This is a genomic window from Akkermansiaceae bacterium, from assembly GCA_024233115.1.
Classification (GTDB): domain Bacteria; phylum Verrucomicrobiota; class Verrucomicrobiia; order Verrucomicrobiales; family Akkermansiaceae; genus Oceaniferula.
In genome coordinates this window covers 346,030-403,700 of the sequence record JACKQB010000004.1, presented here as the reverse complement: position 1 = coordinate 403,700, position 57,671 = coordinate 346,030, and the positions used below count along the sequence as shown (strand labels likewise).

Below are 57,671 nucleotides of genomic sequence, written 5' to 3'. Positions count from 1 at the left end.
AACAGTGAGACATGGACCAACGGCCAGGTGCACGTCTGGCGTGTGTATGGTCGCAGTAACCCGGTGACCCCCGACAGCGATGGTGATCTGCTTCCCGATGCACTCGAGGTAGGTTGGTCGGGCGTCCCGTCAGGTCAGGTGGGTGAGGCATTTGCAGACACCGGCTACGGACCGGACAATACCGGCGCGGGGAACCAGAAGTTCGACTGGGAGGATGCCAACAGCAATGGTGTCCATGACGCCGGCGAAACATCCGAGCCCTTTACCGATGCGGATGCTGATTCGGTTTTTGATTACGGCACGATTGTATCCCGGGATACGGATGGCGATGGCACACCCAATTTCAAGGCCGACCTCGACCCACCGTATTTCAACACAGTGCCCGACAACTGGAACCTGCCGAATTACAACTTTAACCGGGGTCGTACCGAGCAGATTCATGGTTCGATGACGGACCCTCAAAATCCCGATAGTGATGGTGATGGAATCCTGGATGGCGTCGAGGATGGCTATAACCCGGACTGGGCATCTGCCCTGAATCTGACCATCCGCGTCCACAACGGCTGGGTCGATGGTGACGGTAACACGCTCGACCGTAACGATGGTGGCAAGGTCTGGCCCAATGGTAAAATGGACCTTGGCGAGACGTGGTTGGAAACCGACCCTAACAATCCCGACACAGATGGCGATGGCCTGAGCGACGGCTACGGGGAGGACAAGGACTACGATGGCCTGATCACTGGCGATACGAACAGGAATAGAATCTATGATGCCGGTGAAGTGTGGTCGGAAACCGATCCTCTCTCGAAAGATACCGATGGCGATGGTCTGCTTGACGGCTGGGAAGTGCAAAACGGGCTCGATCCACTGGACAACGGCACGGACAATCTCGGCACCGCAGCGGTCAACGATGGCGATCCGCTGCAAGGTGCCGGTGGCGATCCGGACAACGATACGTTTACCAATGCCCAGGAGCAAACCAGCGGCAGTAAACCGCTTGTCAGCGATGCCGCGGCGGTTCTTCCCGCCAACTCGATCACCATCGGGCCGGGTGATGCCGTGACGGTTGGCAACACGGTCAATGGCAGGGAGTTTGATGGCTGGACCTGTGACGACCTGGTCGCCTTTGACGAACGTGAAGGTGAAGGGGGAAACAACCAAAGCGGTGATGTCAATATCGCCGGTGACGGCTTCGATACCTCACGTGATATTGTCGCCTTCTATGCCCGTGATGGCGGCGCGGACGGCAACTACTACTTCCGCCTCGATTTCTACGATCTGCAACCCTTTGCCGAGGAGGGCAACCTCGATACCTACGTCGTAATCGACACGGGAAACACCGCCAGTGGCGAGGCCGCATTACCGGATCAGGTGGACATCCTCACCGAGATGAAGTGGGAGGTGGTTGCCGCTTGTTACAAAGGAAACACCGGCCGCGTCTACGTCGATACCAACCCGGCGGTAAATACCACTGCGGTGAACCAGGACCTGACCGCGACCGGTGTGCAAGTGCGCGACCAGAATGCTGTCAACGGATTTGGCAGCGCCTACTTTAACTCGGATCTGGATGCGATGGAGTTTTCCATCAGTCGCCAGGCACTCATCGATGCCGGCTGGAACGGAGTGAGCAAACTGCGGTTCCAAGTCTACACCACTCGTGACGGCACCCAGAATGATGGCACCGGAGCAGGCGACATGGGGGGGCGTAACGATATCCGGGATACCATCTACGACGACTGGCTGGCTGAAGACTACTGGAGTTCCCAGGACTATATCGCATCAAATGGCAAACTGACCAGCTACATGCAGGCGGATGGCAATGGACGTTACCCCGACCAGTGTAAAAAAGCCAAGGTCATCATGCTCTCACACGCCAACCACGCGTTACGCCCGGGAAGCCAGACGCAGCAAAAAATCAACAGCGGCTTCAGCACCGGATGGCACCGCAGTCTCGATGCGCACGAAGCCTTCGGGGTGCCGCTCACCCTGCATATCACGCCTACCCTGGCGTCGGCAGTGCAGTGGGCCTCGGTGGACCAGGCCGCAGGAAAACCATGGCTCGACGGGCCGTCGTTTAACGCCCGTATCGCAGCCATGGCGCAGACGGGTGGGATCGATTTGTTAGGAACCACCTACGCCGACCACATGCCGTCGTACTTTTCCACAGCCTATAACCTGGACAACGTGTTGCTGGCAGGTGAAACCATGGAGCGCATCTATGCCGCCGCGCCATCGACCAGTGTGTTCTGGTCGCCTGAGCGGGTGGTCGATGCTGATGTGTTGGGAAAAGTGTCCAGCATGGGTTACAGCTACACCTTCATTGACCAGATGCGCCATTTCTTTAAATGGCAGGGCCGCAATACCGCGATCTCGGACGATGGATATCGACTCAATACCTACCACGGCGTGAAATGTTTCCTGATCAACGACTCCGCGAGCACCTACCGCTACCAGACGATGAACAATGGTTTGCCGGCACCGCTGCGGAACCTCTATCAGCGCAAAGCCCAGAGCGGCGTGCAGGACCAGGTTGTGGTGATTTACCATCACTGGGACGAAATGGCAGACGTTGCTAACGCGAATGCCTACGACACCAACCTACGCTGGCTGGCGAACAAGCCGTGGATCCAGATCGTGACACCCGACCAGATTGCATCAGGCCAGATCGATGTCACCCGGGACGGGGTAGGAGACACCTGGTTCTCGATCGATCGCGGTTCACCCGCTATTGCGAAAACAAGCCACGATTGGCTCGATCATGCGACCCAGGAGGATTACGATGAGTGGTATAACGGCGGCGCGCGTGAGGAGGGGATCTTGAATAAGGTGTTTGAAATTCGACCAGGCTCCCCTGTCGCCCAGCCATTTGGCATGCAGACATTGAATGATGGAAAAATGGCGGACCTTGCGTGGGATCAGGTTGACCTGTTAGCCGCACCAACATCCCGGCTTGGTAAACTTGCCCGTGCCACCGCGCACAGCGCCACCGCGCTCACCGCGTTCCACCAGCAGCAGAATAATGACACCAGCAAATACAGCACCGGTGCCTACATCTGGGTCGATTCCGACTACAACAGCCTCACCGGATTTTCCAAACACAGCCAGTCGCAGATGCGGTTTGCGGCACTCTACAAACAGGTCGAACTCTGGGCAGCCAGTCCACCTGCCACGGCGGCAGCGATCGCCCAGGATGTGGATTTGGACGGGGTAAACGAATACATCCTGAAAAACGACCGCGTCTTTGCCGTCTTCGAAGCCACGGGTGGTCGGCTCACCGCCGCCTGGGCACGTGATGTGACCTTGGGCGAAGTCTATCAGATAGTGGGTAACCATCCCGCATACTCGGGGAGTGAAACCGAGTTTGAAGGCGACAGCGTGCTGACGGGATCTGACATCAACGCCTACCGCACCAGCGGGTTCAAGGATTGGTTTGCCTCGGGACCGGAGACAAACGCCTACGTCAACGATCTCTATACCGTCGCGGTTTCAGGCACCAACGGCTGGGCCTTCACCAGCTCCGATGGAAAAGTGGCCAAGACGATTTCCCTCAGCGACGGATCCAACAAACTGAGCGCCGCCTACAACCTGACAGGGGGTGTCAGCAAGCTCTACGTGCGCTTTGGCATGTCACCCCACCTGGACGACCTGTTAGTCCATGGCCAGCGCCACCTCGCACCAGCCAGCGACAACGGCTCACGCGTCGTAGTGAGCAGCAGCACATTAAACGAAACCGTGAACGCGGCGGTGCACTACACATCGGCAGCCTATGTTGCCTCGGCAAGCGATAAACAGGGGCCGGCGTTCCTGCCTGACACGATCAACATGCGTAACCAGGCGCAGACGGAACAAGTGGAGCTGGAAAGCACTGCCACCAACTTTACCCTCGACCTTGAACTGTCGGCTGTGTGCGCCGATTGTGATGAGGACGGTCTGCCGGACGCCTGGGAGAGTGCCAACAGCCTGGATCCGGGTGACAATGGTACTGTCAACGTTGACAACGGTGGCAGCGGAGACCCGGACCATGATGGCCTGGACAACACCACCGAGCACCTGCTGGGACTCAATCCCCAGGTCGCCGATACGCACCTTTTCCCGAAGTTGTGGGCGATCGTCAATGCCGACTCCAGCGTGACCCTCGACTTTCCCACGATAGCGGACCGTCGATATCGGCTTTGGTGGTCGGATAATCTCAGCACCTGGAACCGCCTCGGCGCTGACATCCTGACCCTCGGCGAAACACCGAATCCGCACCGCCAGGTCGATGATGCCAGCCAGGCGCCGATCACTGAAACCCATCGCTTTTACCGACTCGAAATCATGCTTCCCTGATGAGCCCAATGAAAACCATACTTTCCATCCTGCTGTCGACCGCCGTCATTGTATCGGCTGCCAACCTCAAGATCAGCCCGAACTCAACCGTGCGGGCGGGGAGTGAGGTGGAGGCGAACTACACGACCACGCACCTGTTTGTTGATGAAGTTGCCGGGGACTCAATTCCCATAACCATCTTCTTTGATCCTGGAACGACGGGTGTGGAAAGTGCCGAGGTTTTTACCAATCTGAATCGACGCGACCGTGCGGACGATGATGCAAATTCCGATGGTATAGACGACGGTATCCTGCCCCCGGATGGCAATGCCATCGCAGCTGGGGATGACTCCCACTACTTCAAAGCCCACAGCATGGGCCTTGTCGCGGGCGGCTATCAGATCACCCTCTACGCGTCGAAGACCGGCGCTTACCGCTTGAGTGCCCGCTATCGTCTTCATGGAGATGCGGCCGGGACTTACCGTTGGTACTCGGACACCGACGGCGGGGGTAAGCGTGACCACTGTTTAGTGATTTCACCTAAAAATGCCCGTGAGATCAATCTCTACGAGGTCAACGTTTTCAATATTGAAGCCAGTGGCGACACCTTTGCGACCCGATCAACATTCGAGGATCTTCACAACGCAGCGGGTGCTGCGCATAACGGCAGCAACCGCTGGGATTTGGACTATGTCAAAAACCTTGGTTGTAACTGGCTTTGGTTCCAACCGATTCACCCTAACGGGGTTGCAGGCCGGGAAACCGATCCAGGTACGGGTAGCCCCTATGATCCGGGAAGTCCGTATGCGGTGAAGAATTTCTTTGAAGTCAATGAGTTGATGACAATCAACTACAACGGCGCGAATACAACAGCGCAGAACCGCGCGGCGGCAATGATCGCATTCCAGGATTTTGTTGCCGCAGCAGACAACAAAGGGGTGGGTGTTATGTTGGATGCACCATTCAATCATACCGCCTTCGATGTGGAGCTGGCCTCCAAGGGGGTGGAGCTGTTTAGCCCGGGATGTGCCGCTACGGATGAAATTCGGAACAAGGAGGCCAGGTTCTTTTCGTTGGACGGGAACTATGGCAGCAGAGCGTCCTCAGCAGCCAATATTGCCGCCGGTCCCGACCGCTTTGATTTTGGAAAATGGAATGACGTCAAGGACGTGTTTTTCGGTCGTTATGATGCATTGGTTGAATACGACTCGGAGCCTGAGCGATCGAGCTACAAAAATGAGGGTGACTGGTTTGATAGCACCATCGCCACAGGAAGTTTTGATGCCGTTACCCGCGGGGTTTGGAAATATTTTGCCGAGTACTCACTTCACTGGCTGGAAAAGACGGGCGTGCCAGCCGGCTCCGACCTTGCCACACAGACCGTGTCGGGGGTGGACGGATTACGTGCTGATTTTGGCCAGGGGTTGCCACCCCAGTGCTGGGAGTACATCATCAACCGGACCCGCACACGGAAGTGGAATTTTGTGTTTATGGCAGAGTCGCTGGATGGTGGTGAGGTAACCTATCGATCGGCAAGGCATTTTGACATCCTCAACGAGAATATTGTTTTTCCGCTGAAAAGTGCTTCCAACAAGTATTCCTACCGCGATATTTTTGAAGACCGCCGCAATGCGTATGGTCAGGGCCTGGTGCTGATGAATACCTCATCCCACGACGAGGAAAGCTACAGTGATCCCTGGCAGGCCGTGGTGCGCACTGCGGTGACTGCCACGAATGATGGCCTGGCGATGATCTTCCCTGGACAGGAGTTGGGCATTAGCCAGACCTTTGGGTATAGCCATTACGAAACGAATTTTGGAAAACAGATCGCCCATTTCAAACGTTGGAACTCGATGATGCCGATCTGGAATGATGCTGATTTTGGTAATGATCAACTCTATCCCGTACTTGCCGGGATGCTGAAAGCGCGGAATGCAAGCCCCGCGCTACGCTCAAGCAACCGGTGGTTCCTCGATGGCGATGGTGGCAACGACCAGATACATGCGGTTGCAAAATACGAAACACCCAATGCCTCACCAGCGACCAGTGACGTGGTCATTGCTTTCGCCAACCTTGATCGCGATAATGACAAGTCGGATCATTTTAAAATCCCGGCAGGCCTCGCTACATTGTTAGGTTTGCAAGACAGCCGCACCTACAACGCCAGGAACATCGCCGCCTACAACCGCCCCCCGACGATCACAGGGCGTGATGACGTATTACTCTGGGGTAGCGGCATCACGGGAGCCAATCTCAAGTTGACGGGTTTCACGGTGTTTATGAAAAAGGTGCCGACCACCACCGGCGGGTGGGATACGGCTCCCTACGAAGCCCAGTATCTCAAACTCTACGATGTCACCGCACCAACGGCGACGCCCGGACAGCCGGAGATGCCGAATGTTTACGCGTATGCGCTGGGAACCGACGTCACATTCGACTGGGCGGATGTCGCGGCTGACTCCGGCGGCGTGGTGCCAAGCTATGCCGTCACGGTGACCGTCAACGGCAGTGTGACCGGCACATTTTTGACCACGGAGAGCAGCTACACGGTCAGTGGCTCGATAGGTGACCAGGTCTCCGTTTCCGTCAAAGCGGTCAACCCGCACGACACATCCAATGCGGGCCCGGCCAGCACGCAGAGTAACACCGTCAAGGCGCTGCTCGCCACGGCCGACGAGGACGGCGACGGTCGGAACAATGCCGATGAAGAGGCAGCCGGAACCAACCCGCTCGATCCGGCCTCGGTTTTCGTGACGACTTCGATCGTGGCCAACGGTGCCGACTACGAGATCACCTTCAGCACCGTGGCGGACCGCTACTACCACTTGGAATCCAGCACGGATTTGGGGGCTGCGGACGCCTGGACCGTCGTCGATGGCAATTCCCTCGCCACAGGCACCAGCATGACCCTGACCCACACGGGTGGCAGTGCCGGACCCCGCCGGTTTTACCGGGTCCGGGTGACGGAAACCCCCTTGCCATCATTTATTTTGGGAAAAAATACATTCTCTCCGTAACTTGGACGGGGTTTTTAGTGTAGGCCGATAGGAGCCAAAAGCATCTGGCTTATAGACTAACTGCAAATACAACTACCAAGATGAAAAATACAATGATAGCGTCAGCTGTAGCGCTGGCCTCCGTAAGCGCGCTACAGGCGTCACTTGTCGTCGTCGGTTCTCTACAAACCGAACAAGGCAACCCCGCAGACTGGGATCCAATGAATAGCACCCTGGTGATGACGGAAGCGAGCGGTGTTTACACCTATACAGCAACCGGGCTATCAGATGGTGTCCTTTATGAATTCAAAGTACTCGATAATGAAGGTACTTTGCCGACGGTCTGGGGTGATCCGGAGATTGTTCCCGTCAATACAGCACTGTGGGGTGATGCAACGGGCTCCTCGCTGATCACAGTGAATACCAATCTTACCAACAACAATGGAAATGCCGTGGTCTGGATTACTTCCAACAACGCCCCGCTTCAGGCGGTTGGCAACTTCATGGTTGCGGCGGGTGGTGCTGCTGACTGGGTTCCACAAGACCCGACATTCAATATGACACCACAAGGTGCAGGTTACTTTACTTTGGACACGACCATCAGCACTCCGGGAACTTATGAGTTCAAGGCAAACGATGGAACCGGTGCCACGGGGTGGGAACACCAGGTAGGTCCGGACGGAATAAGCAACAATGCCGGTACGATCAGTTTTACAACAACGAGTAACAATCAACCCGTAACCTTGTTTGTGGACCTTACCAATCAGTCGATCGGTGCGATCGTGCCCGAGCCCTCATCCGCGGCGTTGCTCGGACTTGGTGGCCTGGCCCTGATCCTACGCCGCCGTCAATAGACACATTTCAACCCCCGAAAGATCACCTCGTCCCGCTTCGTGCGGGGCGGGGTTTTCTTTGATCACTGAATAGCCTGTAATAGGCTGTAAGTAGGGCAGGGAAAACGACGTATTGATCGCTGTGACTTCGCGTGCCTTGATTCAACATGGATTGCTGGTAATAGCCCTCTGCTGCAGCAGTTGTGGGCAGGAGGGGAAATTGGAAACCGCCAGGCCGTCGGGTGTAAGTGACATTGTCAATGCCGCCCGCACCCAGATTGGACAAACAACGGAGTATGACCCCGCCTATGTGGCACTGGATTATCCGAATGGTGACATCGATATCCGCAAGGGGGTCTGCACCGATGTGGTGATCCGGGCTCTGCGCAAATCCAGGAAAATGGACCTTCAGCAGCTTGTCCACGACGATATGCGTGCGAATTTCTCCAGGTATCCCAGGGTCTGGGGACTCAAGCGCACGGACAAAAACATCGACCACCGTCGCGTGCCCAATTTGCAAACCTATTTCCAGCGCAGGGGATGGTCGCTTGCCATCAGCAAAAACAAAACCGACTACCAACCGGGTGATCTGGTCACCTGCACCGTGGCTGGGAAGCTGCCCCACATCATGATTGTCAGCGATGTGAACGACAGCTCCGGCACACCGATGGTGATCCACAATATTGGTGGTGGGGCACGGGAGGAAGCGCGGCTGTTTGAGTTTCCCATCACCGGACATTATCGAATCAAATGAAGATCCGCCTAGGCATCATCAGCGCGCTGGCCGGCGTCGCGGTTGCCACCGCGCAACCCAGGGCATGGAAACTCGTCTGGGCCGATGAGTTTGATGTCGACGGCAAACCCAATCCCAAAAACTGGGTTTATGAAAACGGCTTTGTGCGCAATCTCGAGCTGCAATGGTATCAGCAGGACAATGCGTTTTGTAAAAACGGCCTGTTAGTCATCGAGGGCCGCAGGGAACGCAAGGCAAACCCGGACTATAAAAAGGGATCGGCCAGGTGGCAGCAAAACCGCCCCCACGCCGAATACACATCCGCTTGTGTCAAAACAAAAGGGCTCCACGCGTGGCAGTATGGCCGGTTTGAAGTACGGGCAAAAATCATCACCCGGCAGGGGCTGTGGCCGGCGATCTGGTTTCTGGGGATGGACGGGCCGTGGCCCGCGAATGGGGAAATCGACCTGATGGAGTTTTATGGCGGGAAAATTCTGGCGAACGCCTGTTGGGAGGGTCGTTGGAAATTCAAACCTACCTGGGACACGAGCCATACACCCGTCGCCAAACTCGGTAAAAACTGGGACAAGGATTTTCACATCTGGCGCATGGACTGGGATGCAAAAAGCATCAAACTCTACGTCGATGACCGGCTGTTGAATACCATTGAGTTGGATAAAACCAAAAACGGTACCGGTCGCGGTCCGAAAAACCCGTTTCACCAGCCACATTACATCCTCCTGAACCTGGCCATCGGTGGCAAGGCCGGAGGTGATCCATCGAAGACGGCGTTTCCGTCGCGCTATGTGATCGACTATGTCAGGGTCTACCAGAAGGCCCCCACAAAAGAGTAGAGCGAAGCTCCAAAGTAGGACATGTTTGCAACATGTCGGCAACCGTGGAATATTTGTTAGCTATGGGCTGGTTCACACATCCTGCCGACATGTTGCAAACATGCCCTACCTTCACGCATGCGAAGTCCCCCTGCCGGGCCTGCCTCATTGGCTAGCTTGAAACAGGGGAACCTGACCGTGGAGGAGGGACTGAAACACTGGCCGAAGCTGGTCAAGCTGGCGGAGGAAAAAAACCTGCGTCTCGGAAGTCCGGCGGTTTCCAGTGATCAACCCGGACTCGACTGGCTGGCCGGCTTCATGAAGGGGGCGAAACGGCAGCGGCTCAAGGTCGATTTTCTCGCCATTCACTGGTATGGCGGCACCAGCATCAACGAGTTCGAGAAATACCTCGACCGGATGTACAGCGCCTACCGCCTGCCGTTATGGTTGACAGAATTCAACGGCTGGAGCGGCACGCACAAGGAAATGGAAAAGTTCGCCCTGGCCGCCTTCAAGCTCCTCGAAAAGCACCGCCGCGTCGAACGCTATGCCTATTTCTCCAAGAAAAAAGGCACACCCGGCTCGATCTGGAACCAGGACGGTTCACTGTCCACAATCGGCCTCGCACTGCAGGCGTTGTAGCGACAATCCTGAGCGCCACAGCAGGCTCAAAATGGCTGTTGTGGGTTAGCAGGGGGGATACGGTTTGTGGGGAAACTTTACCTTTGCAAAGCACCTTGAGAACTAGCCGATTGGCTAGGTAGTCAGACCCGGAGTTTCTGATACTGTGTCCATAGTGGATGATGGCTGGTCGCCAAACGCATTCCAAAAGCAAACACGAACAACATAGACATATGAAGAAAAATATCCTCCCCATAAGCTGCCTTGCCGCAGCGACCCTCGGGTTTACCGCCGTCTCAGCATCCGCTGGGGTGATTCTCCAATACGACAGCCTGCTTCCCGGCAGTGGAGGCAGCGACACCCAGCTCTCACGTGTGGGTACGACTGATGGTTCCTTCGTAACTTCATCCGATGCAAACACCTCTATTGGCAGCAATACATCGCTCTTCTCAATCAATACGCAGACTCATATGCAGGGGGCGTTTGGAGATCAAGGAGACATGCAGTTTAACTTTGGCACGGGTCCGCTTAGCGCTGCTTTGACACCTGCCTATGCCAAGGATAATGGTAACTGGATCGGAGCAAGTTTTACCGCTGCCCAGGATTTAAACCTCAACCAGTTCTCTTTCCAAATGTGGAATAACTCGGTAAACGGCGACTTCTATGCAGCGCGTGATGCAGGGTTGTTTATCAGCAAAGACGGGGGGACGACCTTCACCCAGTATGGAACACTTTTTGACACATCAACTAGTAACGGTGACAAAGGAACGGTTACATTCAACGATACCTACAATGTGTTAAGCGGGCAAACCGTTGAAATGCGAGTCGCCTTTACCGACAGGACTGTGAATGCACAAAGTTCGGGTGGGGCTACACGTATCGGCGACATTCAAATATCAGGGATACAAGTGCCCGAGCCATCCGCAACGGCCCTTCTCGGCCTTGCCGGTCTTGGATTCCTGGTCAGGAGGAAGCGCTAGAATAGCGAGTCCGGACTAGCTCATACACAAGCAGGCCGTTCCCCGGGGGACGGCCTTACTTGTGTCCATTCGGGTGCTCTCCGGAATGCATCCACTCCAATGCACCTTGGATACGCGTGCAACAGAATGTGGCGGCGGTTTGAAACCGCCACGCGCTGTGGCATGATTGACGGGGCGGTTACAAACCGCCGTCACGGCTGGCTGGCTAGATGATACCTTTCCTGATCCCCTTGGCGACCGCGCCCGCCTGCGACTGGACGTTGAGCTTTTTATAGGTATTCGCCACATGGAACTTCACCGTGTGCGGTGACAGATTCATGACCTCTGAAATTTCCTTGATGATTTTTCCATCGGCGAGCAGTTCCAGGACTTGGAGTTCCCTTTCAGTGAGGTCGTGTTCATTCGGTGGCGAGTTGTCCCTGGGAAAGGCATTGAGGACCATCGACGCGACATGGGGGTCGAGCGAGGCACCGCCCTGCATGACGTCCTCGATACTATGGATGATATCCTCCACATTGGTGTTTTTCAGTAAATAACCCGCTGCCCCGGCACAGATGGCCTTGAACACGTCCTTTTGTCGGTCAGAGCCGGTGAGTACGATACAACGGATGTCGGGGTGGGTTCCCTGGATCAGTTTGAGCCCGTCAATTCCACTCATGCCCGGGAGTGACAGATCAATGAGCATGAGCTGGGGTTTGTCACGTGTGTTGTGCAGACACTCAATGGCCTGCTCAAAGGATGAAAAATCATGCTGGCAGCAGATGTGATCCACGGTGTTGAGTGTTTCTGATAGATTGGACCTGAAGGCTGCGTTGTCTTCGATGATCCATAAGTTGATGATGTTTGTCTCACCAGGTGTTGCGGGGTTTGTCATATTATTGGGTGTCTAACGGAATGGTCAATTGGATCTCGGTTCCCTGTCCGGGCGAGCTGTCGATGCTAAGGTCGGCACCGAGAAGTTTAGCGCGCAACGCCATGTTTTTCAGGCCCCGGCCAGACTCGCTGGTGGATATGTTTTCACATGTGCTGTCGAATCCGCAGCCATCGTCCCTCATGGTAAGCACCAGTGATGCCTCGTCGATCTGCGCACGGATCAGCATGTTCTTCGCTTTGGCATATTTGGCGCAATTATAGAACGACTCCTTGATCAGGAGCATGATGTTGCGCCTGGTGATCGCTGAAACTTGAGTGTCGTTGAGCTGGTCGGGAAACTCATGGATCACCCTGCACTCACTCAGGATGCTGCGCCCGGCTCTTTTGATCTGGGCAAAGAGGTCTGATAAGCTGCTGGCCTGCGAGTCGGTATGCCAGATGATTTCCTTGATGGAGAGGTAGCTTTCCTTGGACAGGTGGCTGATCTCAAAAAGCTTTTCCTGGGACAGTGGGTCGTCAGTCAGGCTCCGGAGGCGATTGGAGATCATCGAGATGGTGCCCAGGTTGCCGCTGATATCATCGTGCAGGTCCGCGGCAATCTGTTGCTGGACATGGCGTATTGCTGCGTATTTCTCATTCCGTAGATGGAACAACCAGAAGATGAGTGCGGAAAGAGCCAGGGTTCCCAGGGAAATACCAATGGTCCAGCGACGCTGGGAATTGACGGCCTGGGCAACCATGCGTTCTCCCATGATCGCGCGGTGGGCTTTTTCCACGATGGCTTTTTTCGATAGGTGTTCAATATAGGTGCGCTCGGGGATAATCTGTTTACCATTGGCATAGCCATCGACCAGAAGTGTCGGGCTGACAGGACTTCCTTTGAGCTTGTGATGGATGCTGACTTTTTTATCCAATGCCAGATTGCTCTGGTTGGCGTCGAGTTCGAAAACGTTGTCGCCGATGAGGCGGAGTTCCCCCAGCGCGAGAACGGAGTGCCCGTTGCGCACAGGGAGCCTGGTGAATGTAATCCTCACGTAGCGGGCATCATGGGAGGCGAGGGCGTGCAGACGGATGTGGGGCGTGTCGGTCGCGTCGATCCATTCCGATCGAATCACCCGTGGTGGCTGCAAGCTCTCGAACAGCTCGATATGGTAGCGGTGTGGCAAGGCCAAAGTGGGAATGGCAGTCGTCGGATCCTTGGCGGCATAAAGCTCCATACGCCCCAGGCTGTATGTTTTACCCAGATCGATCGTCAGTTTAACCTCGGGCGAGGGCTGGGTTGAATGCTCAAAGTACTGGATGAAATCAGCCACCGGCTCCCCTTGTTTCGCGTTGAGGAACGTCCCCAGATGGGTTTTGCCATCGATCAGGTAGTTCAGGTGCCAATAAGGGGTAAGGTTTCTTTGCCCGGATGCCGTGGGTAGGTGTGCTGCCGTGGGGGCCACGTTATTGCCGTTACGGAAAACCATGATTTCATCAAGCGCAAAGAACTGGGAGCCATGTTTCAGGGCCCCCTTGGTCACGGTGAGTCTGACCGCATGTGCCGCGATGTTAGGGACGCTGAATATCACAGGATACAGCCCGGGGTCAGGAAAGTCTTTCTGGGTCCAGTCGACGACGTTGATAGGCTTGTCTGGCTCGAGATAGCTGTATAAATCAATTCTAAACCTCTTGGGAAAGCCGAAATGGCCATCGATGGCATGTTCCGGGTAATAAGCGGGAATCAGGGCGATGCCTTCAATCCGGATGTCATTCGCCGTGTTGAGTTCGAGTTGGACCCATTCCTCCATGGATGCATCGTCCGGGGTGGATGGATGTTGCCGACTGAGGTAGCCGAATTGTTGTTTGGGTGGATACGTCCGGCTTTCCACCGAGGGAAATCGCCTGAGTTGATTGCGCAGCCAGGTTTCCTGTCTGGTGAGCGCGCTCGATCCCCCGGCAGGATGAAGTGATTGTTCCGTGTACTGACTATCCAAGTGGGCTTCATCCTCCGGGAAATGGGGGTGCGACTTTCTCTCAAGAGCAAGCTCTTGAGAAAACACCTGGCCACAGCAGCAGACCAGGATCATGGCAATCAATTGAAAATTCATGGAGCAATAGGCATCCCCCGGAATGCTCTACCGACGATCATGTTCTTATTTTCAGCGTGGTGCAATAGCCAAGGACAGACTTCTTCAGGGTAATCCCCTCTTCAATCCATGCCGCAGAACAAGGTATCCATTCACGTTGATGAGTCAGACCAGGACCAGCACACAACTCCCGGGATGAAAATACTCACGATAAGATGCCTCTGGATGGTGGTGGCGATGAAATCTGGTATTGGAACGTGTTTTGTGTATGCTTTGCATCATCTTAAATGAAGCCACTCGAGTCATTGGGAACAGGGAAGCTGTGGATTGTCCGCCTATCACGGTCGGCCTCGAAGTGGTGGCGGCATAAACATGCCGACGAGGCGGCGGCGCTCGCGTTTTATTCCTTGATCTCGCTGGTGCCCATCCTGTTGGTGGGTATCTCCATAGCCTCGGTCTTTGTGGATGAGGAGACAGCGACGCGGATTCTGTTGACCGAGGCGGACCGGGTCGCGGGGCCGACGGTGGGCGGCTACTTCGCACAGATTCTGAAAAACGAGATCCACTGGGTGGGTTCAGCCGTGTCACCGATCATTGGAGGCCTGCTGCTGTTTTTTGCCGCCACCAAAGTCATCGCCGAACTGCGGAAATCCCTGGGCAAGGTCTTTGGCGTGCCCCGCAAAAAAGGCAGGAAGGCGGCCATTGCCGGATTGGTGGGCCGGTTGGCAGCGATGCTGATGCTGCTTTTGTTAGGTGTCTTCATCGCCAGTGCGGTGATCTTTGAAACCATGATGGGGGTGATCGTAAGCTCGTTGAACGATTCCCCGTTGCTGCTGAGAATGGCGACTGCGGTGTCACCTATGTTGTCGTTTGGTGCCATGGTCTTCCTGGCGGCCGTGGCGATGCGGTGGCTTCCGGCCAGACCACCCAAGTTTTCCGAGGCTCTGATCGGCGGCGGGGTCAGTGCCCTGTTATTGGTCGGTTTGAAAATAGGGCTGGCCCAGTTCTTGAAACACACGGATGTGGGCAGTTTTTACGGGAGTGCCCTGACACTGGTGCTGGTGCTTTTCTGGATCTATTTTGCCATGCAGGCATTTCTTTACGGCTCCGAGCTTGCCGCCGAACTCGCCCTGGAGCGACGGATGCGGGATCCTGGTGACAGCATCAATGACGCAGAGGAAAACGCGGTTGAACAGCCTGTCGCGAAGCCTGGAAGCGAGCTGAAGGAGATCCCGATCGATGAAATATCTATTGCCGAAGATAAGAACCCGCTCTAGCTTCGCACAATGCTGGGAAGGTTTTGTGCTACAGCACCCAATCATCAGCCAACCCATACTAGCGCGTGATGGCCCCTGACTCCCCAACAAATCCAGCCAACCCGTCGGCGGATGCCATGCGTACGCGTGTCAGTCTGTTGCAGCGGGCCAGCGACGGCAGCGACCAGCTTGCCTGGGAAGAGCTGCTGGGTTACTACGAGCCATTTATATCCAAGGTATTGCAGGCCATGGGATTCCGGGGTGCTGACCTGGATGACGCCAGACAGCAGGTGTCGTTGTTGCTTTGGAAAGGCTTGCAGTCCTATGACCGGGACCCCGAGCGCGCCAAGTTCAGGACCTGGTTCGCCCGGCTGATCAAAAATGCCGCGCTCAACATCATCAGGTCAAACCAAAGCACACCCTCGGGGCCGAGCCTGGATGATGACCGCGACGGGAATCGTCTGGTGCTGGGTGATGATCCGGCGCTTGATCTGCGCGTGGAGCAGGAGTGGCAGGAATACGTGGTGGGCCTGGCCATGGATCGTGCCAGCCAGGTATTCTCCGGCAAGGCGGTAGAGGTTTTTAAAATGTCACTGGACGGCCAATCGTGTGAGGAGATTGCCGGGCTCTTGAATATCAAAACAAGCTCGGTGTATATCCTCAAGTCACGGGTGAAGGCCGTGGTGCTGAAGGAAATCCAACAATTAAAACACGACCTCGAAAACTTCGGTGAGGCCACCTCTAACTAATGCCTGGGAAATCCATCTACAGCCAGCTCTACGAGGAAGCCGGGCAGCAACCGCTTGATTTGTCAGGCAGTCCGACCGAGACCCTTTGTCCACTCTATTGCGCTCTCGGCAGAATCGAGGACAGGTATGAGCTGGAGGAGGAAATTGGTGTCGGCGGCATGAAGCAAGTCCTCCGGGTGTACGACCGGCAAACGGAACGTCACGTTGCCATGGCGAGGCCCAAGGCCGATGTGACGCCAGAGCGCTACGACGCCTTCCTGCGTGAGGGGCATATCACCTCGCGTTTGGAGCACCCTAACATCATCAAGCTCTTTGACATGGGTATTGATGAGTCGAAGCGTCCGTTTTTCACCATGGAATACAAACGCGGGCTTTCCCTGCGCAAGATTCTTTCGTTCCTGCAAGCCGATAAACATCTGGAGGAGTATTCCACTCAGAAGAGGCTGTCCATTTTTCTCAGAGTTTGCGAAGCCATCGCCTATGCACATTCCCGTCATGTGTTGCATCTGGATTTGAAACCGGAAAACATCCAGGTTGGCACCTTTGGCGAGGTGCAGGTATGCGACTGGGGTCTGGGTGAAATCGAGCGCAAGGAGAGTGAACAACATAGCTCCGAAGCACTGCTGGACCCGGATTTATATGGTGACCAGTTAGAGCCTCCAATCAAGGGGACACCGGGATACATGGCGCCCGAACAAGATAATTCCAGGGCCTCGAAAACCATGCAAACGGATATCTACGCCCTGGGTTGTTTGCTTTATGAACTCGACACCTTGCATCCACCGGAGTCGCGTTTCAAGAAACCGTCCCACTCAAAAGCCATTACCGCGATCATTACCAAAGCCTGCGCCGAAAACCCGGATGACCGCTATAGGCAGGTGGAGAATATGTGGGAAGATGTCAACCGTCACCTCATGGGTTTCAGTGTGGGCGCGGAACGCACGGGTTTTGGCCGCGAGATACTGCTGTTCTACCGCCGTCATAAGCTGCCCAGCCTGATCACCGTTTTTTTTACCGTGTTTTTGTTAGGGGTGGCACTGTTCTTCACCCAGAAGTTACAAACCAGCCATGGAGCGACAAAGCAGGCCTTGGAGCGAACGGAGGACGCCTTGACCTCGGCCAAGCAGGAACGGGACCGTGCCGAGCTGTCACTCGATCGTTATCTGAAGGAAAAGGAATACGCGGAAGCCTTGTTAAACAAGCACAGCGCGGACACAATCGACAGCACGGTCTTATTGGTGGATGATATCATTTTAAATGAATCACTGGCTTTGGTCGCTGTCCAGAAAGCCATGGAGGGCCTGGACAAGAAGCTGGCGAGCAATCCGCCCGCAGGCGACCGGACATGGGGTCTGAAGGCCTATTTGCTGTTTATCACCCAGCGTTTTGAAGAGGCCGGGAAATTGTACAGCAGGCGGGTTGGTGGTCAGAGGGATTTGCTGGCAATGACCCCTGAGTTTGCTCCGCTGGTCAGGGAGGACGGCTTGCTGCCGCCGAAGGACTTTATTCGTTTGATGGAAAGACTAACAAACATCGCGGGCAACAACCGGGCAATGTTAGTCGAGAAAATGGTGATCTATGACAGCTTGATAAGGCAATCGGACTCGGAAAAAGCCACCATTGTGAGAGAGGTGCTGAAGCTGGGCAACCCACATTGGAAGAACCAGGTATTTATCTTTGACGGCCGGCGAATGCATTTGGAGATTGGTGGTCAGGGCTTGATGACACTCTATCGTCCCAATGCCCCGCCGAACAAGGCCGACAAGCTACCGCTGTCGATATTACGAGTGCTCCGTTTGCGATCCCTGGACCTGCACGCCAGCCAGCTGCGGGACCTCGACCAGCTCAGGGGCTTACAACTGACCGAGCTCGACCTCAGCAACATGCCGGCCAAGGATTTGGCACCCCTGGCCACGATGAAATCATTGCGGGTGTTGAAAATAAGACGTGGCCAGTATGGGCAGGTGCAGTTGGAATCACTGCCTGGGCAGGTGACCGTTCAGGTGCTTGCACAGGGGGAAAAGGAATGAAGCCGGTTGTTGTGGCTGACTACGGCTTGTCTTGATAGAGCACCATGCCTAGCGGCGTGGCTCCCATCTGGGTGCGGGTTTTACTTGGGAAGCAGACCAGGATCATACGGCGGCCCGGGACAAGGCGCAGTCTCTTGCTGGCCATGACTTTACTTTCGCCCTTGTAGCCCATGACAATCTTGGCGGAGGTATAGGTGTCACGTCCGGCGTTTTGATAGCTGTATTTGTAAGTCTCGAACGGTTTTACCACAGCCTTGGTATCGTTGACCTGCAAGCCGAGGCTGACCGGACTTTCGTTGAATAAATAGACATGGTTCGCTGGGTAGTTGGCGGTATTGATGTTAAACGTTTTTGCCTTGAGCGTGGTCTTGTCTTTGGGTCGGCTGATGATGACGATGTATTTTCCTCCGGAGCCTTTGAGGGCTTGTTCCACGACAGGGGTGTAGACCACTTTATCTTCTTCGGAAACGGTTTTGGTATAGAGCGTAAAGGTGCTGGTTCCGCGCACGGGGAAGGGTAGGGAGATACCCTCGCCGGTGAGCGCCACCTTGTGGTAGGTGTTGTCCATCTTGAAGTAGAAAATCTCGTTTTTCCCGGGGAGAAAGGTGCTGATGCAGCGGCAGAGCAGGTCACCATCCTTCGCAGGTGGAAGGCCAGGGAGGGTGGCGGGATCGTCAGGCGCGGCTTGCCCCTGGCTCTGTGAGGATAGCAGCGGCAATGACAGGCACGCGATGAGTAGCGCGAGAACAGGATGTTTGGACATGGGATGGGCTGTGTTGGTGATAGGGGAATGATTTTGGCGGAGCGACAACAAGGATGGCTAGTTGATGATGGCGTCGTCATCAGCGTAGGGCATGACGTCTTTTTTGCTGAGCCAGCGGAAACTGATGACATGGAATCGCCGACCGAACCCGGCTTCATCGGGGGCGTTTGGCTGGACCAGCTGACTGTTGCTGCCGTCCCAGGCGACGGGTTTGGCGAAACGCTGGACGACGGCTTCGCACCAGGCCCTGGCCCTGATTTTACCCGTGGCCGGATCGACGGAATCGCCGTAGGCGCGGATGACAAAGGTATCACCACGGACGGTAATGCTGGGGCCGATTTTGGTCAGCACATCTGCCTGGGAGAGGAAATTGGGGGCGTAGTGATGGATCAGTCCACCACGCCCCTGGATCTTTGATTGAGGCATACCGAACATGGATTCCTGTGCCTGGTCGGACACGTGGAACCCCATCGTGCCATTGTCCCAGTCCTGATCCGGCTTGATGGTCATCTTGGTTCTCATATTGGCTTCCGTGTAATAGTAATGGTGGTTTATTTTCTGGTCTTCGATGGTTGCCTTGTTGATGGCGGCTTGAAGGGTTCCAAGCACCTCTTGATAAACACGCTCATCGCCGGTGACATCCGCGTCCGGGTTTGGCCTGCGGTTGACAAAATCAGCCAGGGAAAGAAACGGGCCGCGTCGTTTGACCTCTTCCACAATCCGTGCGGCGAGGGTATTGATTTCATCCGTATTCAATGTCCGGGTCGCCGCCCAGCTGTTAGGGACGGTGAAGCGGGTGTTGTTCCTGTCGGTGGCGACATCGTCCGGCTCTTCTAACAAGGGGGCGAGAAAACGCCCCATGGCTGCTGCGGTCGCGGTATTACTGTCTGTCGAACTATGGAGGGTCTTGACACGCTGTCCCAGTGCGCCCGAGAGGAAGGCCTGCCACGCCGTCAGGGAGGTGGAGTTGACGTTGAAGCCACCGTGAATCAGAATACTGGATGCGGCCAGGTCAAAGCCATTGGCATGGGTGAGCCGGGACGCATCCAGGTTGTGTTCACCATTGAGGCTGGTCAGGTAATACCTGCTGTTAGGAAGCCGCATACCCTTCTCTAACGCGACACCTGACTGGGGAATAGTGCTCAGGTGGTAGCGGTCCCAGGTGGAGGCATTCAGAAGATAGGAAATATCGTAAAGATCGGCTTCGCTGCCCGACTGGACCTTGCTGCGATCAAAACGGGGAGGTGCCTGGGCGTTGCCAAAGGCGTAAGTCGGCTGCCAGGAGTAGACGGACAGGTTGGCGTGTTGGAAACTACCCAGGGATAATGGTCCGAATGGATGGGTGGGGTAGTCGAAGAGGGGGAAAACCGTGCCTTGTACCTGTGATTGATGCCAGCCCCCGAGTCGGTCCGTGGAGAGGTTTCCATAAAGGTTGTCGGTGGATTCCCAGGTGGTTAGGAAATCGACGGTGTCGCGGAAGGAAAAGGAGTTCAGCCATGTGGAGGCCTCTAGCGAACCGGCGGCCCACGCCTCGGAGGACGAGAAACTTTCCTGTGAGCGGATGTTCCAATAGCCGAGCACGGCGTGTGGTTGGCCGGCTTTTGGCGGCAGGTTCATGTTGTCACCACCCTCGAAAATATCAAAATTGTTCGCGAGCATGGATGAACCGAAATTGATCAGGGCGCTTTTGTAATCATAGGTGGCGGAGGCAAAGATCTCACCATCCTGGTAGCGGTTGAGCGGGTAGGTGGGTCGCTGCCAGTTGCCGTAGCGCGTATTGCGCTGTGGTTTTTTCATCGCGTGCAGCAAAGTCGGTTTGTTGTTTTGAAAGGCATACAGGTTCAGGTGCATATCCAGATCCTCTTCTGAGCTGGCACCGGACCCATTTGTCCTCGACAGGAAGTTCGACTCCGTTCTGATCCGCGAGGCCAGGTTGGCATTCGAGGTGAGGGTGCCGGTTAATGGGCTGACGACGTAAAAGAATTCATCCAGGTTGCCTTCGTTGACTAACAGATTGAGATCCTGGTCGTTGGAATAGTTCCTGAGGATGTCGGTATCGGCATCACTGTTGAGGTTGTAGGGTACGCCGGAAATGGGTCCGGTGGACGGAGGTTTTGCGTGAAACAGCAGCGATTCCCCCGGCTGGAATGCCTGGCCCTTGATGACAAAGGTGAAAAAGCGTTTGTTGTTCTGATAGGGGAACGTCTCGTTGTCGGCGGGTTTGTGGACCGGCAGTGGTGACTGGTTGTTGAATACCTCCCATGAGTGTATCTCGGGCTGGCCGCTGTCGAAGGTGGCGGTATCCGTGTTCCTTGTGCCGTTTATTTGTATTTGCCATCTGAATTGATAGCCGACCTGGACAATGTAGTCCTGTGCCGCGAGTGGTACGTTATGCGGGTTCCATAACTGGATCTGGGGCATGAAGATGTATACAGGTTTGAATGTGTCGGTGCCCAGGATCTGGTAGCTGTTCTGCATGGCGACCGCCCCCTGGGTGATGATCGGGTAGAGGCCGTGTTGGGGATTGGAGCTTGTGTTGCTGGGCGCCACTACCTGTTGCGGGCTTGTGGGGTCTTTCACCATCGTCGCCCACTGTTTAAGCAGATCGAAGCTTGGTGTGCGTTCTGCGGGAATTTGGAAACGGGGGTCGATCATGGATAAGTTGTCGTGACCGGTGTAGGCACCCATGAAATAGGCGGTGAGATCCTGTTTGAGCCGGCCGTTGATGACATCGACGGGAAGGGAATACGAGTAGGGGGTGAACTTGTCCCGGTTCAATTTACCCCAGTTTTTCCATGAGGAATCGGAGGCGTCCGTGCCGAGTAGCTCCAGTTCGTTGTGGGTGATGAGTTTATGTAATTTTCCGGGCGCGTCTTTATAGCTTGGCAGCAGGTTGGAAAAATCGGTGCCTTGGGTAACTCGGTAGTTGCTGCTATCCTGTGCCGCTGCATCGACCTGTGAGCCGTCCAGCACATCACCGCCATCCGTCGATGCCAGCGTATCCACCCTGGCCTTCATGCTTTCGTCCCCGATCCACCAGGCGTAGCGGCCCGAATTGCTCTCGACCTTGACCAGTCCAGCCTGCGCCTTGCCGAGGAGCTCGGCAGACAGCCCGTCGATGCCTGCGTTGTCCGGGATGACGATGGAGGGGTCGGTGATAAACTGCCCCAGGGTAACGGCATCGCCGGCGAGGGCGACGGTGGGGTCCGCCTGGGTGCCGACCATGCTGTGGGATACCAGCCACTCCATGTTTTCCAGGCTCCAGTCGCGCAATGTTTTCGGGGCAAGCAAATTGTCATCCGGGCTGTCAGGATTGAGCGTGGGGTAGGCACCGAGCCAGTGCGGGTGGCGGATGCCGTCGATCTTCAGCGTAGCGGGGTCGGTATCGAGAATGGAGGCCTGGGCCGTGGCCCTGGCGTCCGGGCCAAGGGAGGTCTGAAGTAGGCCGAGGGCGATCTGCAGCGCCATCCGGGCGTTTGCCTGGGCTTCTGCCTGGGCGTTGGAATGATGTTGTGCACGCATCTCAAGCGTACTCAGGCTCAGCATGGCCAGGGCAACCATGACCAGCAGGACCATGACGGAAATGGTCGCAATCAGGGCGAATCCCCGGTTGTTGGCGGCTTTTAAATGGGTCTGTGTGTGCATTGTCGTGTTGGTGATGAAGCAGTTGGCGGCTGGAAATGGGTATGCATGACCGTGTATATCCTCAGTAAATGCATAAACACCTGGTTCAGGCCGATCTATACACCATGAAGGTTTATTTTGTCGAAAAGGGGTCAAATTTTTTCGGGCATGGATTGAACTGTGAGGTTTGCATGGCGAATGGAGGCTGTATGACCCTGTGTTGCGTTCCCCTTCCCTTGTCTCGCCATACCATGATCATGGAGTTTTCGACGGGATAATCAGTTGCCCCAAACGCAAAAACACGGTAGCTCTGAATATCATGAGAATGCTAATAGCGGTCTGTATCCTTTGCTCACCCGTGCTGGCGAAGGAGGTTTTCCCCACCTTCGTTTCTGCGGACGGCAAACAAACCATGCGCGCCAGGCCGGTGGCGGTTGATGCTGGGAAAATCAAGTTTGAGCGGGAAGACGGATCGGCGTTTGTCGCCGGCCCCGACAAGTTTTCAGAGAAGGACCAGAAACAGCTGCGTGCGTGGGCGGACGCGATGAAAAACCATGCGCATGCCGCGTTGATAGCGCGTGTCCAGGCGGCGGAGACGCTGCGCGTGTTGTTTGTGGGTAACAGTTACAGTTTTCAAATCCCCAAGGCGTTTGAGAATCTGGCGAAAGCGGAGGGCAAAAAAATCCACGTCGAGCAAGTCACCAAAGGAGGCTGGACACTCGCGAAACACGCATCAGCCCAGGCCACGCTCGATAAGATCGCCCGGGGAAAGTGGGACGTGGTGGTGCTTCAGGAGCAAAGCCAGCTGCCGGCGTTTCAAGAGCCGCAGAGGAGCCAGCAAATGGATGCACCGGCCAGGCAGTTGGCCGACGCTGTCCGCACGGCCGACGCCATCCCCGTGTTTTTTCTAACATGGGGCCGTAAAGACGGGGACAGGCAGAATGCGGCGGTATTTCCGGACGATACCTATGAGGCGATGCAGAAAAGGCTGGCTTCCGGATATAGGAAAACCGCCGCCCATGCCGGTGGCGCGTATGTTGTTCCCGTGGGTGAGGCGTGGTCGATGCTCCACCAGATGAAAAAAGACGACGGCCTCTACGCCGCCGACGGCAGCCATCCCGCCAAGCGCGGCAACTATCTGGGTGCCTGTGTTTTTTACTCGTCGCTCTACGATGCGAAGGTGACCCAGTCTGCCCGTGACATCCCTGATGCAGAGACGATCCGCCGGGCGGCTGCGTCAGCGCGCCTGGCGCCACTACCCTACCCGCTGCATCGATAGGCGATCAGAAAATACCCGTGTCATGTCTAGGTGACACCGGATGCCAGCTAGGCAATCGGGTCCGGACAGTAGCCGCGGCGCTGGCATTTTTTGCAGAGGTCACCGAGGTAGAGGGAATCAATCCATTCCAGCAGTGGCGCGAGGTGCTGTTGCTCGTCGGTGAGGAAACCGGCCTCGAAGTTGCGTTTGTGAGGGTTTTTGGCACCCATGCCGGCACCCGTGAAGTTGGGCGAGCCGATGAAGGCGGATTTTCCATCGACGATGATCGCCTTGGTGTGGATGCGCGGGCAGAGGATGCGCTCGAAGAGGTCGCTGTCGAGCAGCGAGGGGTATTTGTCGAAGTCCTGACGAAACCGCGGCCCCGGCTCCTTGGCGTGGAAGAGCCGGACAGCGATGCCGCTATGCACCAGGTCGGAGAGGATTTCCAGAAAGGGGACGAAGCGCCTTCCCTTCGCCACGTGCATGTCCTTGAGGTCGGCGGTAACTATCCAGAGAAACCGCCGGGCACCGGGGATGAGCTCCCTGATGACGCGCTGGTGGATGTCTTCGTTGAGAATGAGTTCGGTCATGCGGGAAAGGGGGCTGACAAGCAGGTCGATGATGTTTTAAAAAACAGCGGATGGCAACCCTGTCGATAGCGCGCGAATCCATTGATCCACCAATCCCTGCCATACTTTGGCATGGGTCAAATTCTTTCTAAAAATTTTGCTTGTGAAATCTTTCACAATCACTAGAACCCGCGGGACGTCATGGCTAATTTTTTCCCTCGATGGACCAATTTGCTGCCGCTGAAAATCGCGGTATGCCTGATTTTTGTAGTATTAGGGCTCACTGCAGCCTTCTCATACTATGCTACCCCTAAAGCTCAGCGGGTCGGCTACCAGCCGGACCAGCCGATTGCCTACGATCACGCACTTCACGTGGATCAGTTGGGGATCGACTGCCGCTATTGCCATAGCTCGGTGGACAAATCCGCCAGCGCCGGTGTGCCGACCGCCAATACCTGTTGGAATTGCCACCAGCATATCCAGAAGGGAAATCCCAAGCTGGCTCCGCTGCGCGCCGCCATGGGTGTGGATGCCGACCATGCCCCGATCGAAGGTGCGGTCAAGAAGCCCATCCAGTGGGTGCGTATCACCAAGGCTCCTGATTACGTGTATTTTGATCACTCCGCCCACGTGAACCGCGGCGTTTCCTGTGTTTCCTGCCACGGAAACATCAACAAGATGGAGAAAGTCTACCACGCCAAGGACATGAGCATGGCTTTCTGTCTCGACTGCCACCGCAACCCCGAGCTGCACCTGCGCCCACTGGAGGAAGTCTATAATCTCGACTTCAACGCTGAGGATTACCTCGCCAAAAACGAAATCAAAAACGAGGCCGGCGAGCGCATCACCACCCAGCAAGAACTCGGTGCGCTGCTGAAGAAAAACTGGAGCGTCCACCCGAAGGAGAGCTGCACCACCTGCCACCGTTGATCGTCGTTTTCCCGGTAACGCCCCCCCTTTTCACCGAAACATTCCCGTTTTACCCCTTTTACCTACCTATTTCCTATCAAGCACATGAGCAATCGGAAGACCAACCAACCAGATTCACCTGTTAATCCGCCGATCAATGATGGTGGTGGAAAAATCTGGCGCAGCCTCGGCGAACTTGAAAGCACCGAACGTTTCCAGAACGCGCTCGACCATGAATTTGTCGACGGGAGTGCCCAGATGGAAACGGAGGAGGAGCGTGAAATGTCCCGCCGGTCCTTCGTGAAGCTGATGGGCGCATCGTCCGCACTCGCCGGCTTGGGGCTTGCCGCCTGTCGCCGCCCAGAGAGCCTGATCGTCCCCTTTGCCGAGTCCCCCGAGTGGAGTATCCCCGGTAAGCCGGTCTATTTCGCCAGCTCCATGCCCCGCGCCCATGGCGCCGTGCCGCTGGTGGTCACCACCCATGATGGTCGACCCACCAAGTTGGAGCCCAACAAGCTCTTCGACAAGCAAGGCGGAACCGACTCCTTTACCCAGGCATCCATCCTCGATATGTATGACCCGGCCCGTTCGCGCGCCTTCATGCAAAAGGGTGCCCGCAAAACACGCGCCGACTTTGAAAAGGCCCTCGGCGAAATCGTCGCCAAACCCGATACCAGGATCGCCTTTGTCTTCGGTGAAGACGAGTCGCCTACCCGCAGCCGGCTCGTCAAGGAGCTCAAGGCGAAATACGCCGGAGCCAGGTTCTACAGCTACGAGCCGCTGACCGGTGAGGAGCGCAAGCAGGCGAACGCGGAAGCCTTCGGCAAAGGCGCCGACGTTGTCGCTGATTTTTCCGAGGCCAAGGTGGTTCTCTCCCTCGATAGCGACTTCCTCGAGCTCGACCAGCAAGGCCCCGTCAGCGGATTTTACAACAACCGTTTCATCGAGGGTGCCGACTACACGAAAAAGGCGGACGCCAAGGCCATGAACCGCCTCTACATCGTCGAAGGGGGGTTCAGCCTCACCGGCGGTATGGCCGACCACCGCATGCGCATCGCACCCAGCCAGATCCCTGCGATCGCCGCTGAGATTGCCAAGCACATTCCCGGCGCATCTGTCACCCTCACCGGCGGCCCCAAGCTGACACCCACCCAGGAAAAGTGGGCCAAGGCATGCGCTGACGACCTGAAGGCCAACGCCGGCAAATCCGTTGTACTCGCCGGCTCCCGCCAAACCAAGGCACTGCAAAATATCTGCATCGCCATCAACAACGCCCTCGGCAACTACGGTAAAACCCTCAAGCCGGTCCTCACCGAGCGCGGCGAATACGGCGACATGGAGGCCCTGGTCAATTCCCTCAATGCCAGGGAGTTCGACACCGTGGTCCTGCTCACCCCTGCCAACCCCGCTTACGATGCGGACGGCTTTGCCGCTGCCGCGAAAAATGCCCAGGTCATCCATCTTGGCCTGCGCACCGATGCCACTGCCAATGCGGCCGACTGGCATGTGCCGGCAGCCCATTACCTCGAAAGCTGGAGCGACGCCCGCACCGCACTTGGCACGCTCACCGTGGTCCAGCCTCTGATCCTACCGCTTTACAATGGCGTTTCCGAGCTCGACCTGCTCCTGGCCTTCCTCGACGGCAAGTTGTTTGATTCCGCCGCCGACGGCGAGTCCGCATCCGTATCCTACGAGGCGGTCAAAAAGACCTTTGTCGCACTGGCCGATGACTCCGAGAAAAGCTGGCTTCAATTCCTGCGTGACGGATTCTGGAAAAACTCCACCTACGCCGCCGTCGCGCCCAAGGGTGGAGGTACGGTTTCCGTGACCATGCCCAAGGCACCGTCCATCGACAGCCTGGAGGTCGTCTTTACCACCGACGGCTCGCTCTACGACGGCCGCTACGCCAACAACGCGTGGCTTCAGGAAGCACCCGACCCGATCACCAAGGTCTGCTGGGACAACGTTGCCGTTGTTTCCCCGAAAACCGCCACGGACATGGGGTTGTATGAGAAAATCCTCAAACTCCAGCCCAAGGGCAAGGTCTACGGCATTGAAGCCGAAAACGCCGGCGTCGGCCCCGATGGTGAAGGCAGGGACCACGCCAACCCGGTCGTCAAACTGACCGTCAATGGCAGGGAGCTTGAGGTTCCGGTGATGATCGGTTTCGGCCACGCCGATGACGTGGTATCGATCTCCCTTGGCTACGGCCAGGGCTTTAACCAGCACGACGAGCTCAAGCGCGACACCGCCAACGAGAAAAACGTCAGCCTGGTCAGCGTCAACACCGGATTCAACGCATACACCCTGCGCACCGGCAGCACACCCTACCTCGCCTTCGGTGGTAAGGTGGTGGACGCCAACAAGCGCTACTCCATCGCCATGACCCAGGAGCACCACGCGATGTATGGTCGCGCCCTGGCCCGTGAGGTTTCCACCATTGCCACCGACGGCGATCACGGTAAAGACTTCGCCGCCCAGTTGGAGGGTGTCAAAACACAGGGGATGGACTCCCACGCGCCGGAGAATATTTCCCTCTACAAAGGCAAGGGGTCGGACACCTGGCACGACAAGGCCAAGGCGGACAAACACCTCTTCGACGAGCGCCAGCAGTGGGCGATGACCATCGACCTCAACAACTGCATCGGCTGCAACGCCTGCCTCGTCGCCTGCCAGGCCGAGAACAGCATCCCCGTTGTGGGTAAGGAACAGGTCGCCATGGGCCGCGAGATGCACTGGATCCGCATGGACCGCTACTTCGCCGCCGTTGAGCGCGAAGATGAAAACGGCAAAAAGTTCATGGACGAAAGCAACCCGGAGATGATTCCCCAGCCGGTCGCCTGTATGCAGTGCGAAGCGGCTCCCTGCGAAACCGTCTGCCCGGTCAACGCCACGGTCCACTCCGAGGACGGCCTCAACACCATGGCCTACAACCGCTGTATCGGCACCCGCTACTGCGCGAACAACTGCCCCTACAAGGCACGCCGGTTCAATTTCTTCGACTACAACAAGCGCAACCCGCTCATCCACAAGAACCTCTACAAAGGCCCTGGCGGTAAAAAAGCCGTGGGTGAAGCACCCCACCTCCAACGCAACCCGAACGTTACCGTGCGCATGCGTGGGGTCATGGAAAAATGCACCTACTGCGTGCAGCGTATCCAGTCGGCCAAAGGCAAGGTCAAAGCCAACCTCAAGAACAAGGCAACCATGGCCGGCGGTTCATCCGTCGATGTCAAAATCAACGACAGCGAACTGCGTCCGAAACTCGACTCCGTCAAGGTGGCCTGCCAGGACGCCTGCCCGGCCAGTGCGATCACCTTCGGCAACCTCCAGGATGGCGACAAGGCCCAGGTCGTCCGCTCACGCAACTCCGCGCGTAACTACGAACTGCTTCACTACATCGGCACCCTGCCACGCACCACTTACCTCGCGCGGGTCAAGAACCCGAACCCGGAAATGCCGGATGCCAAGGGTATCGGCCGTGCGACCATCACGATGCACTAGTGTGAAAACTCCAAGTTTCAAACTCCAAATACCAACCTTCAGCCACGGAAACTACTGATTACAAGGATCTGAAATTCTGTTAATTCTGTTAATTCTGTCAAAAAACATCCTACCATGTCGGATACGACCATAGCAAAAGACCCGAACAAGCCCGTGATACCCGTCATGGAGCGCGAGAAGCTGATTCTCAACAACCGTTCCTACAACTGGATTACAGAGCGTATCTGTGGCATTCTGGAAAACAAACAACCCGCCATCTGGTGGTTCCTGTTTATCCCGAGCCTGATCATTGCCATCGTGGGTGTCGGTGGTGGTTTGTTTTACCTCGTCTCCACCGGTGTCGGTGTCTGGGGCAACAGCAACCGCGCGATGTGGGGCTGGCCGATCGTGAACTTCGTGTTCTGGATCGGTATCGGTCACGCCGGAACCCTGATTTCCGCGATTCTTTTCCTGACCCGGCAAAACTGGCGGACGTCGATTAACCGGGCGGCGGAGGCGATGACCATCTTCGCGGTGGTCTGTGCGGGTATCTACCCGATGTTCCACGTCGGTCGTCTCTGGATGGTCTGGTTCCTCGCTCCCATCCCCAACGCCAACGCCATCTGGCAGAACTTCAAGTCGCCGCTGCTCTGGGACGTGTTCGCCGTTTCGACCTATTTCACCATCTCGCTGATCTTCTGGTATCTCGGTATGGTTCCCGACCTGGCGACCATCCGCGACCGCGCCAAACCTGGACTCCGCAAGTTCTTTTACGGTATTTTCTCACTCGGATGGCGTGGCGGCAACCGCCAGTGGAGTCACTACGAGGTCGCCTACCTCCTGCTCGCCGCCCTCTCCACCCCGCTGGTGCTCTCGGTGCACTCCGTGGTTAGTTTCGACTTCGCCACCTCCGTGGTCCCCGGCTGGCACACCACCATCTTCCCGCCCTACTTCGTGGCGGGTGCCGTGTTCGGTGGATTTGCCATGGTGCTGACCATCATGATCCCGGCGCGTTTCATCTACGGTCTACAGGACCTGATCACGATGAAACACATCGAGAACATGGCGAAGATCATCCTGCTCACCGGAACCATCGTCGGCTATGCCTATCTGATGGAGCTCTTTGTCGCCTTCTACTCCGGCGCCAAATACGAGGGTGCCGCCTTTTTCTATCGCATCGCCGGCCCCTACTGGTGGGCCTATCTGGCGATGATGTCCTGTAACGTGCTGTCGCCGCAGCTGTTCTGGTTCAAATACTGCCGCGAGAACCTCTGGGTGGTCATGGCCGTCTGTATGGCCGTAAACGCCGGTATGTGGTTCGAGCGTTTTGTGATCATCGTCACCACCCTGCCGCGGATGTGGCTGCCCGGCGACTGGAAATACTACAACCCGAGCTGGGTCGACATCATGACCTACGTCGGAACCATCGGTCTTTTCCTCACACTCTTCCTTCTTTTCCTGAAATTCCTCCCCTGCATCAACATTGCCGAGGTGAAATGGACCCTCCCGGAGAGTGATCCCCACCACGACGACAAGGAGGCGCTCGACGACCAGGGCACCGAGTCCGAGGCCGCCTACCAGCACGAGTTCCAAGGCTAAAACTCCAAGTTTCAAACTCCAAATACCAAGTTTTCCATGACAGCTAAACGCGTTTACGGCTATCTCGCCGAATTTAAAAGTGCATCCGCCCTCTACAAGGCAGCGGAGAAGGTGCGCGATGCAGGCCACAAGAAGTGGGACTGTTATTCCCCGTATCCTATCCACGGGCTGGACAAGGCCATGGGGATGAAGAAGTCGATTCTTCCCTACCTCGTATTCTGTGGTGGAACGCTCGGCATCATCACCGCCTTTACCCTGGCCTACACCACCCAGGTGGTGATCTACCCGACCGTTGTGCAGGCCAAACCGGCGAACATCTTCACCACCGCCGCGTTTTTCCCGATCATGTTTGAGCTGACGATCCTGTTTTCAGGTTTCACCACACTCTTCGGGCTGTTGGCCCTGATGGGTCTGCCACGACTGAACCATCCGCTTTTTGAAAGCCGCCAGTTTGCGCGCTCGACCGACGACGGGTTTTTCATCGCCATCGAAGCCCGTGATCCGCGGTTTTCATCAGAGGACACGAAAACCCTGCTCGAGGACGCCGGTGGAACCAACATCGAACTCGTCGAAGAGCCCACCGACTAACTAACAATCACCGCCCCAGCGGTGCAAATACACCCAATTTCCTAATAACTAATAACGGATAACTACTTCCCATGCGCTACTTTTTCCTAGCATTCGCACTGATCGTCGTGATGGTCATCAGCTTCTTTGGTTTCCGCGGCGACCTGTTCAGCGGCACGCCGCTGCGCATCTTCCCGGACATGGACGACCAGGATAAAATCAAGACCCAGAAGGCCAGCGGGTTTTTTGCCGACGGCATGGGCTCGCGCAAGCCGGTCACCGGTACTGTCCCGCGCGGTTTTGACCCCGATGGCGTGGTCCACGCCTTTGGTGAGGCACATAGCTTTGGCAACAGCGAACTCTACATCGATACTGGTAAAATGGGCGACGCCTACGGTGACGGCCTGCCCACCGAGCTCGGTCTCAAGGACGAAGACCTGGCTGGTTTCCTTCGCCACGGCAAAGAGCGCTTCGAGGTTTCCTGCATGCCTTGTCATGGCCAGGCGGGCGACGGTAAAGGCACCGTCGCCGTGATCGGTATCCCCACCGTGGCCAACCTGATGAATTTCCCCAAATCCACCTACCCCGACGGCAAGATGTTCGAAACCATCACCATCGGTAAAGGCTTGATGGGTGGCTACGGCTACAACATCCCCGTCAACGACCGCTGGGCGATCATCGCCTACATCCGTGCCCTGCAAACCACCCGCCAGTCGGCCGCCAAATAAGATGCGGGTTTCTTCAAACTTCTAACTGAAAACTTCAAACTCAAACATGAGTCACTTCATCACATCCAAAGACATCCCCGCCGACGGGGAGCATCTCAAAAAAGGCGCCCTGAACAAGTGGATCGGCATCAGCGGTGCGGTTGCGCTCGTTGGTATCATCGCCAGTCTCTGTTTGCTGTTCATCGACAACAAAGCGACAGGTGTGGCAACGGACACGGTGGCGGGTCGCTATGCCTACTCATGGTTGTTTGCGTTTGCGTTTTTTGTGAGTTTTTCCCTCGGTGGCTGCTTCTGGCTGCTGCTCCACCACGTCTCCAACTCCAGCTGGGGTGTCTCGGTCCGCCGCCTGATGGAGAACCTCGCACGCGTCTTCCCGTGGATGGGAATCCTCGCCATCCCCTTCCTGTTTCCATCGGTGCAACAGCACCTCTTTGAATGGATGAACCGCCACCGCGAGGTCATGGGGGATTTTACCAGCTACGCCAACGCCAAAGAGGCCCTGCATCATTCACACGGCCAATTCGACCACATGCTCTACGCCAAGACATTTTATATGAACCTGCCGTTCTGGCTCGGGCGTATGGTGTTTTACTTTGTCATTTTCGGTGCCGCCATCCTCAGTGTCTGTAAACTTTCCACCGATCAGGACACGGACCCCAAACCCGGTAGTGCCCGGCTCAAGAAAGCCCGCCGCCGCTGCGCCTGGGTGCTTCCCCTGTTTGCCCTGACCGTCACCTTCCTCGCCTTCGACCTGCTCAAAGCGCTCGACTACAAGTGGTTCTCCACCATGTATGGGGTGTATTTCTTCGCCGGTTGCGCGCTTAACGGCATGGCTTTACTGATTCTAACATCCATCCTGCTGCGTCGTGCCGGATACCTGCAAACCGTGATGAGCCCCGAGCACCACCACATCATGGGTAAGCTGACCTTCGCCTTCGTGGTCTTCTGGGCTTACGTCACCTTTTCCCAGTTTTTCCTGATCTGGTATGCCAATATCACCGAGGAAACCAGCTACTTCATCCTGCGTAACACCGGCAACTGGAACTGGGCTAACATCGCCCTGGTCTTTGGCCACTTTGGCCTGCCATTCCTCTTCCTCATCCGTCAGGACGTGAAGAAAAAGCCGGGTCTGATGATTCCGATCACACTCTACCTGTTTGTGCTTCACGCCCTCGACCACTACCTCATCGTGGCTCCCGAGCGTGGTCCGTCACTGACCGTCGGCAGCGAGGCCGGAGCCTCTCTTTACACATCCGGTAGCGTTGTCTGGCTCGACCTGCTCGCCTTTGTCACCGTCGGTGCCTTCTTCCTCTTTATCTACCTCCGCACGTTTACCAAGAACAGCCTCTATCCGAACCGCGATCCCCGTATCCTCGAATCTGCCAACTTGTTCAACTAACGGATTAACAGCCCATTTTAATTACTCATCATCTCCAAGGACAATGCCCACACAGTATTCTAACCATCGCGACACTCCGCTGCGCCGATTCAACACCTTCTGGTGGGGGCTCGCCTACTTCGGTATCTTCGGCCTCGTGTCCGCCGTCGCTTATTGGCAAACCGGCAAACCCGTTGACGCCGCTGCCGTCGAACGTGCTGCAGGTCGTATGGAGGTAAAAACCGAAGTCGATGCCATCCAAAGTTCCATGATGCCACCAGCGGGCGCGATTGACAAAATGGGCGGCGAGATCAAAGCCGCGCCGGAAGCTTCATCCCAGTTTGTCCCCGGTTCCGAGTCGCATAAAAAAGCCATGGAGAAACTGGCCGGTGCCGGTGGCGAGGGTGGCGGTGAAGGATTTAAACTCTACACCTCCAAAGCATGCAACACCTGTCACGGTGCCGATGCCAATACGCCGATCTCACCCGCTTATCCCAAGCTGGGTGGCCAGAACGCGGAATACCTGTTGGCACAGATCAAGGACATCCACTCCGGTGCCCGCGCCAATGGACAGAGTGCCGCCATGAAGGCAACCGTCGCGGCGATGAATGTAACCGAGGCCGATATGAAAACGATCTCCGACTGGATAAGCGGCCTTGAAAAACCAGCTGTCACGCACCCTGATGGTGCCGGTAAGGACCTGTTTGTCGGCAAGGCCTGTGCCTCATGCCATGGTATGGATGCCAACACACCGATCATGCCGCTGTATCCAAAGCTGGCCGGTCAGAATGCCCAATACCTGTTGGAGCAAATGAAAGCCATCAAGGACGGTACCCGCGCCAACGGCCAGACGGCTGTGATGAAGGGCATCATGGCCACTGTCAGCGAAGAAGAAATGAAAACCCTCTCCGAGTGGATCGCAGGGCAGAAGTAAACTCCTTTAACTCCAAGTTTTAAACTCCAAATACCAATAGGGCGGCTTCGCCCTAAGTTCCAAATACCAAACTCTAAAAACCAAGAAAGAAAAAGCAAAAGTAGCGCTGGTCTTCCTTTCGCGCATTTCGCGTCCTTTCACGGTCAAAAAAATTCACAACCATGTCCACCAACATTCACGCATCAACAGCTGAGGATACGCAGCTGCGCTCTGAGATCGACCGCTCACTGCGTCACCCAGTGATGTTCTTTTTCACCAGTGGTGCCGCCTGGCTCGCCGTGTCCCTCGTCCTTGGCATCATTGCCTCGATCAAGTCACACAACCCGGCTTTCCTCGGTGAGTGCTCCGGTATCCAGTATGGTCGGTCGTTTCCCGCTCACATCAATGCCCTGGTCTATGGATGGGGTGCGCAGGCTGCCTTTGGTGTGATGATCTGGCTGATGGCCCGGCTGTCGCGCCAGCCTAGCAGAAATGCCGGCACCCTGCTTGTCGCCGGTCACGTCTGGAACCTGGCCGTCCTGCTCGGTGTCGGTGGCATCCTCTTTGGTCACGGCACCGGAAAGCACTGGATGGAGTTCCCCGCCTTTGTCTGGCCCGTCCTGTTGGCCGCCTACGCCTGCATCGCCATCTGGGTGATGATTTCCTTCCGGGTGCGTCGCGGCGACCACATCTATATCTCCCAGTGGTATCTGCTGGGTGCCGTGCTCTGGTTCCCGTGGATCTATCTCACCGCCAACCTCTACGTCAACGTCTTTGAAATCCACCCCCTGATGGCCGCCGCCATCAACGGCTGGTTCCGCCAGGCGCTCGTGCTGCTGTTCTTTGCCCCGGTCGCCATTGCCAGCGCCTATTACATCACGGCGAAAATCAGCGCGCGCCCGATCTACAACTACACCTACTCGGTGATGGGCTTCTGGGCACTCGCCGTCATCGCGCCATGGGCCGGTATGCACGTGGTCATGGGGGCGCCCATTCCGATGTTCCTGCAGAACATGGGTGCCGCCGCCACGGTTCTTGCCGCGCTGCCACTGATCTTTGCCGGGGTGAACATCCTTAAAACAACCGCCGGCCAGGCTGATCTCGCCGCCAGCAGCCCGTCGCTTCGTTTTACCATCGCCGGTGTGTTTGGTATGATCGCCTGTGCCATCCTGGGTGCGGTGCTTGCCATCCCCTACTTTGTCAGGTTCACCCAGTTTAGCCTGGCTGGTTACGGTTACGAGGTGCTGGCTCTCTACGGCTTCTTCAGCATGTGTATGTTTGGTGCCATTTATTTCATCGTCCCCCGCGTCACCCGCCGCGAGTGGTTGTCGCGCCGACTGATCCGCACCCACTTCTGGTTCTCGGTCTATGGCGTCTGTCTGATCGTGCTCTTCTGCACCCTTCTCGGGGCCTTCCAACAGGGGGCTGCCCAGGAAAACTTCAACCAACCCTGGAAACAGGCGGTCAGGAGCACCTTCCCGTTTGCTGTGGGCACCACCCTCGCATGGTGTGCCATCCTCTGGGCCAACACCTTCTTCTTTATCCACCTCACGCTGATGTGGCTCCGTCTCGGTCGCCGTAGTTCGCACCCCACACTGCTTCGCAACGACCACAGCCACGCCAGCCCCCACGGCCCCGAAGGCGACATCGACGAGCTCGAAAACGCCCAAGCCTAATAAGTCCAGCCTCTTTCCTGAATCCTGAATACTTCTAACTGAATACTCTTTCACCATGACCCTAAAAACTTTTCTCCTCGGAATGCTCGTGAGCTTCGGTCTGGCATGGATGTGCATGATTGCCATTCCCGTGGCAAAAATGGGAGCACTTCCACCGGTCAAGATGTCCAGTGAGGAAGATGCCGCCTATTACCAGCACCAGACCTCCGGCCGTATTCTCAACGGTGCTGAAATCTATGCATCCAACGGTTGTTACACCTGCCACTCCCAGCTGATCCGCCCCACCTATCTCGGCAGCGAGATCTTCCGCAAGGATTTCGCCGGTGTCTCCAATGCCGATGGTGATAGCCGCCGCGAGACCCACTACGATGACTACAATGGTGAGCGCTACGCCCAGCTCGGCCTGACCCGTATGGGACCCGATCTCAGCAACTTCGGACACCGTGCCGACGCCTATGCCGCCAAAACCGGAATGACTGCCGAGCAGTGGGTCATTGCCCACCTTCACAATCCCCGTAACAGTGCACTCCAACTCGGCGAACAGGGGGAGAAAATCGATATGACCTGGTCGAACTGCCCGGCGCAACTCCAGATGTTTGCGAAAAAAGATCTCAACGGCCAGGGCGACAGCCTCGCCCTCGAGGTGGATCCGGCGACGATGTCCCAGGTCGTACCCTGCGAAGAAGCCCGTGTCCTCGCCAGTTACCTCCTGTCGCTCAGGCGTGATTCCAAATTGCCTGCCAGTATGGACCGCTCACCCAGGGCTGCGGAAGCTGATTCAGCTGCGAAGTAGTCAACCCCATTTGTTAATTCTGTAAATTCTGTTCAAAAAATGTCCGCCCCATCTACCAGCAAACCGGATCTTGATGATAACACCAATGTGATCACCGACGCCTCGGCGGCGAAGCGTGAGAACCATATGTTTACCCAGGGTGCCGAGCCTCTTTCCCTCTGGGTGATCCTCGCAGGTGCCGTGATTGTCCTGATCGCCGGCGGTGTGATCGGCGGCAGTCTGTTCGACTACAGCAATTTTGTAAAACCCGGATACGTCCGCGCCACCGCACCGGGTGCGGCCGACGTTTCATCCTTGCCCAAGCCTGCCATCGACGCCTACCTCAAGGTGGGTAAAAAGGCATACACCGCCTGCGCCGGTTGCCACCAGCCCGGTGGTGAAGGCAACAACGACTACCCACCGCTTGCCAACTCCGACTGGGTGAACGGCCCGAGCCTGCGCCCGGCGATGATCGTTCTCAACGGCCTGCATGAATCCATCACCGTCGACGGCAGGACCTTCAACGGCAACATGCCGACTATGGGTGCAGGCATGGACGCCAAACAGCTCGCCGGCGTGCTCAACTACATCCGTAACAGCTTTGGTAACAAGAGCGACAAGCTCATCAGTCTGGAAATGGCCCAAAACGCCCTCGATATCTCCAAGGAGCGCAACGGGGGCCAAATGACCGCCACCGAACTCGACGCGAAATACAAAAAAGACCTCGAGGGCACACCGCTTGACCCGACCGCACCTGTCGATCCCAAGACCCTGCTGCCAGTCGCCGCCGAGTAAACCCTGCCGCCCAGCGCCCACCCGGGCGGGGCGCAGGATTCAGAATGGCCCACCGCCGCCAAGCCCGATGGTTTGAGCTGCTCAAGCCATTCTTTTTTTCCCTGAAAACCACGACCCATCACCCTCTGAACAGCCACCCTGATCCTTTAACCGTAAGCAATTACATAAAACCAATGACTAGCACCAAACGCAGGGAGGCAAAACCACTGAGCAAAATATGCTTGATCTTGAGCAAAATCCAGCTTGAATCCCCCCAAAAATCAGCGGTTTGAACCCCGCCTGACCCGTTCAAAGGCCGTTTGAATCGATTCCAGCACATTTTCCACCTCTCCTACCTCCACTCCATTTCTCCTATTCCCGTCATGAGCGACAACCACGACGATCACCACGATCACCATCATCCCGGATTTCTCAAGAAATACGTATTCTCCACCGACCACAAAACGATCGGTCTCCAGTATGGTCTCACTGCCATGTGTTTCCTGCTGTTCGGTTTCTACCTGATGATGGTCATGCGCTGGAGTATCGCCTACCCGAACGAGCCCCTCCCCGCCTGGATGAGCTGGCTCTTCACCGAGGACTGGAAAGCGCAGTGGCTGGTCGAGGGTAAAATGCCTGGCCAGACCTACAACATGTTTGGCGCCATGCACGGGACGATCATGGTTTTCCTCGGGGTGGTGCCACTTGGATTCGGTGCCTTCGGTAACTACGTGACCCCGCTTCAGATCGGCGCGCCCGATATGGCATTTCCCAAGCTGAACATGTGGAGTTACTGGCTCTACGTCACCGGTGGTGTCATGATGTGTGCCAGCTTCTTCATGGAGTCCGGTGCCGCCAAGTCGGGATGGACCAACTACCCGCCGCTTTCCTTCTTTAACGACTCCCAGTACCCACACCAGTTCTGGACGGGCCAGACCCAGTGGCTGATGGGTCTCGTGATGCTGATTTCATCGTCCCTGTTAGGCTCGGTGAACTTCATTACCACCATCATCAACCTGCGGGCCAAAGGCATGACCTGGATGCGGCTGCCGTTTTTTGTCTGGGCGATGCTGGTCACGGGTTTCCTGCTTCTCCTTTCCTTCCCACCCCTTGAAGTGGCCGGTATTATGCAAGTGGTCGACCGCTTGTTCGGCTCCAGTTTCTTCCAGCCCTCCGGCCTCTATCACCAGCAGATTGGCCTCTCCGATGCCTCTGGCGGGGGAAGTCCGCTGTTGTTCCAGCACCTGTTCTGGTTCCTTGGCCACCCCGAGGTCTACGTGCTGCTGCTTCCGGCGATTGCCTGTGTGGCGGAAATCATCCCCGTCAACACCCGCCGTCCGATCTGGGGTTACAAGTCGATGGTCTACGGTGTGCTGGTCCTAGGTTTCCTCTCTTTCATCGTGTGGGCGCACCACATGTATATGACCGGTATGGGACCTGCGGTTTCGACTTTCTTCCAGACCACAACCACGCTGATTTCGATCCCGTCGGTGATCCTGCTGACCTGTTTGTTGATCTCTCTCTGGGGCGGTTCGATCCGGTTTACCTCGCCGATGCTCTGGGCCTGCGCGTTTTTGCCGATGTTTGGTATCGGAGGTCTCACAGGTCTGCCGCTGGCATTCAACCTCGTTGATCTCCACCTGCACGATACCTATTATGTGATCGGTCACTTCCACTACGTCGTGGCACCCGGTATCCTGTTTGGGTTTTTTGCCGGTATCCACCACTGGTATCCGAAGATCACGGGCCGGTTCATGAGCCGCACCCTCAACCACCTGCACTTCTGGCCGTCGTTGATCCTGATGAACACCCTGTTTTTCCCGATGCTGATCCAGGGCATGGCCGGGTTCCACCGTCGTTGGTATAACGGTGGTGATGCCTACCTGACATCCGATCCCGAAAGCGTCAACGTCTTTGGCAAAACCGTCGCGGAATACCTCGATCTCAACGTCATGATGTCATGGTCGGCCTGGCTGCTCTGCGCGGCCCAGATTCCATTTATCATCAACCTCTTCCTCTCACTTAAAACCGGCAGGAAGGTCGAAAGCGACAACCCATGGAATGCCTGCTCCCTCGAATGGGCGACGCCGACGCCTCCCGGACACGGCAACTTCATCGAAGAGCCGGTTGTCTACCGCGGCTCCTACGAATACGCCCGCCCCGAGGTCGAGGAAGACTACTACCCACAGTGGAAAAAGCCCGTCGAACAAACGGACCATGAGACTTCCTCCGAAGGCTAACCGAACCCTTTTAACCATAACTTTTTAGCACATTTTCACATGGAAATTCCCTACATTGTAGAACCCCGCAAAGACACCGGGCTGAATAACTCCAAGATCGGTATCTGGCTGTTTCTCGCCTCCGAGGTCATGCTCTTTGGCGGCCTCTTTTCCGGATACGTCTTCCTCCGCATCTACGCAGACTATCCATGGCCCGAGCGCACGCTCCCCGTGCTGCCCGGCCTGATCAACACCTTTGTCCTGATCGGTTCTTCCGTGACGGTGGTCTTCGCCTGGGTTTCGCTGAAACTCAGACAGTGGCGCAAGTTCCAGGTCTACATGGCGATCACGATTATCTGTGCCGCCCTGTTCATGGTGCTCAAGGGCGTCGAGTATAACGCCAAGTTCCACCACCAGGCGATCCGTCTGGACGACTACACAGTGATCGAAGGTCACGCGCACGCCCAGGGTGATGGCCACGATGCCGCTGCACCCAGCAAAAACCTCAACATCACTGCCGAGTCACTGCGGGTTGACCTGCGCCGACTGGATGACGCGTATTACGAGGTCATGGGCACACAGTATTCCGAGGGTGGATTCGTCCTTGCCGATGCGGTGACCCTTTCCAATGGCAAGGTGCTGGAAAAAGGAACGCCCATTTCCAAGGCCCTGCTCGATGAGGCGGAGGAGGATTTTCTCGCCGCTGTGGCCCACAACAGCAACATCGATATCGAGCTTGGCCGCCAGGCATGGTCCGATATGAAAGCCAGGTACCCGGGTAAAAAATATTACCAGCTTGCCGAGGGCGGCAAGACACTGAACGAGCTTACCTCGGCCTATCTCAAAGGTCTCAAGGAGAAGCGCAAGGATGATTACCTGGTCGCGACGGCCAACCTGTCCTTCGTCCCAAGCTCCGGCCAGGCGTTGATCACGGTCGATCCATACTGGGGCAAGCTGAGCCGTCCGAAGGCGGGTGAAAAAGGTGAACTCAAACTCAAGGACCAGACCGTTATTTCCGGCACCACCGCTGACAGCTCCATCAAGCTGGCTGTCGATGGTATCGATTTCCGTCACACGGTGATGAAGGCGGAGGAAAAAGGGATCGATCCCGTTGCGGCCATTGACAACTCATGGCTGCTCAAGGACGCGAACATGAAGCTGATCTGGGAGAAACACAAGGTGGTGACGGCCAAACTTGCCGAGCAACTGAAGGCCAAGGACCGCAAGCCCACCGAAAACGACACCTACCGGATCAACTGGCAGGAAATCGTCGCCTTCCAGCGGATCGAGGAAAAAGGTCTCAAGATCGAGGACATGAGCCACGCTGAAATCCACAGCTATTTCCCGAACGACCTCGAAGGCTTTGCGGGTCCGGTTCACAGAAAGCCGGAGGACCACGGAAAAGAGGGTGCCAAAGGTGTCGAATACCCGGAAATCACCGTGCCCCGCGAGCAGGTGCGTTTTGAATCGGTCTTCAGCCCACGCTGGAACACCTACTACGCAACCTACTTCACCATCACCGGCCTGCACGGCCTGCACGTGGTCGCCGGCGCATTGGTCCTCGCCTATTACCTCTTCTTCGGACGTAGGATGTATAACGAGAAACCCGAGTGGCTCGCCAACCGCGTCGAAGTCGGTGGCCTGTTCTGGCACTTCGTCGACCTCGTCTGGATCTTCCTTTTCCCCATCCTCTACCTCATGTAGACTGACCGCCTACCATCCACTAACTACCATCCACTGAAACAATGGCTGACTCACCTGAAGAAATCAAAAAACATATCAAGCTCTACCTACTGATCGGAGCTACGCTCTTTGCATGCACTGTCATAACCGTGGCTGTGGCCAAATTCGAGTTTCTCGACTTTGGCGACCGTGGATTCGATGCGGTCGATGCCACCATCGGTCTTTTGATCGCTACCTTCAAAGCCACACTGGTGGCTCTGATCTTCATGCACTTGAATCATGAAAAGAAAATGGTATACTGGGTATTCGCCCTCGGTCTGTTTTTTGCAATCGCTCTGATGAGCCTTACCGGCCTGGCATTCTCTGACCCGATCCAATTCAAGGCCTTCTTCGGAAGCTAAGTTTCCCGCACACTGCCCAGCGGCGTCCACTGCCAACCATTAACCACCGACCCCTCCTGACCATGTCCCTCAAAGGTTTCCATCTTCTTTTCATCACACTGGCTACGCTGCTGTGTGTCTTTGTTGTGCTGTGGGCCTTTGTGTTGGCGTCAGCCGCCGGCACCGGCCTGAAGGTCTTTGGCGGCACCTGCGCCGTGGCCGCCGTCTTCCTCCCGCTTTACGGCATCAGCTTCTACCGCAAGGCACGGAAGATCTAGTAATCTTGGATAAGCATCCGGCATTTCCAATCCTCCGCCATCACTCCTATGACTGCACTTCCTGACACACTCGCCTGCGCCGTCTGCATGGGCACGGGTAAAGATCACCTCGACTCCGTCGCCGCCGGTTACGCGATGGTCGTCATGTTAGTGATCATCATCCCCATGCTCACCGCCATCATCTTTTTTATCGCCCGCATGGCCAAACGCGAAAACGATAACCTCGATCCCTCCCTCCGCGACTAGTCATTCACTTTTCACTATTCAAAATTCACCATTCTTATGTCTATCCTCGATTTATTAGGTCTCCCCGCCAACGGCTCCCAACACGGTGAACAAGTCGACCAGATGAACTCCGTCATCCACTGGTTGATGCTGGTTCTGTTTGTCGGCTGGACGATTTTCTTTTTTGTCGCCTTGTTCAAGTTCTGGCACAAGCGTAACCCCACCGCATCCTATACCGGTGTGAAAAACCACGTCTCCACCCACCTGGAAATAGGGGTGATCATCGTGGAGGCCGTTTTCCTGCTCGGTTTTGCCTTCCCGCTCTGGGCCGAACGTACGGATACCTTTGACCGTGTGGTCGCCAACGACCCCGACGCTCCCCGCGTGCGTGTCATTGGCCAGCAATACAGCTGGATTTACCACTATCCCGGCAACGACGGTGTATTTGGTCGTACAGACAACTCGCTGATCACTGGTGACAACACCCTGGGAATCGATCCCGCTGACCCCAACGGCGAGGACGACTTCATCTCCACCTCGATCCTCCGCCTGCCGGTAGGCCGCAATAGCATCCTCCAGGTGACTTCCAAGGACGTGATCCATAACTTTGCCATCGTTCCCATGCGTATCCAGCAGGACTGCATCCCGGGTAAGGAAATCCCCATGTGGTTCAAACCGGTCGAGAAAATGGAAACCTATGTCGTCTGTGCCCAGCTTTGTGGTGAGGCACACGCCAACATGAAGGGCAGCATGGAGGTCATCGATGCCAAGGAATACTACGATTGGGCCAAGTCCCGCAGCGACGAGGAACTTGCCCGGAAAAAGAACTAGCGCCGGCCAGCTTGGGCCGTCGCTTCCCTGTCCCGCCGTCCCATCATTGCGGTGCGATCTGTTCTTTTGTTACAATGACAGAATGAGACCACATCATCCTTGCTAGATCGGTTGAATGCCCCTAAGAATGTATCCGAAATCTTTAAATCGGATATGACTGCGAAAAATGACCCCCCCCGTCCATTAACTGAACTGGAAAAACAAATGGCTGCGGCTGCTACGGGTGCCGCGAGCGGCGTCAAGGAAAAGACAGCCTTCAACGTCGCACTGGAGGCAGCGCGTGTGGCCAAGCCAACCATTCTTGTCGTAACCCCCGAGATCACCTATCTCCCCGAGGGGATGGGTAACATGTCCCAGCGGCTCAGCGCCAAGGCCGGCGGTATGGCCGATGTGTCCGCCTCCCTGGTGAGCGCTCTTTACGATCAAGGGGCTGACGTTCACGTGGCCCTTCCCAACTACCGCAGGATGTTTAACGAGGGGGTGAAAAATATCCACGACCGCGAATACCAACGCGTCAGGGACAACCTCGGCAAAGACCGCATCCACCTCGCCGAGGACCGGATTTTCTATCACCGCGACGAAGTCTACGCTGGCGAAAACCTGCGGATGGCGCTCGCATTCATGCGCGAGGTCTGTAACCACATCATCCCGCGCGTGAAGCCGGACCTGATTCACTGTAACGACTGGATGACGGGGCTGATTCCCGCCGTTGCAAGACGTAACAACATCCCCTGCCTGATTACCATTCACAACATCCACACGGAGAAAGTCTCCATGGCGGAAATCGAGGACCGCGGGATCGATGCCGCCGAGTTCTGGAACCACCTCTACTTCGAAAACCCTCCGTATTCCTATGAGCAATCACGTGAAGGAAACTTCACCGACCTGCTCGCCAGCGGTATCTTTGCCGCCGATCACGTCAACACGGTGAGTACCACCTTCCTCTATGAAGTCGTCGAGGGCAAACACAGCTTTGTCCCCGATTCCATCCGCAACGAGCTCTCCAGCAAGCTCTACGCCGGTTGTGCAACAGGTATTCTGAATGCGCCGGACGTTTCGTATGACCCGACCACTGATACGGCTCTCGCATTTAAGTATGACCATGAAAACGTCATGGAAGGGAAGGCGATCAACAAACAGAAACTGCAAGAACGCTGCGGACTCAATGTGGACCCCAATGCCCCCATCTTCTTCTGGCCGTCCCGCCTGGACCCGATGCAAAAAGGATGCCAACTCCTGGCCGACATCCTCTATCAGTTGGTTGCCGACTACTCCGACATCGGCCTGCAGGTTGCGATTATCGCCAATGGCTCGTTCCAAAAACACTTCCACAATATTGTCAAAATGCACAATCTACAGGGGCGCGTGGCGGTTTGTGACTTTGACGAAGACTTCTCACGCCTCGGCTACGCCGGTTCTGATTTCATGATCATGCCGTCCCGCTTCGAGCCGTGTGGCCTGCCCCAGATGGTCAGCCCGAAATACGGCACCCTCTCCGTGGTCCACGATACCGGTGGTATCCACGATACGGTGGAGCACATGCACCACGATTGCTCCATGGGCAACGGCTTCCGTTTCCAGCATTACAGCTCCGCAGGCCTGCGCTGGGCGGTCGACGAGGCCGTCGGCTTCTACCGCCGCTCCTACGAGGAAAAAGAAGCCACGCTCTCCCGGATCATGCGCGAGTCAGCGGAACGTTTCAACCACAGCACCACCGCCGCCGCTTACATCCACCTCTACGAGAAAATGCTCGGTCAGAAGGTGGGAAAATAAGAATAGCAGTCTTCTCCAGATTACCCGCCGTGGTATTTCCTTCTGGCAAGGCTCTAACGAAGATCGCCAGCTACTCGATTTCGGCCCACTTGCAGACGCGTTGCAGCCATTGACGGTAAGCCTTTGCGGGATCGGGTGGAAAATAATAATGGTCACTTGCCTGGTAGGGTTCGTAGGGTTTTCTGGACGACCAGTTTGTCACAAGCGTTCCTACCACTCTGCCGGTCTGCGTATCGAGTACCGGACATCCTGCGGGCAGTCTGTCCTGGTACTCCTTGGTGCGGGTGAGCACAGTTAGGGTAATGGACCCCATGGTGGTCGTGTATGCATCTGCTGTAGCGGCACTGAATAACAGCGTGCCCTCGTCCCTCCGCCCGTCCGGGTGAATGGCGACAAGGCGGTGCCCCGCTTTGAGCCGGAACGCGGCATCGTATGGCAATACATCGCCGGATTTCTTTCCGGGGTGGATAAACACACTGGTGCGCGGAAGTTGGAAGATTTTTGGTTTGGAGGCCAGTTTTTCACCAGGCAGTTTCTAACTGTTATCGAATAAATGTTAGGACGAAGCCTGCATTGCTGTTCGCGTTGACCCATGACTAGTTTGGAGGGGGGGATTTGCAACTGATTTGTTCCAATTTTTGAGAATTTTCTGGCTTGCGCCGATACGAAGCGTAGCGGAGTGAGGGGCAAGCCAGAAAATTCTCAAAAATTCCGGAAACCCTCCCCCCTGATTACTTGCTTTTCTCCTTAGTTTTTCAGCAGGTAATGCTCCAGTTCTGATGGAGACTTGAAGCCCAGCGTTTCTCTTGGCCGCTCGTTAATTTCCGCAACGACTTCAGCCAGCTCTTCCGCGTCAACCCCTTCCAATGAACTCCCTTTGGGATAATATTGCCTCACGAGTCCGTTGTAGTTTTCCACGCCTCCTTTTTCCCAGGAGTGATACGGATTGCAAAAATACGCCTTTGATCCCAGCTTCTCATCCACTTCCCCGTGCAAGGCAAATTCCAGCCCGTTATCATAGGTCAGTGTTCTCACCCGGTATCCCCCCAGTGCCCCTACAATCGCCCCGGCCGTTCCTTTTGCCCCCTTCCGATCCATGTGCACAAGTAGCCCCAAGTGGCTTTTCCGCTCGTAAAGGCTTAGAAAATACCCCGTGCCCTTCCTTCCCTCGATCAAGTCCGCCTCCCAGTCACCGTAACGATCCCTTCCATCCACTGCCGGCGGCCTCTTTTCGATCCCCCTGCGATTGAGTATTTTTCCCTTCCTCTTGTCTTTGACTCGTCTCTTGTAACGCCTTTTCCCGCTGATCCGAAGATGCTTGTAGAGCTCTCCGTCGTTGCGCTTGTCCTCAATGACATACTGGTAAATTGCCTCCGTGCTCACAAAAACCCCCTGCTTGTGCAGCTTGCCGCTGATTTGCTTGGGGCTGTGCTTTTTGCCAAGCCTCTCAATGACCTCCTCCTCTACCTTGCCGACCACCACCATGGGCCGGCTGGGCTTCTCTCTTTTCCTTTTAGTCGCTTTCTGATGCGCCTGCTTGGGTCGATACCCCTTTTCCCCGCTGTTTCGCGAAAGCTCCTTGCTGATTGAGCCTTGGGTTGCGCCTATTGCCCCGGCTATCTCAGCCTGGCTATATTTGGCTTTCTTCATTCGGTAGATTACGTTACGGTCTTCTTCACAGAAGTGGCTATATGGTTCTCGCATTGTTCTTTTTTGTTGAAAAACAACGCTAACAGATTATGTAGTCACTTCTATTCTAACATTATTCGATAACAAAAAAAATCCGCCCCAGCTTCATCACTGAAGCGCGTGTTTTTTCCACCTGCGGACGTGTCCCTGCTGGCGACAATACAGAGTGAATTTCTATATTGCACGGCATAGGCAGTTGAGATTTTTCCGTCGGCCTTAAATGCCTTGTATGGCCGTGCCGATTCCGGTGTTTCCGCTCGGAGGTACGGTATGAATGTCAGCAGTAGGGCAGGGAGAATGCAGTGTTTCATAGGACTCAGGATATGGTTTGGCATGGTGGTGTCAAGTTGTCGGCAAAACCGCAGCATCCATCACATCTCCACCCGTTTCAAAATGGTGGCCTTGGCGGGGTCGCTGTCTGTTAGGTGGGCGATGGCGTCGGCGTCGACGCGTCGCGGGCGGCAGCTTGGTTGCGGCTTCTTGTTAGCCAAATCAGTATGCGCCTGCTGAATACGTCAGCTCATAACTATGGGTGTAGATCTCGAATACCAGGCCAAAGGGATCCTCCACATACACCATCTTGAATGGTTTTTCGTTCGGATAGTATTCCCGTATGGGCATCCGCTGCTTGCCGCCGTTTGCGACGATCTTTTTGACCAGAACCTCAATATTGGGGTCCTGCACACAAAAGTGAAAGGTGCCGGTCTTCCAATACTCGAATTCCTTCGGCTTCTCATTGTTCTTGAACTCAAACATCTCGATCCCGATCTTGTCGCCGGTGGATACGTGAGCGATCTTGAAGGAGTCCCAGCCTTCGCCAAACACATCAATACACATCTTGCCAATAGCGGTCTCGGACTCCTCTTTCACAACCGTCGGTTTCATGATCGTATACCAGCCCATGACGTTCTCGTAGAACGCTACCGCCTCCTCGAGGTTCGGGACTGAGATTCCGATGTGGGAGAATGTCTTTGGATAGGTGCTCATCATTATTTCGGGCGAATGCGCTAGTACAGCCACCCCCCCCTAGCGAGGGCGAGCTGGGGTGAACGGATTCATGGTTGAAGTTAACGCTAATCTTGACTGCTCGGTGGGTAGGGCGTTGGCCTGCTGCGCCTTTTCTTTTTGTAGTTCGGGGGGAGTTCATCGCCGGGATCAGGTGGGGCGGAGGGAACCTTGCCCATGATCCGGTCAAATGCTTCTAAATCGGCACGATCGGCACGCGAACGTAGATAATCGACTGTGTCCAGTGACGACAACTTCTCTGCGGCGGCAGTAATAAGAAACTGGTTCATGGAATACCCCTCCTTCAAGGCGAGATCTTTAATCGCGCTGTGAAGTGAATCTGGAACTCGTATTGATAGTGTAGCCATAAGGTATCAACGTCATAGCGCAGCCAACCCCTACCGAGGGCGGGCGATGATGAACGAGTTAATGGTTGTAGTTAGAGGAAACTTGACTGCGAGGCGGGTATGGGGTTGGTCTGCTGCGCATTGTTAGCCCCTACGTTGGTCAAAGGCTTGCTTGAGTAGATCACCGATCAGCTCCTTATGAGACTCTATATCCTTCTTGCTCAATTTGATGCGGTATGCACCCCAACGCTTATCGTAATCCAGAATGTCGAGGTTGGCATCCGCTATTGCCTTGTCCATCTCTTCTGATTGAGGAAGCCGAATATCTGCATTCAAAGCACTCTTGCGCGGACGCAACACAGCGAAATTCATAGATCTTCCGTCGATCATGAATCCAACATAATGCTTGTTGTAATTAAGCTGTGCAGAAGGAGCAAAAGCCTGGGTGATCTCGCAAAGCTGGTCTGCCATCGCTACCGTTTGCTTCGTGCCGCGCTTGGTCTCCCAGTAATTTCGGTCGGTAGGCTCGGCTGTCTCTTCATCGTCATCAGCGTATCCAAGGCGAACGGTATCCAAAACCTTGGTGAACTGCAAACCCACGCCTTCCGGCGTCTCGATGGCAGTCACCTGAATCGCCATGAGTGGTATAAATCCGTTGAATAGACTTATGACATTGAGAAATCGGCTGGTGATATCCTCAGCGATGATCACGCCTATATGATCGTATTGCGGAAACTTACGCTTCTCTATATCCCAGTATTCCAAGGTGCGAATAATGTGGGATTCGTCGGACGCTCCTAGCTGAATCTCAACTTCGTAACGCCCATGTCCCTCCTCGTCTTGGAGAAGCAAATCGAGGCGACCGAGACCGCGGTGAATCCGTTCCTTGTCCTTCACAACCACATCGCCCAAACCAATAATCGAAGGGTCATCCGCAATCACAGTCTGCAGCCACCGCTCATCAAGGGTAGGGTGAGTCTTCAGATTGATCGTCTTTAGTTTAATGTGCTGCATATTTTTAGGCTAACTAGGTGTTTAACTTACACTGTGAATCTGCTCAATTCCTTTATCACTGTCTAGCAGAAAATAAACGCCCTGGATTTTTCCATTGGAAAATCACGTGGTTTGTGGGCGGTGGTCGTTCAAACCTCCACGCGTTTGAGGACGGCGGCCTTGGCGGGGTCGCTGGCTGTCAGGTGGGCGATGGCGATGGCGGTGCGGTGGGACTGGACGTAGATGATGCCCTCCACGGTGGCCTCGTCCGGCGCCCATTTTTGCACCAGGTTGGCAATGCCGGTGTGGATGGCGATGACTCTCATCACCGGAGTATTGACCGAATTTCAGACGGGTGGAATCACGAAATGGGTGTGGTTTAAGTGCCCCGACATGTCGGGGCGGCTCCCTTCGAGAGCCGTGCCGACACCATTGCTACACCGGTTGAGCGTGCACATGCTACGAACGCTACTACGGGACAGACCTTCTGTAAACGATGGGCTATCTCCCTTCGGTCGGTTGTTACCCTAACGGGCCGAAAAGCCCCGCAGGCTAACAAGAGGCAACTAGGAACCGCCGTGCTCCCGTGCCTGCGGGATGGTCGGTGGTGTGGGGGGCGGGAGTTAAAACCTCCCGCCTACCCGATTCGGCTTTCTTGATTTGCTCTGGCAGCGTGCCGTGCTTCAACCGATACTCGTATGTCTGGTCTGTCCGACATCGGTTGATGATAGTGGTGACCTCGACGGGCTCACCCATCGTCCAATAAACCAAGCCAGCTTCATCAAAATAGGTGATCGGCTTCCTGTAGAATCTCGCCTCGTAGCCATGCGCTCTGATGTTGTGGACAAGATCCACAAAAAGACCTTCGTCCACTCGCTCACGGACAATATACTCGTGGGGCCACGTCGCCGCGTATGTCTTGGCAAACGTCCACTTGACGCTGTCTATAAACTCTTGAAGGTCTGGTGGAAATGGAACGGGGTCATTCATGGTCGATTGATTCGGTAGCGGCCTGCGCACGGGATAACCAGCACTGGCGCATCATATCGAAACGCTCCAATATGGCCTCAACGACAGCATCCTTCTCTTCGGCTGGTGGGAGATCGAAAGCGACAACAAAGCTGCCATCCGTATCGGTCGAAGTGAAAATCCCCTCCTTCGATGCCCATGACTCCAATGCTGCCTGCACTGCATCGGCCTGCCCCCAACTCGATGGGCTAAAAACAGCCCACAGTGGGGTAATGCCGTGCTTCTTCCACAGGCGAAAGTGGAGGCCAAACCAAGCACCGGCCTGGTTGTCTTCGTCGGCGTTGCCTGCAAAGTAGGTATAACGACCAATTCTCTCTGAGGATGCTTGGGGTCTTGTGCCCTTGTGATCGATAATGCCTCTCGTGACACCCAGTGTGGACGCCTCCTCCCAAATTGCGTTCAACTGGAGAACTAAGGCAGGTGATCTCTGATCGGAAAGCTCCTCTCGCGACAGGGGGGAGAAGGCATCGAGATCAGCAGCGTCACACAGGGATCGCAACTGAACCAAGTCCCCTCTGGCTTCGGGATCATCAATAGTCTCATGCTCCAACGCCGAAAGCACATTGTCCCAAGAGGTGACTGCCAGAATAGGGCCAATGCTCGTCCGTGCGGAGGAATGGATGCCGACTGCATCCTGTAGGCCGTCGAGTGAAAGTCCTGAATCGAACACGCGCCGCTGAAGCTCTGCCCAGATCGTATGCTGGCGTGGCGTCGGCGCAACGACGAGTAAGATTGAGGGTCTTGAGTATGTCGCCAGTTGCTTGAGGTAATTGACGGGCTGATTCTCGGTCAAACCCGCCCAGAACTTGTTCTCGATGAACACCCGAGGTTCGTTCCCTTCGTAGCCCCACATGTCAGGCCGGATTACACCTTCTGCCTCCTGTGTCCTGAACTTGAGCGCAGCTAGGTCAGGAATCAGGCCGCAGAGAAGCTTCCTCATGCCGTTGCTTGCTGCTGGGCTCGATTCCAGAATGTAGGCGAGATTATATGGCTGAAGCTCGTGGTGATTCAGCCGGTAATGGTTAAGTTGACGGTGTTACCGCTGCCGCGTTTCTCGCGGGCTAATCCGGTAGGAGCAGAGCCGCATATTAAGCGCGTTAGCGTCATTAACAAAAGCAAACAACGATAACACCATGAACAAAACATACTACATCGGACTCGATGTCCACAAGGAAACAATCGCCATCGCCCACACTTTCAGCGGCTCCCGCAGTGAAGCCGTTTATTACGGGGAATGCGGCGGCAGCAACCTCGCGGTTGAGCGTGTCCTACGCAAACTCGCCAAACAGTTCGGAGTCAAACTCCGGGACCTCAAGGTTTGTTACGAGGCCGGGCCGACCGGTTTCGTTCTCGCCCGCAGGCTCATCCAGCTCGGGGTCGACTGCACTGTCATGGCACCCTCCAAAACCGAACGTAGACCCAATGAGAAAATCAAGACCGACAAACGCGACGCCAAGCTCATTGCCAGGGCTTTCCGCAACGGTGACATTTGATGCTCCCCTCCGGTCGCACTCCTACGGAGCACGTCGCTGTGCTCCTGTCCATCTCGCCCACTCGATTCCCCGGTGCGTATCCCGCCCGCCCTGGACGAGGCCGTGCGCGACGTCTGCCGCGCCCGCACCGACGCCTCCGACGACCTCGCCCGCGCCAAGCAGCGGCTCAACTCCTTTCTTCTGCGAATCGGTTTCAGCTACTCCGGGAAAAGCAAATGGACGCCCGCGCACATGCGATACCTGCGCGATCTCACCCTGCCCAACGACGCCCACAAGGTTGTGTTGGAGGAATACATGCAGGCCATCGACACCTGCATTGAGCGCGTCACGCGCCTCACCGACAAACTCAAGCAACTGCTCCCCGACTGGGAATGGGAGCCCGTGGTGCGCGCACTGATGGCTTTCAAAGGCTTCCAGGAAGTGGCCGCCATGACCGTCGTCAGTGAACTCGGCGACCTGCGCCGCTTCGAACACCCGCGCAAGTTGATGGCTTTCCTCGGCCTGGTTCCGGGAGAACACAGCAGCGGGTCAAAACGGCGGCAGGGAGGCATCACCAAATGCGGCAATGCCCACGTCCGCTGGATGCTGGTGGAGTGTGCCCAGCACTTCCGCCGGGCACCCAAAATAAGTGGAGCCCTCACCACGCGCCAAATTGGGCAGTGCAAGGAAGTCAAAGCGCTCTCGTGGCGTATGCAGAACAGGCTCTGCAAACGTTACCGCACACTGCGGGCACGGGGAATGCGCGACTCCAAATGCGTGGTGGCGGTCGCCCGCGAGCTTGCGGCCTTCATCTGGGAACTTCAAAACAAGTGCGGACTTGCCATACCCGGGTCATCCGCAGCCACCATGCAGAGCCATTAGACCGCCGGCAGACTTCATTTTTTAAAACCGCCCCAATCCCGGGCGGGGGGCGGTTTGAAAAAACAAAGACCGCCTCCAGGGAGGAGACGAGACCTCCACACCCAAAAAGAAAAAGACAAACCCATCAACAAACCCGACGGCAGAACAGAGGCGGGGAACAGCGACAATCAACAAACAGGCGCAAGGCCGGCACTCGATGACGTTATGAGCTAGTTTCGCGAAAGCGGGATGAGCGCTCGATTCGAGAGAGAGTCAAAGGCCACCGGTGAAGACAAAAAACTGAGGTAACCCCCTCCTTCGTCAAGACTACGGAGGGCACGGCCAGTCCTCGCATATTTGATTCAGACAGGCAGGGCATTGCCTGTCTTCACCCTTCGGGCTTCGCTGCGCTGCGTCCATAATGCTCGCGCATTATTGCATACCACGTCTGCGCGAAATGCACACCACGCCCGCAAGTTCCCCGCTTCTATTCTGCCGTCACCCTCAGCATCGCAACCCTACCATAACCATGTTAGATAAATATAAGAACACCCACTTGACAAATCATCAGCCATATCAACGTCAAAGCTGAGGCACCTGCGCACGAGAGCGCGGTCGGCCAACACGAAAGCTGCACGATCCGCCTGAGCGCGTCAACTCGGGGCGGGGCGCAGGTTGCTCTCCAGCGCCTTGTTGGGCATTGGTTGTTCCCGTGGGGAGTGTTCAAATGATGAGAATATTCTTCTTGACGACGGACGTCGCGTGATTTATGACAGGCGTCACAATGAAGAAGATCGCAAATCCTGCGCTCCAAACCCTGCGCCAGACCCTACAAGACAAATTCTTCTACAAGGCGGCTGACTTCGATGGTCGCACGAAGATTCTCACGATTGGCGAAGACCATGGAGGCATCCGCGACAACGCACTTTGCTTCGAGGTTTACGCCGGGGCTCCATTCGTTCTCTTTGTGGCGTCCGGAGCCAAAGCTACGAAAGCGCTTCGCCAGTGCGCTTTCGATTATGCGTTGGCGACAGAAACCATCGGAACTGTGGCCTTCTTCGATCAAGAAGCAGAAGATTTCGACACATTCAGAAGACGCTTTCGCGATAGTGAATTCGAAGCCGTCAAAGGCATCGAATATTATTACAAAGGTTCCGCGGGTGGCGAGATGCGCTTGTTCGAAGACTCTGGCGAATACAAAACGAAGGGTGAACGCGAAGATTCAAAGCTGATTCCGATCACGAATAAGCTTGAAGACCTATTCTTCGAAATTCACTCGGTAATGCGGGATATCGACGGGCTCCACGCCGATGCCGCACTAGAAGAACTCTGCAAGCTCCTCTACCTGAAATCTCATCTTGAGGAGCAAGCGGGCAGTCTGCCTTTTTCTCCCGTCAAGACAGCGTCATTCGGCACTGTAGAAGAATATGCATCTTGTCTCAGAGGGCTTTACCGAGAGGCCATTGATTATGATCTCCGAGTGTATCGGCTGAAAATTCCAGAATACGAACGTTCCCGAGGCGTGTTCAATCTGCCGATCTTCCTCTCAAGCGCGGCTCTAGTTAAAGCCTTTCAGCAAATCGAAGACTTTTCACTCTCTCGAACGGATGCCGATCTTAAGGGACGGGCATTCCAAAAAGTCCTCACGAAGTCAGTGCGTTCAGGCATGGGTCAATACTTCACGCCAGTGCCAGTCTGCCGTTTAATGGTCGGCATCACTAGCCCATCCAGTTCAGATCTCGTCCTTGATCCTTTCTGCGGTTCAGGCCACTTCCTAACCGAGTCTCTTGCTCACGTGCGGCATTCGGCATCGGATCACACGAAGGAGTATCATGAGTTCGCATTCGGAAAGCTGCACGGGATTGAAAAGAGTGACCGAATGACTCGGGTAGCTATGACCGATATGCGATTGAATGGGGATGGTCATTCAAACATTCGATGCACCGATGCGCTTTTGGACTTCCGCAACTACCCCGATATCAAGCCCGAAAGTTTCGACCTAATTCTCACGAATCCACCTTTTGGATCAATTCTTGGCGTGGAGGCATTTTCTGCTCTTGGGCATTTCGAGCTTTCTGAGAATCGGAAAAAGGTTCCTCTCGAAATCGTCGGATTAGAGCGGGCAATTCAGTTCCTGCGACCTGGTGGGCGTATCGGAATCGTTCTTCCAGAGAGTGTCTTTAGTGCTGAATCGTGTAAGCACGTTAGAGAATGGCTTTCGAATCATCTCGCAATTCGAATTGTGATCGACCTTCCAAACGAGACATTCGCGCCTTTCGGTGCCAACGTTCGAAGCGGGGTGCTTTTTGGACGGAAGCTTAGGCCGGGTGAAAAATCTGAGCCGAATGCCAAGGTTTGCATGATTCGAATTGATAGCCTTGGATACGATGCGTCTGGCAGAGACACAGGTGGCTCGGAAGCAGAGAAGGCGGTCAAGGTAGCGTCGGAATTCCTCAGAAAGGAGGGTTGGTAATGAAAACTAGAATTATATCGGTCTCCGACCTCACAGAAGTTGGAAAATGGAGAGCTGACCTCCACGTTCATTCGGACTCAGAGATCAAATCTGATCGCTTCGAACTACTTGCCATCAGTGAAATAGTCGTTGAGTCGAAGCAGGCAACAGCCCCCGCCGACGTAGATGGAAAGTTCTACTACATCGGACTTGAACATGTCGAGCCTATCACTGGTGACGGTAACGGGATTGAACTTGTTACAGCGGAAAGTGTTCGATCTCGGTCGAAGGTGTTCGAGGAAGGCGACATTCTTTATGGACGCCTTCGTCCCTATCTCAGGAAAGCGTTCTACGTGGAAGGGCAATACAAGCAAGGGCTCTGCTCGACAGAGTTCGTCGTCTTAAAACCAAAAAAAGACATGGTTCTCCCGCTATTCCTGCGGGAAATTCTAGTGTCTGACATGGTGACTGAGCTCGTCACGCGTATGCAAGGAGGCGCAGCGCTCCCCCGAATCTCATCGAAGGATCTTTTAGGTATCAAGGTTCCAGTTCCACCGTTGTCCTACCAGATGGAGTGTGTTGCCAAGATTGAGAAGGCTCGGTCTCAGCGCCATGAACTATTGCAAAAGATCGAAGCGCTATCGAGGGAAGGAAGTCGAGTTGTTCAAGAGGTTTTCTCGTAGTCTACTCAACGCAGTCACTTGATGGCTTTCGCGACTCTCGGAAAGTTCCTTGCCATGAAATCGATGAAACGGGCTTTCGTCGCGTCTGACGCGTATTCCCGTTTGAGGATTTCTTTCCCCTTGCTGCCCCGTGAACCAAGCATTCGGAGCAGCCCACCAAAGTTTGCGGCATACGATACACCTGAACCCCTTGAAGAGTCTGGACCAGTCCTTCTTTCCCGGATGCCCGAAGCGTTAAGTGGCTCGCCAATATGGGCGCAGCGCGAAGCGCTGCACCCATCTGGACATGCTCCGCGTGCCACAAATGTTCCGCCGCGCTCCAAATGCAACGAATCTCTTACCTTGGCGATCGGAAGCGCGTAGCCGACGAAATAGTCGAGTATTGCAGGGTAAACGTTCTTCGAGTCTTTTTCGAGTTGCGTCCAATCCCAGAGAAAAACCGCAAGCAGTTCGTCCTGGGCGAACTCGTGCTGAAGTCGGTCAAAATGGGCTTTTGATTCGTCCGCCGAAGCAACCATGGATTTGACTTCAATTCGGAACAGCTCTCCCTCCTTTGTTGCAGGATTCCAGTCCTCGTCCGTCAAAACACAAGCGAAGTCATTGTATTCGTGACCGTAGATCCACCCAAGCTCGTAGTCGATGCCGTCTTCAGCCTTCAGAATTCGATTTACGTGAAATCCCCACAACGCTTCGACCACACTACCCATGCCGCTTCCGATGCGACCTCCTCGCGTCACGAATATCTTTTGCGTGAAGGCATTTACGGCATCAATCGCTGAATGCGTGCTTGTGATTACTTTTTCAGCGGCTGCGTGCGCGTGGTCTGCGGGTTTGTCTGGCATTCGTGTCTTCTAATTTTTGCCCAACGTCAAGGATCACCCACACCTTACCGACAACGGGGGTGATAGCAAGCTAAAATCCCAAGCCACCAACCCCGTTGACTCGTCAACGGGTAAGGTGTTGGGTGCATCCGCTTGTTCGGTATTGGTTACTGTTCCAAATTGGACGGCCTCCATACATGAAAAAATTTTATGCGGAGATATTCGCGTGTTATGCGCGAAATCAAAAGAAACGATCAACGATAATATTCAATATGCCGACTCAAAATTGGGATATTATATAGTGAGAGTCCAAGTTAAAGAGGGTTATTATCATAAGCTAATGAATCGAGATATAATCATTCAGCGTTTTGATAGGAATAGTAATACATGGTTTGATTGTCTTCCGCCTTCATTTCGATCTCCTGAATGTCAATCTCCTGAGAGTCTAGAAAAAATTTGCGACCAACAGCAGGAGGCGGAAAAGAAGTAGATTTAAATCCAGACGACGTTTCTACTACTTCGTGCGAATCATCTTCGCCATTAGTTTTAACAATAATAGTCATGAGAAATAATAGTGAAAAAAGAGAGGGCGACAATTCTTCGCCGAACAGTGTTATTCGTTGACTCGGATAATAGGAGCTTACAGATGCTTGACCGTTTAGGATGATTAAGCAGGGAGCGGATACCCAATCTAATTACGAGGATAGTATTGTGTTAAGTTGAGGTGGGTCAAACAAAAAAACTGATAGGCTTTGTTGATTTTCTGGATTGCCGTTATTCCCGGTGGTATTATTACGGATTTCATTTTAGTCACAGATCATTGATGGCTAGCTTGTTTTAAAATGGTGCTTTTCGCTACTACGGGACCGCTACTACGGGACAGACCTTCTGTAAACGCGCGGACCTTCTGTAAACGCACGGCGGGATGGCGGTTGCAACCCACGCCTTGTTCGGCTTCTTGGTTTAGGGAGGGCGTGCAGTTGGTGCGGTTGTCGGACCATTGGGAACTACATCATAGAAGATGAGTATGTATGCGAGTACTGCGGCGAATTTGTCAGGTGCCGGGTGGATGTAGCTTCGGATGAGCCTCCAAGTCGTGGTGATCGTAAGCCGTCAAAATGAACATCTCAATCAGCAAAACCGTAATCCATCGCTTCCGACTCAAATGAACTATCCAGCCAACAAGCTTCTCGTGAGTATCACAGCTATCCAGCTTAATAGGGTAGCGCTCGCCCTTGGGATCAATGATGATCTCCGACCCTTCAATCTCGCAAGCAAGCGCTCGGTCGATCATGCTGTCATAAAACGCATCAATAGATTCCTTGGCGTTCTTAGATCGGGGATTGTCCATATTGGTATTCTTAGTTTTCGGCCGAACTAGGTGTTTAACTTACACTGCGAATCTGCTCAATTCCTTAATCACTGTCTAGCAGAAAATAAACGCCCTGGATTTTTCCATTGGAAAATTACGCGGTTTGTTGGCGGTGGTCGTTCAAACCTCCACGCGTTTGAGGATGGCGGCCTTGGCGGGGTCGATGGCTGTTAGGTGGGCAATGGCGATGACTCTCATCACCGGAGTATTGACCGAATTTCAGACGGGTGGAATCATGAAATGGGTGTGGTTTAAGTGCCCCGA

General features: G+C 55.4%; 46 protein-coding genes and 2 pseudogenes (2 of these 48 only partly in view). 31 read left to right on the top strand and 17 right to left on the bottom strand.

Annotated features, from left to right (window positions below):
* The 7 genes from H7A51_12700 to H7A51_12670 all read left to right on the top strand — a co-directional run.
* A protein-coding gene (locus tag H7A51_12700; GenBank protein MCP5537071.1) for a hypothetical protein crosses the window boundary here: on the top strand, positions 1-4,329 show its 3' portion. The gene continues 4,020 nt to the left of window position 1, outside the view; the window shows 4,329 of its 8,349 coding nt (coding positions 4,021-8,349); the start codon falls outside the window, past its left edge; it ends in the stop codon at positions 4,327-4,329.
* Between the two features lie 8 nt (positions 4,330-4,337).
* A complete protein-coding gene (locus H7A51_12695; protein ID MCP5537070.1) occupies positions 4,338-7,325 on the top strand; it encodes a hypothetical protein in 2,988 nt (995 codons plus the stop codon).
* 80 nt (positions 7,326-7,405) lie between these two features.
* On the top strand, positions 7,406-8,158 hold the full coding sequence (locus tag H7A51_12690) for a PEP-CTERM sorting domain-containing protein (protein ID MCP5537069.1): 753 nt from the start codon (positions 7,406-7,408) through the stop codon (positions 8,156-8,158).
* Positions 8,159-8,357: 199 nt separating this feature from the next.
* Positions 8,358-8,891 carry a DUF1287 domain-containing protein gene (locus H7A51_12685; protein MCP5537068.1) on the top strand — a complete coding sequence of 178 codons (534 nt, stop codon included), beginning with the start codon at positions 8,358-8,360 and terminating at the stop codon, positions 8,889-8,891.
* Positions 8,888-9,724, top strand: a complete 837-nt coding sequence (locus H7A51_12680; GenBank protein MCP5537067.1) for a glycoside hydrolase family 16 protein — start codon at positions 8,888-8,890, stop codon at positions 9,722-9,724. Before H7A51_12685 ends, H7A51_12680 begins: the two co-directional genes overlap by 4 nt.
* A gap of 117 nt (positions 9,725-9,841) precedes the next feature.
* On the top strand, positions 9,842-10,345 hold the full coding sequence (locus H7A51_12675; protein MCP5537066.1) for a hypothetical protein: 504 nt from the start codon (positions 9,842-9,844) through the stop codon (positions 10,343-10,345).
* A gap of 212 nt (positions 10,346-10,557) precedes the next feature.
* Positions 10,558-11,304, top strand: a complete 747-nt coding sequence (locus tag H7A51_12670) for a PEP-CTERM sorting domain-containing protein (GenBank protein MCP5537065.1) — start codon at positions 10,558-10,560, stop codon at positions 11,302-11,304.
* Positions 11,305-11,509: 205 nt separating this feature from the next.
* On the opposite strand, the gene H7A51_12665 is transcribed toward H7A51_12670, so the two are convergent.
* Positions 11,510-12,178 carry a response regulator transcription factor gene (locus H7A51_12665; protein MCP5537064.1) on the bottom strand — a complete coding sequence of 223 codons (669 nt, stop codon included), beginning with the start codon at positions 12,176-12,178 and terminating at the stop codon, positions 11,510-11,512.
* Position 12,179: 1 nt separating this feature from the next.
* The gene (locus H7A51_12660) at positions 12,180-14,267 is read right to left on the bottom strand and encodes a hypothetical protein (protein ID MCP5537063.1); all 2,088 of its coding nucleotides are present in this window, start codon (positions 14,265-14,267) and stop codon (positions 12,180-12,182) included.
* Between the two features lie 266 nt (positions 14,268-14,533).
* Between H7A51_12660 and H7A51_12655 the strand changes: the two genes are divergently transcribed.
* The 3 genes from H7A51_12655 to H7A51_12645 all read left to right on the top strand — a co-directional run bounded on the left by H7A51_12655 (position 14,534) and on the right by H7A51_12645 (position 18,281).
* Entirely contained in the window at positions 14,534-15,523 is a 990-nt protein-coding gene (locus tag H7A51_12655; GenBank protein ID MCP5537062.1) for a YihY/virulence factor BrkB family protein, read from the top strand.
* A gap of 68 nt (positions 15,524-15,591) precedes the next feature.
* Complete coding sequence (locus H7A51_12650; protein ID MCP5537061.1) at positions 15,592-16,251, top strand: sigma-70 family RNA polymerase sigma factor; 660 nt, start codon at positions 15,592-15,594, stop codon at positions 16,249-16,251.
* Positions 16,251-18,281, top strand: coding sequence for a protein kinase (locus tag H7A51_12645; GenBank protein ID MCP5537060.1), 2,031 nt, complete (start codon positions 16,251-16,253; stop codon positions 18,279-18,281). Before H7A51_12650 ends, H7A51_12645 begins: the two co-directional genes overlap by 1 nt.
* A gap of 19 nt (positions 18,282-18,300) precedes the next feature.
* Here the strand turns inward: H7A51_12645 and H7A51_12640 are convergent, their stop codons facing one another.
* Together H7A51_12640 and H7A51_12635 are read right to left on the bottom strand one after the other, a co-directional pair.
* Positions 18,301-19,044 carry a hypothetical protein gene (locus tag H7A51_12640; protein ID MCP5537059.1) on the bottom strand — a complete coding sequence of 248 codons (744 nt, stop codon included), beginning with the start codon at positions 19,042-19,044 and terminating at the stop codon, positions 18,301-18,303.
* A gap of 57 nt (positions 19,045-19,101) precedes the next feature.
* Entirely contained in the window at positions 19,102-22,689 is a 3,588-nt protein-coding gene (locus H7A51_12635) for a hypothetical protein (protein MCP5537058.1), read from the bottom strand.
* Positions 22,690-22,987: 298 nt separating this feature from the next.
* Between H7A51_12635 and H7A51_12630 the strand changes: the two genes are divergently transcribed.
* A complete protein-coding gene (locus H7A51_12630) occupies positions 22,988-23,947 on the top strand; it encodes a hypothetical protein (GenBank protein MCP5537057.1) in 960 nt (319 codons plus the stop codon).
* Positions 23,948-23,994: 47 nt separating this feature from the next.
* Here H7A51_12630 and H7A51_12625 read toward each other — a convergent pair whose 3' ends face one another.
* Entirely contained in the window at positions 23,995-24,516 is a 522-nt protein-coding gene (locus tag H7A51_12625) for a phosphatidylserine synthase (protein ID MCP5537056.1), read from the bottom strand.
* 180 nt (positions 24,517-24,696) lie between these two features.
* Here H7A51_12625 and H7A51_12620 point away from each other — a divergent pair, with 180 nt between their 5' ends.
* From H7A51_12620 to H7A51_12540, 17 genes are all read left to right on the top strand, one after another.
* Positions 24,697-25,425, top strand: coding sequence for a cytochrome c3 family protein (locus H7A51_12620; protein ID MCP5537055.1), 729 nt, complete (start codon positions 24,697-24,699; stop codon positions 25,423-25,425).
* Between the two features lie 84 nt (positions 25,426-25,509).
* Positions 25,510-28,908 (top strand): TAT-variant-translocated molybdopterin oxidoreductase, encoded by a 3,399-nt coding sequence (locus H7A51_12615; GenBank protein ID MCP5537054.1) that lies wholly within the window; start codon positions 25,510-25,512, stop codon positions 28,906-28,908.
* Positions 28,909-29,022: 114 nt separating this feature from the next.
* The gene (gene nrfD / locus H7A51_12610; GenBank protein MCP5537053.1) at positions 29,023-30,486 is read left to right on the top strand and encodes a polysulfide reductase NrfD; all 1,464 of its coding nucleotides are present in this window, start codon (positions 29,023-29,025) and stop codon (positions 30,484-30,486) included.
* Positions 30,487-30,522: 36 nt separating this feature from the next.
* Positions 30,523-31,074 (top strand): DUF3341 domain-containing protein, encoded by a 552-nt coding sequence (locus H7A51_12605; protein ID MCP5537052.1) that lies wholly within the window; start codon positions 30,523-30,525, stop codon positions 31,072-31,074.
* Positions 31,075-31,145: 71 nt separating this feature from the next.
* On the top strand, positions 31,146-31,781 hold the full coding sequence (locus H7A51_12600; protein ID MCP5537051.1) for a cytochrome c: 636 nt from the start codon (positions 31,146-31,148) through the stop codon (positions 31,779-31,781).
* Positions 31,782-31,827: 46 nt separating this feature from the next.
* Positions 31,828-33,180, top strand: a complete 1,353-nt coding sequence (locus H7A51_12595) for a hypothetical protein (protein ID MCP5537050.1) — start codon at positions 31,828-31,830, stop codon at positions 33,178-33,180.
* A gap of 604 nt (positions 33,181-33,784) precedes the next feature.
* Positions 33,785-34,093 carry a cytochrome c gene (locus H7A51_12590; GenBank protein ID MCP5537049.1) on the top strand — a complete coding sequence of 103 codons (309 nt, stop codon included), beginning with the start codon at positions 33,785-33,787 and terminating at the stop codon, positions 34,091-34,093.
* A 161-nt stretch (positions 34,094-34,254) separates the two neighbouring features.
* A complete protein-coding gene (locus H7A51_12585) occupies positions 34,255-35,748 on the top strand; it encodes a cbb3-type cytochrome c oxidase subunit I (protein MCP5537048.1) in 1,494 nt (497 codons plus the stop codon).
* Positions 35,749-35,803: 55 nt separating this feature from the next.
* The gene (locus tag H7A51_12580; GenBank protein ID MCP5537047.1) at positions 35,804-36,541 is read left to right on the top strand and encodes a cbb3-type cytochrome c oxidase subunit II; all 738 of its coding nucleotides are present in this window, start codon (positions 35,804-35,806) and stop codon (positions 36,539-36,541) included.
* A gap of 39 nt (positions 36,542-36,580) precedes the next feature.
* Positions 36,581-37,315, top strand: a complete 735-nt coding sequence (locus H7A51_12575) for a cytochrome c (GenBank protein ID MCP5537046.1) — start codon at positions 36,581-36,583, stop codon at positions 37,313-37,315.
* 362 nt (positions 37,316-37,677) lie between these two features.
* Positions 37,678-39,534 (top strand): cbb3-type cytochrome c oxidase subunit I, encoded by a 1,857-nt coding sequence (locus H7A51_12570; GenBank protein MCP5537045.1) that lies wholly within the window; start codon positions 37,678-37,680, stop codon positions 39,532-39,534.
* Between the two features lie 39 nt (positions 39,535-39,573).
* Positions 39,574-41,217 (top strand): heme-copper oxidase subunit III, encoded by a 1,644-nt coding sequence (locus tag H7A51_12565; GenBank protein MCP5537044.1) that lies wholly within the window; start codon positions 39,574-39,576, stop codon positions 41,215-41,217.
* A gap of 41 nt (positions 41,218-41,258) precedes the next feature.
* A complete protein-coding gene (locus H7A51_12560) occupies positions 41,259-41,597 on the top strand; it encodes a cytochrome C oxidase subunit IV family protein (protein ID MCP5537043.1) in 339 nt (112 codons plus the stop codon).
* A 62-nt stretch (positions 41,598-41,659) separates the two neighbouring features.
* Positions 41,660-41,854, top strand: a complete 195-nt coding sequence (locus tag H7A51_12555) for a hypothetical protein (GenBank protein MCP5537042.1) — start codon at positions 41,660-41,662, stop codon at positions 41,852-41,854.
* A 48-nt stretch (positions 41,855-41,902) separates the two neighbouring features.
* Positions 41,903-42,100 carry a hypothetical protein gene (locus H7A51_12550; GenBank protein MCP5537041.1) on the top strand — a complete coding sequence of 66 codons (198 nt, stop codon included), beginning with the start codon at positions 41,903-41,905 and terminating at the stop codon, positions 42,098-42,100.
* A gap of 36 nt (positions 42,101-42,136) precedes the next feature.
* Positions 42,137-42,910, top strand: a complete 774-nt coding sequence (locus tag H7A51_12545) for a cytochrome c oxidase subunit II (GenBank protein MCP5537040.1) — start codon at positions 42,137-42,139, stop codon at positions 42,908-42,910.
* A 204-nt stretch (positions 42,911-43,114) separates the two neighbouring features.
* Positions 43,115-44,683, top strand: coding sequence for a glycogen/starch synthase (locus H7A51_12540; GenBank protein MCP5537039.1), 1,569 nt, complete (start codon positions 43,115-43,117; stop codon positions 44,681-44,683).
* A 70-nt stretch (positions 44,684-44,753) separates the two neighbouring features.
* Here the strand turns inward: H7A51_12540 and H7A51_12535 are convergent, their stop codons facing one another.
* The 8 genes and pseudogenes from H7A51_12535 to H7A51_12500 form a co-directional block, all read right to left on the bottom strand.
* Positions 44,754-45,158 carry a hypothetical protein gene (locus tag H7A51_12535; protein MCP5537038.1) on the bottom strand — a complete coding sequence of 135 codons (405 nt, stop codon included), beginning with the start codon at positions 45,156-45,158 and terminating at the stop codon, positions 44,754-44,756.
* A gap of 272 nt (positions 45,159-45,430) precedes the next feature.
* On the bottom strand, positions 45,431-46,333 hold the full coding sequence (locus H7A51_12530; GenBank protein MCP5537037.1) for an IS30 family transposase: 903 nt from the start codon (positions 46,331-46,333) through the stop codon (positions 45,431-45,433).
* 531 nt (positions 46,334-46,864) lie between these two features.
* The gene (locus H7A51_12525; GenBank protein ID MCP5537036.1) at positions 46,865-47,359 is read right to left on the bottom strand and encodes a lactoylglutathione lyase family protein; all 495 of its coding nucleotides are present in this window, start codon (positions 47,357-47,359) and stop codon (positions 46,865-46,867) included.
* An 86-nt stretch (positions 47,360-47,445) separates the two neighbouring features.
* Positions 47,446-47,745, bottom strand: coding sequence for a toxin-antitoxin system HicB family antitoxin (locus H7A51_12520; protein MCP5537035.1), 300 nt, complete (start codon positions 47,743-47,745; stop codon positions 47,446-47,448).
* 123 nt (positions 47,746-47,868) lie between these two features.
* A complete protein-coding gene (locus H7A51_12515; protein MCP5537034.1) occupies positions 47,869-48,738 on the bottom strand; it encodes a hypothetical protein in 870 nt (289 codons plus the stop codon).
* A 128-nt stretch (positions 48,739-48,866) separates the two neighbouring features.
* Positions 48,867-49,043 carry a hypothetical protein gene (locus tag H7A51_12510; GenBank protein ID MCP5537033.1) on the bottom strand — a complete coding sequence of 59 codons (177 nt, stop codon included), beginning with the start codon at positions 49,041-49,043 and terminating at the stop codon, positions 48,867-48,869.
* Between the two features lie 337 nt (positions 49,044-49,380).
* Positions 49,381-49,707: pseudogene (locus H7A51_12505) on the bottom strand (hypothetical protein).
* Positions 49,700-50,686: a hypothetical protein gene (locus H7A51_12500; GenBank protein ID MCP5537032.1), complete on the bottom strand. Its 987-nt coding sequence runs from the start codon at positions 50,684-50,686 to the stop codon at positions 49,700-49,702. The pseudogene H7A51_12505 and the gene H7A51_12500 overlap by 8 nt, the downstream one beginning before the upstream one ends.
* Positions 50,687-50,879: 193 nt before the next feature.
* On the opposite strand from H7A51_12500, the pseudogene H7A51_12495 reads away from it, so the two are divergent.
* From H7A51_12495 to H7A51_12485, 3 genes and pseudogenes are all read left to right on the top strand, one after another.
* Positions 50,880-52,100, top strand: a pseudogene (locus H7A51_12495) (IS110 family transposase).
* Between the two features lie 763 nt (positions 52,101-52,863).
* A complete protein-coding gene (locus H7A51_12490; protein ID MCP5537031.1) occupies positions 52,864-54,552 on the top strand; it encodes an SAM-dependent DNA methyltransferase in 1,689 nt (562 codons plus the stop codon).
* Entirely contained in the window at positions 54,552-55,214 is a 663-nt protein-coding gene (locus H7A51_12485; GenBank protein ID MCP5537030.1) for a restriction endonuclease subunit S, read from the top strand. The genes H7A51_12490 and H7A51_12485 overlap by 1 nt, the downstream gene beginning before the upstream one ends.
* Positions 55,215-55,228: 14 nt before the next feature.
* On the opposite strand, the gene H7A51_12480 is transcribed toward H7A51_12485, so the two are convergent.
* The 4 genes from H7A51_12480 to H7A51_12465 all read right to left on the bottom strand — a co-directional run.
* On the bottom strand, positions 55,229-56,056 hold the full coding sequence (locus tag H7A51_12480; protein MCP5537029.1) for a hypothetical protein: 828 nt from the start codon (positions 56,054-56,056) through the stop codon (positions 55,229-55,231).
* Positions 56,057-56,391: 335 nt separating this feature from the next.
* Positions 56,392-56,598 carry a hypothetical protein gene (locus H7A51_12475; GenBank protein ID MCP5537028.1) on the bottom strand — a complete coding sequence of 69 codons (207 nt, stop codon included), beginning with the start codon at positions 56,596-56,598 and terminating at the stop codon, positions 56,392-56,394.
* Positions 56,599-57,089: 491 nt separating this feature from the next.
* Positions 57,090-57,386, bottom strand: a complete 297-nt coding sequence (locus H7A51_12470; protein MCP5537027.1) for a hypothetical protein — start codon at positions 57,384-57,386, stop codon at positions 57,090-57,092.
* A 240-nt stretch (positions 57,387-57,626) separates the two neighbouring features.
* Positions 57,627-57,671, bottom strand: partial view of a pentapeptide repeat-containing protein gene (locus H7A51_12465; protein ID MCP5537026.1) — the end only. The gene runs 375 nt beyond the window's last position; the window shows 45 of its 420 coding nt (coding positions 376-420); its start codon lies off the right edge, out of view; the stop codon is at positions 57,627-57,629.

What these genes read in the sequence shown, in the direction of transcription:
- H7A51_12695 (MCP5537070.1), top strand. Translation starts at nt 4,338, where the DNA reads ATGAAAACCATACTTTCCATCCTGCTGTCGACCGCCGTCATTGTATCG.
- H7A51_12690 (MCP5537069.1), top strand. Translation starts at nt 7,406, where the DNA reads ATGAAAAATACAATGATAGCGTCAGCTGTAGCGCTGGCCTCCGTAAGC.
- H7A51_12680 (MCP5537067.1), top strand. Translation starts at nt 8,888, where the DNA reads ATGAAGATCCGCCTAGGCATCATCAGCGCGCTGGCCGGCGTCGCGGTT.
- H7A51_12675 (MCP5537066.1), top strand. Translation starts at nt 9,842, where the DNA reads ATGCGAAGTCCCCCTGCCGGGCCTGCCTCATTGGCTAGCTTGAAACAG.
- H7A51_12670 (MCP5537065.1), top strand. Translation starts at nt 10,558, where the DNA reads ATGAAGAAAAATATCCTCCCCATAAGCTGCCTTGCCGCAGCGACCCTC.
- H7A51_12665 (MCP5537064.1), bottom strand. Translation starts at nt 12,178, where the DNA reads ATGACAAACCCCGCAACACCTGGTGAGACAAACATCATCAACTTATGG.
- H7A51_12660 (MCP5537063.1), bottom strand. Translation starts at nt 14,267, where the DNA reads ATGAATTTTCAATTGATTGCCATGATCCTGGTCTGCTGCTGTGGCCAG.
- H7A51_12655 (MCP5537062.1), top strand. Translation starts at nt 14,534, where the DNA reads ATGAAGCCACTCGAGTCATTGGGAACAGGGAAGCTGTGGATTGTCCGC.
- H7A51_12650 (MCP5537061.1), top strand. Translation starts at nt 15,592, where the DNA reads ATGGCCCCTGACTCCCCAACAAATCCAGCCAACCCGTCGGCGGATGCC.
- H7A51_12645 (MCP5537060.1), top strand. Translation starts at nt 16,251, where the DNA reads ATGCCTGGGAAATCCATCTACAGCCAGCTCTACGAGGAAGCCGGGCAG.
- H7A51_12640 (MCP5537059.1), bottom strand. Translation starts at nt 19,044, where the DNA reads ATGTCCAAACATCCTGTTCTCGCGCTACTCATCGCGTGCCTGTCATTG.
- H7A51_12635 (MCP5537058.1), bottom strand. Translation starts at nt 22,689, where the DNA reads ATGCACACACAGACCCATTTAAAAGCCGCCAACAACCGGGGATTCGCC.
- H7A51_12630 (MCP5537057.1), top strand. Translation starts at nt 22,988, where the DNA reads ATGAGAATGCTAATAGCGGTCTGTATCCTTTGCTCACCCGTGCTGGCG.
- H7A51_12625 (MCP5537056.1), bottom strand. Translation starts at nt 24,516, where the DNA reads ATGACCGAACTCATTCTCAACGAAGACATCCACCAGCGCGTCATCAGG.
- H7A51_12620 (MCP5537055.1), top strand. Translation starts at nt 24,697, where the DNA reads ATGGCTAATTTTTTCCCTCGATGGACCAATTTGCTGCCGCTGAAAATC.
- H7A51_12615 (MCP5537054.1), top strand. Translation starts at nt 25,510, where the DNA reads ATGAGCAATCGGAAGACCAACCAACCAGATTCACCTGTTAATCCGCCG.
- nrfD (MCP5537053.1), top strand. Translation starts at nt 29,023, where the DNA reads ATGTCGGATACGACCATAGCAAAAGACCCGAACAAGCCCGTGATACCC.
- H7A51_12605 (MCP5537052.1), top strand. Translation starts at nt 30,523, where the DNA reads ATGACAGCTAAACGCGTTTACGGCTATCTCGCCGAATTTAAAAGTGCA.
- H7A51_12600 (MCP5537051.1), top strand. Translation starts at nt 31,146, where the DNA reads ATGCGCTACTTTTTCCTAGCATTCGCACTGATCGTCGTGATGGTCATC.
- H7A51_12595 (MCP5537050.1), top strand. Translation starts at nt 31,828, where the DNA reads ATGAGTCACTTCATCACATCCAAAGACATCCCCGCCGACGGGGAGCAT.
- H7A51_12590 (MCP5537049.1), top strand. Translation starts at nt 33,785, where the DNA reads ATGAAAACGATCTCCGACTGGATAAGCGGCCTTGAAAAACCAGCTGTC.
- H7A51_12585 (MCP5537048.1), top strand. Translation starts at nt 34,255, where the DNA reads ATGTCCACCAACATTCACGCATCAACAGCTGAGGATACGCAGCTGCGC.
- H7A51_12580 (MCP5537047.1), top strand. Translation starts at nt 35,804, where the DNA reads ATGACCCTAAAAACTTTTCTCCTCGGAATGCTCGTGAGCTTCGGTCTG.
- H7A51_12575 (MCP5537046.1), top strand. Translation starts at nt 36,581, where the DNA reads ATGTCCGCCCCATCTACCAGCAAACCGGATCTTGATGATAACACCAAT.
- H7A51_12570 (MCP5537045.1), top strand. Translation starts at nt 37,678, where the DNA reads ATGAGCGACAACCACGACGATCACCACGATCACCATCATCCCGGATTT.
- H7A51_12565 (MCP5537044.1), top strand. Translation starts at nt 39,574, where the DNA reads ATGGAAATTCCCTACATTGTAGAACCCCGCAAAGACACCGGGCTGAAT.
- H7A51_12560 (MCP5537043.1), top strand. Translation starts at nt 41,259, where the DNA reads ATGGCTGACTCACCTGAAGAAATCAAAAAACATATCAAGCTCTACCTA.
- H7A51_12555 (MCP5537042.1), top strand. Translation starts at nt 41,660, where the DNA reads ATGTCCCTCAAAGGTTTCCATCTTCTTTTCATCACACTGGCTACGCTG.
- H7A51_12550 (MCP5537041.1), top strand. Translation starts at nt 41,903, where the DNA reads ATGACTGCACTTCCTGACACACTCGCCTGCGCCGTCTGCATGGGCACG.
- H7A51_12545 (MCP5537040.1), top strand. Translation starts at nt 42,137, where the DNA reads ATGTCTATCCTCGATTTATTAGGTCTCCCCGCCAACGGCTCCCAACAC.
- H7A51_12540 (MCP5537039.1), top strand. Translation starts at nt 43,115, where the DNA reads ATGGCTGCGGCTGCTACGGGTGCCGCGAGCGGCGTCAAGGAAAAGACA.
- H7A51_12530 (MCP5537037.1), bottom strand. Translation starts at nt 46,333, where the DNA reads ATGAAGAAAGCCAAATATAGCCAGGCTGAGATAGCCGGGGCAATAGGC.
- H7A51_12525 (MCP5537036.1), bottom strand. Translation starts at nt 47,359, where the DNA reads ATGAGCACCTATCCAAAGACATTCTCCCACATCGGAATCTCAGTCCCG.
- H7A51_12520 (MCP5537035.1), bottom strand. Translation starts at nt 47,745, where the DNA reads ATGGCTACACTATCAATACGAGTTCCAGATTCACTTCACAGCGCGATT.
- H7A51_12515 (MCP5537034.1), bottom strand. Translation starts at nt 48,738, where the DNA reads ATGCAGCACATTAAACTAAAGACGATCAATCTGAAGACTCACCCTACC.
- H7A51_12510 (MCP5537033.1), bottom strand. Translation starts at nt 49,043, where the DNA reads ATGAGAGTCATCGCCATCCACACCGGCATTGCCAACCTGGTGCAAAAA.
- H7A51_12500 (MCP5537032.1), bottom strand. Translation starts at nt 50,686, where the DNA reads ATGAGGAAGCTTCTCTGCGGCCTGATTCCTGACCTAGCTGCGCTCAAG.
- H7A51_12490 (MCP5537031.1), top strand. Translation starts at nt 52,864, where the DNA reads ATGAAGAAGATCGCAAATCCTGCGCTCCAAACCCTGCGCCAGACCCTA.
- H7A51_12485 (MCP5537030.1), top strand. Translation starts at nt 54,552, where the DNA reads ATGAAAACTAGAATTATATCGGTCTCCGACCTCACAGAAGTTGGAAAA.
- H7A51_12480 (MCP5537029.1), bottom strand. Translation starts at nt 56,056, where the DNA reads ATGCCAGACAAACCCGCAGACCACGCGCACGCAGCCGCTGAAAAAGTA.
- H7A51_12475 (MCP5537028.1), bottom strand. Translation starts at nt 56,598, where the DNA reads ATGACTATTATTGTTAAAACTAATGGCGAAGATGATTCGCACGAAGTA.
- H7A51_12470 (MCP5537027.1), bottom strand. Translation starts at nt 57,386, where the DNA reads ATGGACAATCCCCGATCTAAGAACGCCAAGGAATCTATTGATGCGTTT.